The sequence below is a fragment of the Pelagibacterium xiamenense genome (genome assembly GCF_021166475.1).
Classification (GTDB): Bacteria; Pseudomonadota; Alphaproteobacteria; order Rhizobiales; family Devosiaceae; genus Pelagibacterium; species Pelagibacterium xiamenense.
In genome coordinates, this window is the sequence record NZ_JAJOYS010000002.1 from 452,498 (window position 1) to 505,909 (window position 53,412).

Here is a 53,412-nt window from a genome sequence, read left to right on the forward strand (position 1 = left end):
GCCTCCTGAGCCTCGTTGGCGCCTTCGCCATCGAAACGCCGACCATGGAGGCCCTCAGCCTTGGCTGGGTGGAAATCCTCTATGCCGGCGTCTTCTCGACCGCCATCGGCTTCACGCTCCAGGCCATCGGCCAGCAGCACGTCCCTCCGGCCAACGCCGCGATCATCCTCTCGGCCGAAAGCCTCTTTGCGGCCCTGGGCGGTGCCGTTGTCCTCGGCGAACGCCTCCTGCCGCTGGGCTATCTCGGCGCCGGCTGCATTTTCATGGCCATCGTTCTGGTGGAGGTCATCCCCACGTTGAGGAAAAGGCCCGCCGCGTCTATTCCGTGACCTTGGTGAGGTGGATTTTCTCGCAGAAGACAAAGAGCGCGCAGGCATTGAGCGCCATCTCGTCGGGATTGCGCATCGTCAGCGTGCCGTCGATGTTGAAGCCCTCGAGTGATACATTGCCCTTCCACTGATTGCCCGCGATCTGCCGCGCATCCGAGAAGATGTAGGTGTTGAGGTATTTGGTGTTCCGGGCGTCCTGAACGTCCTCGCGGATCCAGATCAGCTCGGCGCACAGCCGGTCGCCATTGTCACCGCAATAGGTGAATTCGTACCGCGATTCCTTGTTGTCCGGCTCCCAGATCCCCGTCGGATCGAGGGCCATCGCCGGCGCCATCGCGCCCAGCACAAGTCCCGCCGCCGCAACCATACGCATCAGCGTTCCGCCAAATCCAGAAATCATGGTGAAACTCCAAGTCAAGGGTAAGTGTCGGCGCCAGGATCGGAAACACCGCCTGAACGGACGATGAACTGGTTATGGCGAAAAAATGCGTCACATCAATGTCATCTGCCCCACCTAATGTCGCCCCCGCAGTCGGCCTACCCCGCCGCTGCCCCGCAAAACGGGCCACACCCGCACCGGCCCACGCCGACTCCCAATCGGCACCTCCATGCGGTCGCCACCCCCGGCGGCCGTTTTTTCTTGTTCAAAGAACCTGTGGACGCCCGGGAACCTGCCGCCCCATAGCGCGCGGACCGCGCTAAAACCGGAAAAAGCGAACACCGGACAAGGCGCGGGGCGTGGCCAAACTCTACTTTTCCTATGCCGCAATGAACGCAGGCAAATCCACCATCCTCCTGCAGGCATCGTACAATTACCGCGAACGTGGCATGGCCACGCTCTTGTTCACCGCCGCCCTCGACGACCGCGCCGGCACCGGCGTCATCGCCTCCCGGATCGGCCTGCACGACAACGCCCGCCTCTTTGACGCATCGCACGACCTCTTTGCCCAGATCGAGGCGGCCCACACAGCCGGCCCCTTGAGCTGCGTTTTCGTCGACGAAGCCCAGTTCCTGACCCCCGAACAGGTCTGGCAACTCGCCCGCGTCGCCGACCGGCTCGGCATCCCCGTCATGTGCTACGGGCTCAGGACCGACTTCCAGGGCAAGCTCTTCCCCGGCTCGGCCGAGCTCCTCGCCATCGCCGACACCTTGCGCGAAATCCGCACCATCTGCGAATGCGGCGCCAAGGCGACGATGGTCGTGCGTCTCAACGCCGACGGCACGCCGATCCTTGAGGGCGAACAAGTCGACATCGGCGGCAACGACAAATACATTTCACTGTGCCGCCGGCACTGGGAAGAAAGGGTCGGCCGCAATCCGGGATAGGAACATATGGCAGACCTCACGCAAATGACGACCATCGACACGCAGACCGAACCCAGGGGCGAACTGACTGTCCGCACCATGCCCATGCCCGCCGACACCAACCAGGCCGGCGACATCTTCGGTGGCTACGTCATGAGCCAGATGGACATCGCCGGTGCCATCTGCGCCATCGAGCGCGTCGGCGGCCGCGTGGCGACGGTCGCGGTCAAGGGCATGACCTTCATCGCCCCGGTCAAGGTCGGGGACGTGCTGTGCATCTATGCGTGGATCGAAAAAATCGGCACCACCTCGATCACCATCGGTCTCGAGGGCTGGACCAAGAACCGCGAAAACCCCACGCGCACCAAGGTCTCGGACGCCCATTTCATCTATGTGGCGCTCGACGACGACGGCAAGAAGCGCGTCATTACCTGATAGGCGGGTCTGCGGCGTCTCTAGGCATTGTCCAGATGCGCCGCACGCCATGCCAACGCAATATTCCGTGCACGCTCGGCGATCGGGAGGGCCAGAAGGCGCTCCACCACGTCGCGCCCTGGAAGTGTCTTCATGAAGACAAGCTCGAAATGGTCCTCGAGCGTAAGCCTGTCGCCGGCGAACGGCACGAGCCTGAGCGCCTGCCCCGCCTCGAGTTGTCCTTGTGCGATGACCCGCAGATAGGCCCCCGGCCGCGCCGCATCCCGGAACCGTTTGACGAACCCCGGGTCGCCCATCTTGGCCGCGAATTTCGCGCACGGAATGCGCGGCGCGGTCACCTCCATCTCCACCCCGCCCGCGATCAGCCGGTCGCCGATGCACAAGGTGGACGATTCGAGCCCCGATACAGTGAGATTTTCCCCGAACTGCCCCGGCTCCGTCGCGACACCCTGATCCGCCCACCAGCGGTAGTCGTCGCTCGAATAGAGATAAAGCGCCTGATCCGGTCCGCCGTGATTATGCGTATCGACGACAGCGTCCTTGGCGATCCCCAGCCGGGTCACCGCAACAGGCCCCTCGACCGGCCGTTTGTATATCCCCGTGCGAACCTCGGGGCGTCTCGGGTCGATCGGCTCCGGACGACCGATATTGATGCTGACGATCTTCATGGCTGCACGTCCCCGACTCGGTTCAACCTGTAACGCAGTGAATTTGTACCGCCCCTTTGCGGCAATCCCAAATCTCGGTCACAATGTTCATGTCCGGTTCAACTGCAATACGCTAAATGCAGTGCGAGTTGTTCGGAATAGCGCAGACCAGTGCGCGTTTCGGCAAGGAACCAAAAAGGCATTTGCGGCCTTTTCAAAATAAAGCCATTGCCTCTGAGGGAGAGCATTATGTCGTTCAGGAAATTCGCCGCCGCTGCGGCTCTTGCCATCGCCGGGCTGATCGCCAGCGCGTCCGCGGCGTTCGCCTATGAAGCCTACGCCACCACCGCGCTCAACGTCCGCTCGGGACCTGGCACGAATTACAACGTTGTGGGCTCGCTGCAGGCCAATCAGGTCGTCGAGGTCGTGGAGTGCAACACCTCTGGCAGCTGGTGCCGCATCCAGGCGCCGAACGTGCGCGGCTGGTCATCGGCCAACTACCTGCGCCCCATCTCCAATGGCACGCCCTCGCGCCCTTCTGAACCCGAAGTCGGCATTTCGGTGCAGACCCCCAATTTCAGCTTCTCGATCGGCTCGGGCCAGCGTCCCGGCGCAACGCCTCCGGCGAGCGGCCGTATCTGTTTCTTTGAGAACTACAACTATTCGGGCCGCCGCTTCTGTGTCGGCTACGGCGACAGCGACCGTTCGCTTGGCACCTTCTGGAACAACCGCATCCGCTCCGCCGAAGTGGAAGGCGATATCGCCGCCACGATCTGCACCGGCGACGACTTCCGCGGCCAGTGCGCGGTGATCGACCGCTCGGTGCGCTCGGTCGGCTTCCTTGCCGACGAAGTCTCGTCCTACTACGTAGACCGCCGCTAACGCAGCGAGGCTTGTCACCGGAACTGCGCCCGTCCCGATCCCCGGGGCGGGCGTTTTTCCGTCTCGGACCCACTCACAAATAAATAATTAAACATGATGTAATGTTGATTAAAAGCTGCTTAAAACGCTTGTTCGAACAAATGCATGATTTATAATCGGCTTGTGGGGACGATGCTGTAAAAGCGGAGGGGAAGACTGATGGATATTGCAGCAATTATAGCACAACTTATCGGCGGCGCCGCAGGCGGCGCTGCCACAGGCAAGGCTGTCAAACAGTCCGATCTTGGAAACGTCGGCAATCTTGTCGCCGGCGCCATAGGCGGACTGGGCGGCGGCTGGGTTTTCGGGTCCATGACCGGCATGGGTGGCGGCGAGATCGGCGCCATTGTCGGCCAGTTGATCAGCGGCGGCGTTGGCGGCGGCGTCCTGCAGCTCATCGTGGGCTTCATCAAGAACAAGATGATGGCCTAGACCTCCGGCCGGCCGGGGCCTTAAGACACCCGCGCAGCGCACGATGGTTTCATCGTGGTCAGCATACGGATGAAAATTGCGCCCTGCCACCACCGGCGGCAGGGCCTTTCTTTTGTCCGGCCCTTGACCTTCCCATCATGGGAAGCCTTATATCGGGGGCCGGATAAAGGATCGACACCATGACTGACCATAATTCCGCTCTCGTCCTGCCGGTCGAAGGCATGACCTGCGCCTCTTGCGTCCAACGCGTGGAAACCGCCGCCTCCGGCGTCGAAGGCGTCGCAAGCGCCACCGTCAACCTCGCCAGCGAGACCCTCACGATCACCACGACCCCGGGCTTTTCCACCGCAAGGCTCGCCGAGGCCGTTAAATCCGCCGGCTACGATGTCGAGACCCGCACGCTGGAAATCGGCGTCGAAGGCATGACCTGCGCCTCCTGCGTCCGCCGCGTCGAAACGGCGATCGCCGCCGTCCCCGGCGTCAGATCCGCCGCCGTCAATCTCGCCACCGAGCGCGCCACCCTTAAGGTCGCGGGCGACGACACCCTGCCCGCCATAGAGAGCGCCATCGAGAAGGCCGGCTATACCCCCCGCCGCCTGTCGGACGCACCGGCAGCAGAGTCCCGCGAGGAGAAAAAAGCGCGCGAAATCAAAACCCTGACCCGCGACGTCGCCATCGCCGCCACACTCACCCTGCCGCTTTTCATCGCCGAAATGGGCAGCCACCTCTTTCCGCCCTTCCACATGTGGCTCACGAGCCTCGTCCCGGCGCAGGTCCTCGGCATCGTCTATTTCGCCCTCGCCTCGGCAGTGCTCTTCGGCCCGGGCCGCCGCTTCCTAACCACCGGCTTCCCCACGCTTTTCCGCGGCGCGCCGGACATGAACGCCCTCGTCGCCCTGGGCACCAGCGCCGCCTACCTCTATTCGGTCGTCGTCACCTTCGCCCCGCAGGTCCTCCCCGCGTCGGCGCACAACCTCTACTACGAGGCCGCCGCCGTCATCGTGACCCTCATCCTCGTGGGCAGGCTGCTCGAGGCCCGCGCCAAGGGCGAAACCAGCGCCGCCATCAAGCGCCTCATCGGCCTGCAGGCCAAGTCCGCCCGCGTCCACCGCGACGGCGCGGATATCGATATACCGGTCTCCGAAGTCGTTTCCGGCGACATCGTCCTCATCCGCCCCGGCGAAAAAATCCCCGTCGACGGCACCGTCGCCGAGGGCTCCTCCTATGTCGACGAATCCATGATCTCCGGTGAACCCGTTCCCGTCGCCAAGGCCGAAGGCGATGCCGTGATCGGCGGCACCATCAACAAAACCGGCAGCTTCCGCTTCACCGCGACCAAGGTGGGCGCCGACACCATGCTCTCCCAGATCATCCGCCTCGTCGAACAGGCGCAGGGCTCCAAGCTCCCCATCCAGCGCCTTGTCGACCAGGTCACTGCCGTCTTCGTTCCCATCGTCATCGCCATCGCGGTCCTGACCTTCGGCATCTGGGTCATCTTCGGACCCGATCCGGCCCTGACCTTCGCCATGATCAACGCCGTTGCCGTGCTGATCATCGCCTGCCCGTGCGCGATGGGCCTCGCCACCCCCACTTCGATCATGGTCGGCACCGGCCGCGCCGCCGAGTTCGGCGTCCTCTTCCGCAAGGGCGAGGCGCTCCAGTCCCTGCGGGAAGTCGGCATCGTAGCGCTCGACAAGACCGGAACCCTCACGAAAGGCGCCCCCGAACTCACCGACCTCGTCACCGACGGGATCGATGATGATGACGCCCTCGCCTTCATCGCCGGCGCGGAGGCCAATTCCGAGCACCCCATCGCCGAAGCCTTGGTGAACGCCGCAAGGGCCAAAGGCCTGCACGTCGAGACCGCCAGGGACTTCGAAGCCCTCCCCGGCTACGGCGTTGCCGCCACGGTCTCGGGTCGAAAGGTCGAAGTCGGCGCCAACCGCTATATGCAAAAGCTCGGCTATGACACCGCCGCCTTCGCCCGAACCGCGACAACCCTCGCCCGCGGCGGCAAGACCCCGCTCTACGCCGCCATTGACGGCCGGCTCGCCGCGGCGATCGCCGTCGCCGATCCCGTCAAGCCCACCTCGAAGGCCGCCGTCGCCGCCCTCCACGACATGGGCCTCGAGGTCGCGATGATCACCGGCGACAATCAGGCTACGGCGGACGCCATTGCCCGCCAGCTCGGCATCGACAAGGTCGTCGCCGAGGTTCTGCCCGAAGGCAAGATCGAAGCCGTCGGGCGCTTGCGCGAGGGCGGCAGAAAGCTCGCCTTCGTGGGCGACGGCATCAACGACGCGCCCGCGCTCGCGCAAGCCGATGTCGGAATCGCCGTCGGCACGGGCACCGACGTCGCCATTGAAAGCGCCGGCGTCGTGCTCGTGGGCGGCGACGTCCGCGGCGCGGTCCAGGCCATCGCGATTTCCCGCGCAACGATGCGCAACATCAAAGAGAACCTCGCCTGGGCCTTCGGTTACAACGCGCTGCTGATCCCCGTCGCCGCCGGCGTTCTCTACCCGGCCTTCGGCATTCTTCTCTCGCCGGCCCTCGCTGCCGGCGCCATGGCCCTTTCGAGCGTCTGCGTCGTCTCGAACGCCCTGCGCCTCAAGGGCTTCACACCACCCTTCGCGGACGGAAACCGCACCGAAACCACATCGCTCAAGGAGGTCAGTGCATGAACATCGGCCAGGCCGCAAACGCCTCCGGCGTCTCCGCCAAGATGATCCGCTATTACGAATCGACCGGCCTCATCGCGCCCGCCGGCCGCACGCAGTCGAACTACCGCGTCTACGGCGCCGAAGACGTCCACACCCTGCGCTTCATCAAGCGCGCCCGCACGCTGGGCTTTTCCATGGACGAGACGGCGGCGCTCCTGGGCCTCTGGCAGGACAAGTCCCGCGCCAGCGCCGACGTCAAGCGCATTGCCGACGCCCATATTGCGGAACTCGAACAAAAGATCGCCGAGCTTCGGGCGATGACCGACACGTTGAAACACCTCGTCCACTGCTGCGCGGGCGATAACCGTCCCGACTGCCCGATCCTCGAAGATCTGGCGCAATCCGATGCCCCTGAAAGGATGAACGCATGACCGACCCCATAACCTTCACCGTCCCGGACATGACCTGCGGTCATTGCGAAGCGGCTATCCGCGGCGCGCTGGCGAAAGAACTGCCCGGCGCCGACATCGATATCGACCTTCAAAGCCACCGTGTCACGGTTGCTGGAGACCGATCCACTGCTGAAAAGGCCATCCGCGAGGCCGGGTATACTCCCGAGGCCGCCCAGCTCTGACCGGTGCGGGATAGCTCGATAATCGGGGCACGCACCGCGCCCCGATTGCCCGCCGCGCCGGTCACGCCGCCGTGGCATTGTCCTCGCGCATGAACATCGACCGGTGCGCCGCGGCCCCCGCCATCGTCCCGTCGCCCACCGCAAGCGCGATCGACCCCGCGGCCCGCGCCGCATCCCCGCAGGCGAAGACGCCGGCAACGCTCGTCTCCTTGGTCATGTCGGTCGTAACGATGTCGCCCATCGGCGTCTCCTCGAACGCACACCCGAGTTGCGCCGCCAATGGGCTGGCCATCTCGACCCGCGTTGCGGTCAGAAGCCCCTCCAGCGCGAAAACCCGCCCATCGGAGAGCACCACTTCCGCCTTCTCGCCCCGGATTTCCGCGACCGGCGTACGCTCAATCGCGACGCCCCGCCGCTCGAGCTGCGCAATCTGCTCGCTGTCGGGCGCGAACGCATCGTTGAGAAAGAACGTCGTCCGCCCCCAATCGGGCGCCATCAGCGCGTGGTGCATCGATAGCGCCGAAATCGCCAGGACGCCGATCTCCCCGCCCCCGAGCTCGTACCCGTGGCAATAGGGGCAATGAAAAACGCTTCTTCCCCACCGCTCGGCCAGTCCAGGCACCTCGGGCAGCCGATCCACGACCCCCGTCGCCAGCACCAGCCGCCGCGCGCGGTGCACCGTGCTGTCCGCCGTCGCGACCCCGAACCCGTCGCCGGCCCGCTCGGCGGACGCCGCCTGTCCATCGATCCAGGTGACGTTCGGATACGCCAGTAGCTGCGCCCGCCCGTCGCTGACAATCGCGCCGGGCGCCCGTCCGTCCTGCCCCAGGAACCCGTGCGATTCCGAGGCGAACCGGTTCCGCCTTTGGCCGCCATCGATAACCAGTACCTTGCGCCGGGCGCGCGCGAGCTGCAGCGCGGCGGCGAGCCCTGAATAGCTGCCGCCCACGACGATACAATCGAATGCCATTGTGACTACCTCTTGTGGTCCGCATAATGGGCGTCGAGCCGCCCGTGAAAATCTTGCGAAAGCGCCGCGAGCGTCACCGCGCCGAACCGCGACACCAGCCGCGCCTCCGCCTCCGCGAACGCGTCGGCCAGCGCATCGTTGACCGCCACCTCCACGAGGCAGTCGGGATTGTCCGCCCCGAGCCCCAGCGCTAGCAGCCTCGGCGACCCGAGCGCCTCGTAGACATCCATGAGCGTGACCTTGGCAAGGTCCCGCGCCATCTCCCAGCCGCCCCCCGCGCCCTTCGTCGACCGCACGATCCCCGCCTCGCGCAACCCCGCCATCGTGCGCCGCACGACGACCGGATTGGTGCTCATGCACAGGGCAAGTTCGGCCGAGGTCATCGGCTCGTCCTGCTCGACCATATGAAGCAGCGCATGCAGCGCCGCCGACAGTTTCGTATCACGTCTCATGTAACTTTATATGTTACATTTAAAGGCCAGCGTCAAGAACGGCGATCTTGAACTGCGCGCCCACCTGCGTAAATTGGTTCGCTCCGCCCGCAACGAGCCGCCCGATGCCCGCCCCCCATAGTGACGCCGCCGCCAACTGGGCGTTGACGAGACTCGCGCTCATCGCCGAAACGCCCTCCAGCCATGTCTACCGCGCCCACCGCGACGAAACCCCGGTCGTCCTCAAGATCCTTAAGCCCTATGGCATGAACGAGCTGACCGGCATCGCATTCCTCGAATGGCTCGGCGGCGACGGCGCCGTTCGCATCCTCGACCGCGAGGACAACGCGATCCTTATGGAATGGCTCGATGGCCCGGAGCTGAGCGCCACCGTTCATGCCGGCGACGACGCAGCGGCGACCCGCTTCCTCGGCGGCGTCGCAAAGCGCCTGCACACGCCGCGACCGAACCCGCCTGCCGGTCTGGCGTCCCTCGCAGACTGGTGCGCCCCGCTAAGCGACACCCCGCTCACCCGCTGGCCCAAGCCGCATCGCCCCGATATCGAAAAGGCCAAGGCACTCGGCGCCTCTCTTCTCGCCACGTCGCCAACACCGGTCCCGCTCCACGGCGACCTTCACCACGACAACATCCTCAGGGGACCGCGCGGCTGGTGCGTCATCGATGCCAAGGGCATCCTTGGCGACCCCGCCTACGACCTCGCCAACGCCTTCCAGAACCCCATAGGTGCGCTCGATACGGCCAGGGCCCCGGCCACAATCGAAAGGCGTGCCCGCACCTTCGCCGAAATCCTCGGCTACGATCGGCAACGCCTCCTCGATTGGGCCGCGGCCCACTGCGCGCTTTCGATGGCCTGGAACCTCGCGACGGCGCGGCCCATTGACGCGAACCTCGCCATCCTGCCCAACCTCCTCGCCGCGGCAGGGCGAACCTAAACCGCTTGGGGCACCGCAGCCTCCTTGGCGTGCATCGGTTCGAACGTAACCACTACGGTTCCGCGGCTGTGCCGGCTTTCGGCCTGCCGGTGCGCATCGGCGATGTCGGCGAACCGGTACCGGTGCCCCACGGGCGAACGCAACGCCCCCTGCTCTGCGAGGTTTGCCAGCGTTTCGGTATCGGCCTTGCTGTCCCCGGAAACCCCGATCGCGATCCGCTTGCCCCCGGCGATCTTGCGCCAGAGCGCATGCAGGGCTGTCTGCAGGCCGAATTCCAGGGGCACGTACACGCCATCGGGTTTGAGCACCCGCTTGGCCTGCGAGAACCGCGACACGCCAGCCGTATCGAGCACGACGTCGTACTGCACGCCCCCGCGCGTGAAATCGTCTTGGGTATAATCGACCACCCGGGCGGCCCCGAGGGATCGCACGAACTCGACATTCCGCGTGCTCGCAACCCCGGTGACCTCGGCGCCAAAATGCTTGGCGATCTGCACCGCAAACACGCCGACCGCGCCGGACGCCCCGGTCACCAGCACCTTCTGCCCGACCGTGATCTTCCCGAAATCCCGCAAGAATACCAGCGCGCTCAGCCCGCCGAACGGAATGGCCGCCGCCTCGTCATAGCCAAGGCCCTCGGGCATCCTGGCGACCGGCCCATCGGCATCCACCGCCACATATTCCGCATGCGCGCCGCTGCCCGAAAACCCGAAGACCGGATCGCCCAGCCTGAACCCGCGCACCGCCGCACCCACCGAAACCACCCGCCCGGCGAACGCAACGCCGAGGATCTTGTGCCTGGGCTTGATCAGCCCGGTCATCAGCCGGCCCATCAGCCAGAGCCCGCCGGGAAACGCAGAGGCACGCATGCGCCAGTCCGCGCTCGTCACCGCGCTGGCATAAACCTGCACCAGAACGCCGTTCTCGCCCGCCTCCGGTCGCGGCACATCCTTGATCTTAAGCACATCCGCCGGCCCGTATGTCTCATAAACAGCAGCTTTCATCTTTCGTCTCCATTGATCTGCGAACATGTGATGGCGCAGTTCTATGCCCGCCCGGACCTCAACAGAATTGACGAAATTCCTACTTCTGTTATGCAATCACGCATGGATTGGCGCGCAATAAAGTTCGACTGGAACCGCGCGCGGGCGTTCCTCGTCACCGCCGAGGAAGGGTCGCTCTCCGCGGCCGCACGCGCGCTCGGCATGGCCCAGCCGACCCTCGGCCGCCAGGTCGATGCCCTCGAGGACGAACTGGGCGTCGTCCTTTTCGAGCGCGCCGGCCGCGGCCTGATCCTCACCCCAGCCGGTCTCGGCCTGCTCGACCACGTCCGCGCCATGGGTGACGCCGCCAACCGTGTCTCGCTCGCCGCCTCGGGCAATGCCCAGTCCATCGAAGGCACGATCTGCATCACCGCAAGCGAGATCTATTCGGCCTATCTCCTCCCCCCGATCGTCGAGCGCCTGCGCCGCGAAGCGCCAGGCATCGCCATCGAGATCGTTGCCACCAACGCGGCCATCGACCTCAGGCGCCGCGAGGCCGATATCGCCGTGCGCAGCTTCCGCCCCACCCAGCCCGACCTCATCGCCAAAATGATCGGCGACGATTTCGGCCGCCTCTACGCAACGCCGGCCTATCTCGAGCGCATCGGAAATCCCCGGACGGTCGATGATCTCAGCCGCGCCGACTTCATCTCCTTCGACATCGGCGACACCATGATCGAGGCCCTCAATCGTCTGGGCCTGAAGCTCACAAAGGACAATTTCCCCCTCGTGACCGGCAGCCACTATGTCCATTGGGAACTCGTCAAACAGGGGGTCGCCATCGGCGTCATGCCCGACTGGATCGCCGACCCCGAGCCCTCCGTCAGGCAGGTCCTGCCCGACTTCGATCCCATACCCATTCCCGTCTGGCTCACCGCCCACCGCGAGCTCAATACCTCCCGCCGCGTCCGCCTCGTCTTCGACATCATGGCCGAAGAGCTGGGCAAGAGGTTCTAGCGAGTATACGGCCCCCGCACGGACCGCTCCGCCTAAACAAACAATTTACCTTCAAATTTAGTTTTCTGCACAACGCTCCGTTAAGCGCGCATACTGGAATTCCGGCGGCTTCCAGTAAGGGGAAACGCCGGTGATTGGGGGCAATTGCGTAACGTTGTAAGGGCCGGGAACCCCGGCTTGGGTGCCGCCATGTCTGACAAACTTTCAACGCAGAAAGCCGTCTCGATGACCGTCGCCGCGCTCGCGGGCGCCGCAATGTGTGGGCTGTTCGCCGCCGTCCTGATGGTCACCGGAGCGTTCGCCGCGGTCTGAACCGCGGACGTTTTGCTCGGCTGCCGTCCGGCGCGCCCCTATCCGCGCGCCGCTACGCCGCCTTCCATTTGATCGAGCATCCCATCGAAGGCACCTGCTCGCCGGGCGCCTCCCCCGTCGCCGCGATCATCCGCATCGCCTCCACGAGTTCAGCCTTCGCGCCCGGTGACGGCGCGTCCTTGCGCCCCTCGTCGAGCCGCCCGCGATACTTGATCGTCCCGGCCCCGTCGAGCCCGTAGAAATCCGGCGTACACACCGCCTCATAGGCCCGCGCGACCGCTTGGCTCTCGTCGTGCAGATAGGGAAACGTAAGCCCGTGCTCGCGCGCGAACCGCCCCATGTTCTCGAACGAATCCTCCGGGTGCGACGCCGCATCGTTCGAGCAGATCGCGGCAAAGCCGATCCCCTCTGCCCGCAGCGTATCCGCCGCCGCCACCAGCCGCCCGACAACCGCTTTGACGTACGGGCAGTGGTTGCAGATGAAAACGATCACCGCCCCGTTCTCGCCCATCACGTCGGCAAGCGCGAATTCGGGCGCCGCAATATCGAGCTTGGGCTGTTCGGGCATCACCGCCATGACCGTTCTCCTTGCGTATGTGCGTTTCGCCCCAGCATGCACAGCCAATCGCCCCGATCAAGCCGGGCCGCCGCAAGGTTGCCTTAACCATCGATCGAGATATGCCGCCCCCTTAATGCTTGGGAAACGGAGCGCGCCGATAGATGAACGGTGAAACGGGGAGGAACCTTCGGCTAGGCGAGCGATGGTCCACGCAGCAGGCAAGGCGTTGAAATCCAATACCGCCCGGCGCGTTCTCGCCGGTCTGGCGATCCTGTGCGCCGCGGCCCTCGCCACGTTCTGGAATCCCATCGACCGCCCGCTGATGGATGCCCGCTTTGCGCTGCGCGATCAGCCAGCCTCCGGCGAGATCGTCTTCGTCGCGCTCGACGCGGCCAGCCTCGAAGCGGTCGGCGTCTGGCCCTGGCCGCGCGATCTTTATGCCGACCTGATCGACGCGACCCTCGACGCGGGCGCAACGGACGTATTTGTCGACATCGACTTCAGCGCCCGCAGCACCGAAGCCGCGGACGCTCGTCTCGAAGAAGCGCTCGAAGCCTCGGGCGGTTACGCCTATCTCGCTGCCTTCGGACAACAGTCCCGCGACGGCCAGATCCACAACGCGCGGCCCCTGGAGCGCTTTCTCCGCCACGTCGACCCGTTCTCGGTGAACGTCATCGTCGATGACGCCGGCCAGGCCCGGCAACTTCCCAGCGCGATGGCCATCGGCGGCACCCTCGTCCGCTCTCTTCCGATGTGGCTCCATCCCGGCGAGGCCCTTCCGCCGGCCATCGGCATCGATTTCGGCATTTCCGCCGCCAGCATCCCCACAATATCCGCCGCCTCTGTTCTCGACGGCACCGTGTCCCCCGGCGCCTTCATGGGCAAATCGGTCATCATCGGCGCCAGCGCCGTCGAGCTTCAGGATTTCTTCTTCACCCCCGGACAGGGTGCAATCCCCGGCGCGCTGATCCAGGTCCTCGCCGCCGAAAGCGTCGCGCAGGACCGCGCGCTGGCATCCACCGGTCCGGCCCCGGCCCTGGCGCTGCTCGGCGTCTTTCTCGCGCTGATGCTCGCGGCGCACCGCCGCGTGGGCCTCTGGAACGCGCTGGCCGCGACGGTTGGCCTCGCCCTTGGCGCCGAAGCCGCCGCCCACGGCGCCTACCAGTTTGAAGCGACGATGATACCGACAGGCCCTCTGCTCGTCGGCCTCGCCCTCTACGGTATCTGGCGCATCCTGTCGGAGACCCGGATCCGCCAGTTCATCATCGAAAGGGTGACCGGCGAGCGCAATCAGATGCAGGACGTCCTGCGGCGGGTGGTCGACGACAATTTCGACGGCGTCATCGTCGTCGACGAGAACCGGCGCATCCTCGCAGCGAGCGGTCTTGCCAAATCCTGGCTCGGCGACGACCTCGTGGGCGCGCCGGTGGCCGACGTCATGCCCGGCCCGTTCCTGGACGACCTGCACAAGATCTTCGAGGAAACGTCCCCCGCCCTGGGCAATGCCAGCATTGCCCGCGAACGCGACATCCGGATGCCCAACGGCACGTTCACCATCGAGTACGTCATCACCGAATCCCGCGTCGCGACCGGCACCAGCGGCCGGGCCTTTGCCACCCTCACCTTCCGCGACGTGACCGCGCGCCGCAAGCACGAGGCCGAACTGCGCTACCTCGCCGAGCACGACGCCTTGACGGGCGCGCTGGTCCACACGAGTTTCGTGGCACTCCTCGAGCAGAAAATCCATACGCTCGGGCCCGCCTCCGAGATCGGCGTGCTCGTCATCGACCTGCGCCGGTTCAAGTCGGTCAACGCCACACTCGGCCATCAGCTTGGCGACGAGATGTTGCGCCAAGTCGTGAGCCGCTTGACTGCCGCCGGACACAAGACGGTCGCCCGGCTCGGCGGCGACCGGTTCGCCATCGAAATTTCGGGTCCCGAGGCCAGCGCGGACGCTCCCGCGGTCTTTGCGGAAATCGTCGGCCTGCTCGCCATCCCCTTCAATCTCTCGGGCCACCACGCGGTCATCGGCGTCAGTGGCGGCTGGGCCTTCGCCGCCGGCGCCCGGGAAGGCGGCGAGGCCCTGCTGCGCCATGCCGATATGGCTCTTGCGATTGCGGCCACGCGCCCGGGCGACCAGATGGCGATGTTCGAGCCGAGCATGGACGACAATGTCGCCGTTCGGCGCGGCATCGAGGAGGAGCTGCGCGCCGCGCTGCGGCAGAACCAGCTCAGCCTGCACTATCAGCCTCAGTATGCGCTCGCCGGCGGGTCACCTGTCGGCGCGGAAGCACTGATCAGGTGGGAGCATCCCCGGCACGGACGGATGCGTCCCGATCGCTTTATCCCCGTCGCCGAGGAAACCGGCCTCATTGCCGAAATCGGCCGGTTCGCGCTCGAACAGGCGTGCCGCCAGGCCATGAGCTGGCCCGAATGCCTTTCGGTTGCCGTCAACGTCTCCCCTGTCCAGTTCGAATTGTCCGACGTCGTGGCGGACGTTCGCGCCGCCCTGCGCATAAGCGGCCTGGCGCCCGAACGGCTGGAAATCGAAGTCACCGAGAGCATCCTGCTTTCTCACAAGGACTCGGCCATCGCGACGCTTCAGGCCATTTCGGCCCTGGGCGTCAAAATCGCCATCGACGATTTCGGCACGGGCTTTTCCTCCCTCGCCTATCTGGCCAGCCTGCCCTTCGACCTCCTCAAGATCGACAAGAGCTTCGTCGATTCCATGCACGAAAGCCCCTCCGCCCGCGCTGTCATCGAATCCATCGTCGCGCTGGGCAAAAAGCTCGGCAAGACCGTCCTCGCCGAAGGCATCGAGACCGCCGATCAGGCCGCCGGTCTCACGGCCTTGGGCTGCGATCTCGGGCAGGGCTACCTCTATAGCCGCCCCGTCCCCGCAGCCGAGATCAACGATCTCGTCGCGCACCTCGCAGACAGGGACACCCCCGCGCCAAGACCCCAGGCCCTCAGCTCGACCGCGCAATAACACGCCGCTCTCGATGGATTGCGATCCGGCTATCCGTCCACAGACGCCGCGCCCTGTGCGCCGGCCCGCACTGCGCTTGGCGGCACCCCGACGACCCGCTTGAACGCCCGGCTGAACGCAGCCTGCGAGTTGTACCCCAGCCGCTGCGCGGCAGTATCGATCGGCACCCCGTCGCGCGCGATCCATTGCGTCGCCAGTTGCATCCGCAATTGGGTGAGGTACCGCACCGGCGTCGTACCGGTCACCGCCATGAACCGTTCGGCAAAGACCGAGCGCGAACTGCCCATCTCCGCCGCCAGTTCAGCCAGCGTCCAGTCACGCCCCGGATCGCGATGCAGCGCCACGATCACGCGCCCCAGCCGCGGGTCCCGCAGCGCCTCCACCCAGCCCTTGGCGTCCCCGCATCCGCATTCGACCCAGCCGCGCACGATAAACGCCGAAACGACATCCGCCAGCCGCGCCAGAATACCGGCATAGCCGGCCCGCGCCTCTTTCGCCTCGCGCGCCATCGCCTCGAGCATGGGCAGGATTTCCGGATACCGGTCGAGCAGCGTATTCACGAACATCGCTTCGGGCATCAGCGAAACGAGCGGATGCATGCCGCCCAGATCGAATTCCATGCACCCGCTGAACAGCAGCGCGCCGGAAGCGGCGTCTTCGGCCGCCCCGCACGTATTGATCCCGCTGATATTGGCGCAAAGCGGATCGGCCTTGTAGAGCGCCATGTCTTCGTCCGGCGCGTCGGGGTCCGAGACGAGCGCGTGCACGCCCCCGCGCGGCAACAGAACCGCGTCCCCGGAGTTCATCACCCGGACGTCCCCCGCGGTATTGCGCAGATAGACCGGCCCCCGCGCCACGAAATGAAACTGGGCGCGCCCGCTGACCGTGGTGAACCGCAGCCCGAACGGCCGCGCCGCGAGCACCCGCCGGTAGTCGACCCCGAACAGCCGCATCCCTAGGAGCAGTTCGCTCACGACATCGGTGGATACGCGCGGTGGCAGATTGGGCTTATGCATCAGTTCGGACTTTCGATCATGCATTTCGGAATTAGTGTCATGGAACGTCCGACCTGTCCAGCCTAACTGTAGCGCTCGACCTCCTCTTAACGAAAGGACGCAAGCGATGAACGAGTCACAAACCGGCGCCGCCGCCAGCCAGCCCCCCGCATGGGGCGCCGTCGTCTCCATGGGGCTGGGTATTTTCGGCCTCGTGACGGCGGAATTCCTTCCTGCCAGCCTGCTCACGCCCATGGCCGGCGATCTGGCCGTCACCGAAGGCATGGCCGGCCAGGCCGTCACCGCCACCGCCGTAGTGGCATTCTTCACAAGCCTGCTGCTCGCATCGGTGATCCGCAACATCGACCGGCGGCACGTTTTGTTGACCCTGTCGGCGCTGCTCGTGGCGTCGAACCTGCTCGCCGCCTTTGCGCCGAACCTGACGATCCTCCTGATTGCCCGCGTATTTCTGGGTGTCGCGCTCGGCGGGTTCTGGACCATGTCCACCGCCATTGCCATGCGTCTCGTCCCGGAAAAAAGCGTGCCGCGCGCGCTGTCGATCATCGTTGCGGGTGTGTCCGGCGCGACGATTTTCGCGGCGCCCGTCGGCAGCTTTCTCGGCGCGGTCATCGGCTGGCGCAACGTGTTCATCCTCGCCGCGGGGCTCGGCCTGCTGGCGTTTGTTGTCCAATTCGCCACCCTGCCCAAAATGCCCCCGCGCGGACGGGCCAGCATCAAAACCATCGGCGTACTCCTCGCGCGTCCGAGCGTTTCGTTCGGCCTTTTGGCGGCGACGCTGGTCTTTGGCGGGCACTTCGCCTTGTTCACCTATCTGCGACCCTTCCTCGAGACGGTCACCCTTGTCGATATCAATACGATTTCGGCTATCCTTCTCGGTTTCGGGATCGCCAACATCGCCGGAACCTTTCTGGGCGGCTTCCTTGTCGAGCGCAGCCTGCGCCTCACGCTGATCGCGGCGCCGCTCACGATGACCGTGCTCGGCGCGGGCCTGCTGCTTTCGGGCACCATGGCTTTCCCCACCGCCATTCTCGCCGCGGCCTGGGGCCTCGCCTTCGGCACGGTGCCGGTCGCCTGGTCGAGCTGGCTCGCCCGCACGACCCCCGACGAGGCCGAGACCGCCGGCGGGCTGCTCGTCGCAAGCATCAATTTCGCAATCGCCTCGGGTGCCGCGGCGGGCGGCGCCATCTACGATACCAGCGGCGCGCCCAACGTTCTGGCGAGCGCAACGGCCATACTCCTGCTCGCCGCCCTCTTCATCACCCTAAGCATCCGCCCCCGCCCCGCCATGGCAGCGGCCTGACCGGATTATAACAGCCGCCGCGCCAAACGCCCGGCGCGGCGGCCTCTGCCTACTATTCCCTCAGCCGCGCTGCCAGAGTCTCGGCAAGCGCCCGCACCCGCCGGGGCACGAAGCGGCGCGACGGATAGACGATGTGGATGGGCAGGCTGAGCAAATCCCAGTCCGTCAGGACCGGCACCAGCCTGCCGGACGCAAGATCGTCCGCAACCAGATCGCGCGGCGCGTAGATGATCCCTCCGCCGGCCAGCGCGGCAGCGCGCTGCGCTTCGCCGTTATCGATCTCGACCCCGCCTCCCACTTCCACTGAAAACGGCGTCCCGTCGGCTCCAATGAAGAGCCAGCGATTGCGCGGCACGATGTTGAGATTCAGTATGCACCGCGACGCGACGAGGGCATCGGGCGTTTCGGGCGCGCCATGGCGCTCAATGTACTCCGGCGCCGCGCAGCAGACGAACCGGTACGTGCCGACCCGGCGCGCAACCAGGGATGCCGATTTGAGTTCTCCCACCCGTACGGCAAAATCGAACCCTTCTCGCACAAGATCGACATGGCGATCGCTCAGGCTCAACTCAACCGAGACGCCCGGCTGTTCCTCCGAGAAGGACACAACCAGCCCGCTTAGCCGCTTGATCCCGAGCGTCGTCGGACCACTCACCCGCACCCTGCCGGATAGCACGGTGCCTTCGGATCGTGAGAGGTCGTCCAGTTCGTCGGCGGCTTCAACAACGATGATCGCCTTTTCGAGAAACGCCTGCCCCATCTCGGTCAGCCTGTGCGACCGGGTCGTGCGCTCGATCAGCTTGGTGGCATGGAGCGCTTCGAGCGCGCTGATCCGCCGCCCCACGGTCGCCGGAGACACCGCGAGCCGTTTGGCGACTGCGGTAAAGCTCCCCGACGTGGCCACCGCGACAAAAGTCCGCAAATCGGTCAAATCGGTCATTTAAACGCTTCACGCAATTATATTGTACGCATAAGAGCAATTATCGCACGAATAGAAAAGCTCTATTTTGGTGTCATCGCAATCGCACACCAAGGAGCATGACTATGACCACCGCAATTATCGGACTGGGCAATATGGGCAAAGGCCTGGCACGGCGCCTCGCCGGCACAACGGACCTCGTGGTCGCAGCCCGCAGCATTGAAACCGCCGCCGCCCTCGCACGCGAACTGCCCGGCGTCACGGCGGCATCCGTCGAAGACGCCATCGCACGGGCAGACATAATCGTCCTCGCCATGCATTATGGCGACGCCCGCGATCTTGCCTCCACCGAGGCGCTCGACGGCAAGATTGTAGTAGACATCACCAATCCGATCACGCCGGACTTTTCCGGCCTGCTCTTTGGCTATTCTACGTCCGCCAGTGAGGAAATTCAGGCGGCTGCGTCGGGCGCTCGCGTCGTAAAAGCGTTCAACACGATCTTCGCTCAGCTCTTCGCCGCGCCGGCGGAGGCCACCGCCGGTGTGCCCGTCTATCTCGCCGGGGATGACGAAAGCGCCGTCGAAGCCGTAGCAGACCTTGTCAGCAAAGCGGGCTTTGCCCCCGAAAACAGCGGAAAACTCGACACCGCGCGCCTCCTCGAGCCGCTCGGTATGCTCAACATCCGTTTCGCCTTCACGGGCCGCGGCACGGCCATCGCGCCGGGCTGGCTGAATATCGCAGCATGACGTTAGCGGCGCGGGCGGCTTTCCGCCTGCGCCTACCGTCCGTCCGAAAACTCCACCAGATCCCAGTAATTCCCGTAAAGGTCCTCGAACACCGCGACGGTCCCGTATGGCGCCGCCTTGGGCTCCCGCACGAAACTTATGCCCTTCGCCACCATCGCGTTGTAATCGCGCCAGAAATCGTCCGTCTGCAAGAACAGGAACACCCGCCCCCCGGCCTGATTGCCGATAAACGCCTCCTGTTCGGGCTTGGATGCCCGCGCCAGCAGCACGGATGCGCCCGCGCTGCCCCTGGGCCGCACCACCACCCACCGCTTGTCCTGCTCGGGCTGGTACGTGTCCTCGACGAGATCGAACCGAAGCGTCCCGACGAAAAAGTCCAGCGCCTCGTCGTAGTCCCGCACCACCAGCGCGACATGCGCGATGCTCTGTTTCACCATGAAGACCCCATTCAGCCCGCGTTCAGCCGTCACCGCACATGATGAAAACAGAACACGAAATTGTCACCGGGCGAAACCTTTTCGGCACGTGTCCCGTTGATCAGTGCGAACGACAATAACAGCAGGAGGCGATAATGGCCCGTACCTTGATCCAGATGAGCATTGCCGGTGCGACCGGCGCGGTCATGCTTTCGATGATCACCATCGTCATGGCGTTTACCGGCGCATTCGCCTGATACGTTTACCCTTCCTCCTCCCTGGAACGGCGCGCCTCTCCTCCGGCGCGCCGTTTTTGCGTTCCTAAAGCGTGATCTCCCCGTCCTCGATCGCCACGAATTTCCGCGTCACCTCCCCGATCGACCCGATCAGCATGCACAGCGATCCGATGACGAACAGCCACACCGCAAGCGTGTAGAATGCGTCGAACACCTTGAAAAACAGGATCGAGCCGACAAAGAACAGCAAATTCCCCACAAGCCCGATGACGGAATGGATAACGGGAAAATCCTTGGTGATCCGGACGAGCATGCCGCCTCTCCTTCAATGCCTTGATGAACACGTCCAAAAGCCCGCGCCCGCGCGCGCGTGTCAACCCGCGCCACTGCTGACACGATCTGTCAGCAGCCCCCGTTCCCTTTCCGTTCCCGAGATGCTACCTATATATCTCGACTCCAGACGACAGCGACGGTGTTCCCCATGAGTGCGGACGATAACAAGCGCCCGGCCGGCCGCCCCGGTAAGGCCGACTTCTCCATCGACGATTTCATCAAGGAGATCGAGAAGGCCGAGGACGCACAGATCGCCAGGCCGCTGCCGCAGGAACGCCTGCGCAACAAGCGCCGCCTCGACCGCGAAGCCGCCAAGGAAGCGGAAAAGGCCGAGAAGAAAGCGTCGAAGGGCAAGCGCTCCGAAGCCACCGGCCAGCCCGCCCGGCGCGAGGGTAAAAAAAGTGCCCGGAGCGAAGCGACGGGCATGAGCCTCAAGGCTCCCAAGTCCAAGGCCAACTCCGTCGAGCGCCCCACCAACCTCGACGGCTTCGCCGAAGCCCCGCAGGCGGGCTTCCACACCCCCGCGACCGTCTCCTCGACCGCGCAGGGCGTCACCGCGACCGTCCAGGCGCTCGAAAAGATCATCTCCGAGGGCCGCAAGGAGGTCGAGGGCGCCGAACCGTGGAAGCCCCACCGCCCGGCCCGTCCGCCCAAGGACCAGGGCGGCATCCCCTTCACGCTCAAGACCGAATACCAGCCCGCCGGCGACCAGCCCACCGCCATCGCCGAGCTCGTCGAGGGCGCCAACAATGGCGAGACCGACCAGGTCCTTCTCGGCGTCACCGGCTCGGGCAAGACCTACACCATGGCGCAGGTGATCGCGAAGACCGGCCGCCCGGCCTTGATCCTCGCCCACAACAAGACCCTCGCCGCCCAGCTCTACGGCGAATTCAAGAACTTCTTCCCCGACAACGCGGTGGAATACTTCGTCTCCTACTACGACTACTACCAGCCCGAGGCCTACGTCCCGCGCACCGACACCTATATCGAGAAGGAATCCACCATCAACGAGCAGATCGACCGGATGCGCCACTCGGCCACCCGCGCGATCCTCGAGCGCGACGACGTCATCATCATCGCCTCGGTCTCCTGCATTTACGGCATCGGCTCGGTCGAGGACTACACCACGATGACCATTGCCCTCCAGAAGGGCCAGAAGATCGACCAGCGCGCGCTGCTGAACGAACTCGTCGCCCTGCAGTATAAGCGCGGCGACCTCGGCTTCGTGCGCGGCACCTTCCGCGTGCGCGGCGACACCATCGAGATCTTCCCCGCCCACTATGAGGACGCCGCCTGGCGCATCTCGCTCTTTGGCGACGAGATCGAATCCATCGCCGAATTCGATCCCCTGACCGGCAGGAAAGCCGCCGAGCTCACGCATATCCGCGTCTTCGCCAACTCCCACCACGTCACCACGCGCACAACGCTCAACGCGGCCATCAAGGAGATCAAGAAGGAGCTCGCCGCGCGCCTGCAGGAACTCAACGGCATGGGCCGCTACCTCGAGGCCCAGCGCCTCGAACAGCGCACCCGCTTCGACCTCGAGATGATGGAAGCCACCGGCTCGTGCGCCGGCATCGAGAACTATTCGCGCTACTTCTCCGGCCGCAAGCCCGGCGAGCCGCCCCCCACGCTCTTTGAATACCTGCCCGACGACGCGCTCGTCTTCGTCGACGAGAGCCACGTCACCATCGGGCAGCTGGGCGCCATGTACCGCGGCGACCTCCGCCGCAAGGCCACCCTCGCCGAATACGGCTTCCGCCTCCCCAGCTGCATGGACAACCGCCCCCTGCGCTTTGAGGAATGGAACGCCATGCGCCCGCAGACGGTCTACGTCTCGGCCACCCCCGGCCAGTGGGAGCTCGAGCAGACCGGCGGCGTCTTCGCCGAACAGGTCATCCGCCCCACCGGGCTGATCGACCCCGTCGTCGAAATCCGCCCCGCCAAGACCCAGGTCGACGACGTCACCGACGAAATCCGCAAGACCGCCGAGGCCGGCTACCGCACGCTTCTGACCGTCCTCACCAAGAAGATGGCCGAGGATTTGACCGAATACCTCCACGAGCAGGGCCTGCGCGTGCGCTACATGCACTCGGACATCGACACCATCGAGCGCATCGAGATCATCCGCGACCTGCGCCTGGGCGCCTTCGACGTCCTCGTCGGCATCAACCTGCTGCGCGAAGGCCTCGACATCCCCGAGTGCGGCCTCGTCGCCATCCTCGACGCCGACAAGGAAGGCTTCCTCCGCTCGGAAACCTCACTCATCCAGACCATCGGCCGCGCCGCGAGAAACGTCGACGGCCGCGTCATCCTCTACGCGGATAATATCACCGGCTCCATGGACCGCGCCCTCGCGGAAACCAACCGCCGCCGCGAAAAACAGCTCGCCTACAACGCGGAGCACGGCATCACGCCGCAGAGTGTGAAGGCCCGCATCAACGATATCGTGGACTCGGTCTACGAACGCGACCACGTCTCGGTGAAGATCAGACCGGGCAAGGACGGGAAGGACACGATCCCGGTGGGTGCAAATCTGGCGGCGACGATCAAGGATATGGAAGCGCGTATGAGGGAAGCCGCGACGAACCTCGAGTTCGAGGAAGCGGCAAGGTTGAGGGATGAGATCAAGAAGTTGCGGGAGATGGAGATGGAGGTTTTGGAGGGGCCTGGGGGGTAGGTGCGCATTGTCCCAGACCTTGTGACAGCCAGTCGCCTTATTCCCGAGGATCACGGATAGGTTTACAATTATCCTCGCGGTAAGCTTTGATTCGGCCTTGTTAAGGATCGCGACCGATGGCTTTCAAATGACGCAATTCGACCCATCAGGCAATGACCTCCCAAACTGATAACACCAGAAAAACTATCTCTGACCTTCGTGCACCAGCCGTTATTGCATGCTTGTTCGCCGGCCTAATGCTAGGTTTCCTAGCCTCCACTATATTCCTGTCACGTTTCGTGGACATCTCGTCCGGAGGAAAATCACACGCAATGAGCTATGCCGATTTCGCGGCTATACTGCTTACATCTGTATCAATAATGGTAACAGTATTGGGGGTTATTATCGCTTTATTGGCCTTCTGGGGCTTCAATAATATGGTTAAGCAGGCCAGAATCGTATCTAGAAGCACAGCCACCGACGAGGTTCGCCGCTCACTTCAGGTTGGCGGTGAACTTCATGGTGTAGCCACCAAAACAGTGATGGAAATCACTTACCGCCATATTGGGATTTCCGAGTCTGCCGGATGGGAAGATCCACTGGAGCAGGTGGAGGAGGACGAGGAGGAATGAGCGCGCTCAGATCAGCTTCATCGTCGGATAGAGAAATCGTACTTCGCCATGCAGCTTTGCAACCGGTTCGATTGGGAGCGCTTGCGGAGGAACTCGGCCTCGAAGTAAGACTTGCAACCCTCAAGCCCGGAATATCCGGTGAAATCAAGAAATCCGAGACTGCGCCATCGGGATATCTTATTCGTATAAACAGGCACGAGAAGAGAGAACGTCAACGTTTTACCCTCGCGCATGAGATTACTCACTATCTTCTCCACCGAGAGAAGATAGGAAATGGTCTCTCTGATGACATCCTCTACCGTTCGCGCTTGAGTGACACCTTGGAGGCAGAAGCTAATCGCGGCGCCGCAGAGATACTTATGCCAAGAGGAAAATTGCTGGAACGATGGCAGGAATTCGGCAATGCTCGCGACGAGGAAACTATTGCCGCACTCGCCGCCGAGTTTCAGGTATCGAAACAAGCCTTATCTATAAGACTGGGAATTAAGTAGTGCTTCGGAGCATAAGAGAGGCCAGCTACTGCCCTACACTCGCACTAAGACCGGGTGAAATGCGCGGACTTGAAGAACTGGCAGAAGGGGACAAGTCGCGGATTTTGCCAGTGGTATTGTTCGCGCCTTGGGTTGGCTCTCATAGCTTAGAAAGGTCGGTCGAGCGGATCGAACAAGCGTATGGAAACCGCCCGTTCTTTCTCGATCTAGATCGGTATTACGTTGGCCAGAACTCTAGCAACGGGGCGCAGCGCGAATTTCGCGCTTTGATCCAAGGGGACAACCGGATTGATGATTGGAAATCCCTAATAGAGACTATAGAGACGGCGATGCCGATCTTACGGCACGATGTGTCTGAACGTGATCTGCTAGAACAGATCGACTGGGCTGAGCATTTAGGCCGGGGATATGCGTTTCGCTTCGATGACCCAACGCTAGGGCTTAATGGCAACGTGCTAAATGCCCTCGAGGACATAGAACACTCCGAATTGGCTGTATTTATCGATGCCGGCTGGGCAAATGATCCACTGGCCCATGAATTTTGGCTTCGCTCTGCGGTTGAGCAGGTGCTACAGCGCAATCCAAATGTCCCCCTTTCGACTAGCACCTCTAATTTTCCCAGTTCATTCGCCAATATCGAGGGACTCGGTACCTGTACTATTGGAGCACGCGAGGTTTTCAATCGGGTCCGCGCCGCGAATAACGAAGCCAATCTGACGTATGGCGATTGGGCTAGCACTAAGCCAAGATCTTATGATCGAGGTGGACATCCGCTACCGCGTATCGATTATGCAACCCGCAGCCAGTGGGTGATGGCTCGGAGCAAGAAGGAAGAATGGGATTTTGTGGATGCAGCCAACGCGATAGTGGACAGCGACCATTGGAATGACGCTATCGAGACCTGGGGGAGCTACATGATCGAATCTACAGCGGAGGAGGAACCGTACTCCATCGACACATCTCCGAAGGCTGTTGCTGCGCGAATCAATATCCACCTACACGTGCAAGCCAACTTTGACCTTCCTGAGAATGCGATAAGCTACGACGATCCATGGATCGACTAGTTGAATCGAGAAGCGGCCCAACTTATCCCCGCCCCTCCAACCTCCCGTATCCTCTCCTGTCGTCCGTAACCGGCGCAAACTGCGCCCCATCGACAGGAGGGCATCATGCCCGGCAGAACCGATCCCCGGATCGCCTACCAGAACCTCATCGCGCGCTACACCGCGCTCCACGCCGATCTCACCGCGCAGGCCAAGGTCCGCAACGCGGGCGAGGCGTCGGCTCAAGCCGTAAGGCTCGTCCGCACGCTTCTGGCCGACACGCGACGGCACCTCGACTCAGCCGTCGAGGCCGACGCGCTCCCCTTCCTGCCCAAAGGCCGCCCCGTCACCGCCTCGGAGATCGCGCTGACCCTCAGCGAGGCCCGCGCCGTCCTTGAGGCGCACGCGGCAACGCACGGCCACGACAAGCCGCCGGCGCACGAAGAGATCACGCGCGAACAGCAGCAAAGCGTGCTCTACCGTTTTGCGCAATTGACCATGATGGGCATCGAAGAGGGCGTTGAGGCCCGCATGGCGGCCATCGCCAAGGGCGAAGACCCCGAAGAGGCCTACTCCATCTTCCATACGCAGTTCTACAAGATCATCCTTGCAAGCAATCCCGAGCTCGCCGAAGGCATGCGTGAGGAAGCTCCGCGCCTCGCGAAAGACCAAGAATCGCAGTCCTGATCGATGACTGGCGAAAAACTTATCCCCGTCCCACCGGGCCCGGTTATCCTGTGCGCACGGTTCCGCTGAGATGGACGCAAGCGCTACGTACGCTTGGCGGGAGACCGGCGGGGCGGCTCTGCCGCGTTGCCGGTCTCGTGACCGATCCGGGTCCGACGGGGGGCGCCCCAGCGGAGGCCCAAACGTCACCGTGGCCAGCCACAGCGATCCTGTGGTAACCGCCGAAAGGCGGCAGGGATTGGCCCTAGCCCGAGCGGACGCCAAGCCAAAAACCCCGGATGCATGCGGCGAGGCGAGCCTCGCTTATATCTACAAACGGAATGAGGCCCGTCTCGCCGCATGCCGTCCACACCCCAAAGCCCGAGGCCCATGGCCGTCGGAGGTTTCCGCATGCCCGCCAATCCTCCCCGGTGCCCAATTGCAAAGGCGGCAGTACGCGCGGACGAGCGAAGCGAGGACCTCGGCGCACGTTTGCGCCGCGCCGTCGCAGGCGCAGCAATGGTCATAGCGACCAGCGTCATGACCATTGCGGTGCGCGCCGTGAGACAGAACAAACCGTTCAGCAACGGTTCAGCCACGATCCGCTTTATTACCGCATAAGGACGGCACGAAACCGCCGCCCGCAACACATCAGGGAGAAGCGAGATGGCTTTTCGCAAGACTGCATTAAGGAGCGGGCTGGCCGCCGTCATGGTGATGGTGATGACCGCAGGTGCGTTCGCCTGGCAGGCGAGCGCGGTGACGTCGCTCAACGTCCGCGCGGGACCCGGCACCAATTATCGCGTGCTCGACGCCCTCTACGCGGGGGAACGCGTTGACGTCGAATATTGCCGCAGCGGCTGGTGCTTCATCCACCAATACGACCGCGACCCCTCCGGTTGGGTCTCGGCCAACTATCTGCGCGAAGCCGGGTACTACCGGCCCAACCCGCCCATCGTCATCCGCCCGCCGGTCGTCGTGCGGCCCCCGGTCGTCGTGCGTCCGCCGCACTGGAACCCGCGCCCGCCCCATTGGGGCAATCGCCCGCCGCACTGGCGCTGGAATGACGACGCCGACGTCTCGGGCAATGTCTGCTTCAACGGCCCCAACGGCCACTTCTGCATCGGCGGCTCCAGCCGCTGATCGCCGCCTCACTGACCTCCACCCCACGCTCCGGCGTGGGGTTTTTTCGTGCTCTGGGTGAAAGAGGCGATTGATTTATCCCCGCCCCGCACCGACATGCTAATGTCTTCGCGTCGCATTAAAGGGAACGCAGCCCATGAAGTCCTATGTCAAACTCGCATCCGGATTGATGGTCGCCGGCGCCGGCCTCGCCGCTTTGGAGCGCATGACCGCCGCGGGCTTCTCCCAGGCGCACCTCCACCTGCCGGCCGGCTCGGGTGTCCTCGTTTCCGCCATGATCGTCGTCCCCCTGCTGCTCATCGGCGCCGGGGTTCTGGTCTACCTCGGAGGCGCGATCCTCGGGCTGAAATAGCCGGAGCGTTTCCAGGAGACCCGGAGCGATTCAGCAATGCGGGGAAAAGCCAAAAAGGCTCTATTCGATCTTCAGGCGCTCGATATCGATCCCCTGCGCCGCCATCCTGGCCCGGAAGGTCCGGTAGAGAAACGCATGCACCCCGTAGAGCGCCACCGCCGCGATCGCCAGCGTGATGACGAAATCCCGCGTTCCCGCACCCTCGATAGCGAACCCGAGCGCCACGAAGAACCCCAGGATGGCCCCGATCGTCACCACGTAGAACCGCTTGTCGCTTTCAACGCGCACCCGGTGCCCCGCGCTGATCAGCGTGTCGCGCCGCTCTTGAGCGCTCATCGGCTCGAGCGGTTCGGGCACGCCCTCGCGCTCGAGGCTCGTAAGATACGCGTCCACACGCTCCCCGATCCGCTTTTCCCGCCGCTCGGCGTTCCATCTGGCAAGCATCAGATTGCCGATCACGGTCACCGCCACCAGCGCCAGTGCCGCATAAAGCATGAAGATCACGCCGTTCTCCCGCACGAATTGCTCAGTGCGTTCAACATGCGCATGGCGCCGCGGCGGCGCAAGACCCGGCGGACTTATCTCCGCCCCGGTGGCGTGTGGTATGTTCAGCCTGTGGTCATATTCGGTACGATAACCTGATCCGGTCCGTTCCGAATAAAGGGAAAACACCATGACCCTGGGCCGCTGGGCCATAGCCTTCCTCCAGCTTGGCCTGCTGTTACTGGCGGTCGGCGCCCTTCCTGCCGTCGCCATGGGCATATTCGCCCCGAGCGCCGACGCGCTCGTGCCGGCGCTCCTGAGCCTCACCGTCGCCCCCCTGGGCGTCGCGGCCTTGGCTGCGGGCGCAATCATGTGGATCGTGGCGGCCTTGCGCCGCTAACCGCAGTTGCGCCGAGGCCCCAATCTGCCTATCTCTCAAGGAGATATTCTAGGCAGAAAGAGGCGACTCATGCAGGGCACGGCATTGATCACCGGCGCGGCCGACCGCATCGGCGCCGCCATCGCCGCGCGCCTCGCCGCCGAGGGCCACCCGGTCGTCATCCACTACCGCTCATCGGGTGAAAAGGCCGATCAGCTCGCCGACGCCATCCGCGCCGACGGCGGCCGGGCCGAAACCGTCCACGCCGACCTCGCCAAACGCGAGGACCGCATGGGCCTGATCGCCGCCGCCGCCGAACCCTTCGGCCCGCTCACCGTCCTCGTCAACAACGCCAGCGTCTTCGAACCCGACAGCGTGGATACCCTCCACGAGGATCTCTGGGACCTCCACATGGCCGTCCACGCCGAAGCCCCGCTCTTTCTGGCAAGAGACTTCGCCGCCCAGCTCCCCGGCGATATAACGGGGAACATCGTCAACATAATCGACGAGCGCGTCCTCCACCCGACGCCCGACTTCTTTTCCTACACGCTCTCCAAAAGCGTCCTCTCCACCGCCACCCGCACTTTGGCCCAGTCCCTGGCCCCCAAGATCCGCGTCAACGCCATAGGCCCCGGCCCGACGTTAAAGAGCGTCCACCAGTCCGAGGACGATTTCAAAGCCCTCACCGCCAGCCTCCCGCTGGAAGCCGGCCCCACCCCCGAAGAGATCGCCGAAGGTGTCATCTCCCTCCTGGCGCTCCCCTCGCTGACGGGCCAGATGCTCGCCCTCGACGGCGGCGAACACCTCGCCTGGGCGCCAAAGAACGCCCCCACGCCGCGCAAGCAATGACCGAAGACTTCTCCACCACCGGCATTGATACCATCAAGCGTTTCGTCAAGACGCTCCCCACCGGCCCCGGCGTCTACCGCATGCTCGACGAGGCCGGCACGGTGATCTACGTCGGCAAGGCGAGAAACCTCAAGGCTCGCGTCACCAACTACACGCGCTATGAGGGCAATTCGGTCCGCATCGGCCGCATGATCTCGGCCACCCGCTCGATGGAGTTCGTGCGCACCGAAACCGAAAGCGCCGCGCTCCTGCTCGAAGCCAACCTCATCAAGCGCCTCCGCCCGCGCTTCAACGTCCTGCTGCGCGACGACAAGACCTTTCCATACATCGTCATCGCCACCGAGCACGAGGCCCCCGAACTCGCCAAGCACCGTGGCACCCGCCGCAAGAAGGGCCATTATTTCGGCCCCTTCGCCTCCGCCGTCGCCGTCAACCGCACGGTTACGGCACTGCAGAAGGCATTCCTCCTGCGCAACTGTTCCGACAGCTTCTACGCCGGCCGCACCCGCCCGTGCCTGCAATTCCAGATCAAACGCTGCGCTGCCCCGTGTACTGGCGAGATCTCGATCCTCGAATACCAGAAGCTCGCCAACGAAGCCCGCGACTTCCTCTCGGGCAAATCCAAGGCTGTGCAGGACCAACTCCAGCGCGAAATGAACGACGCCGCCGAAGCGCTCGACTTCGAAACCGCTGCGCGCCTGCGCGACCGTCTCTCCGCGCTCGCGCTCATCCAGGGCGGCGGCGGTATGAATGCGAAATCGGTCGCCGAGGCCGACGTCTTCGCCATCCACCACGAAGCGGGCAATTTCTGCGTCCAGGTCTTCTTCTACCGGGCACACCAGAACTGGGGCAACTACGCCTTCTATCCCCGCGCCGACGAGAACATGACCGACACCGAAGTGCTTGAAGCCTTCATGGCGCAATTCTACGAAAACCGCACCCCGCCAAAGCTCGTCCTGCTCTCCACCGATCTCACCGAGGCCGAAATCCTCAAAGAAGCGCTCTCGACCCGCGCCGGGCACACCGTCAGGATCGAGACGCCCAAGCGCGGCGAAAAGCGCGCGCTCGTAGAACACGCGCTCTCGAACGCCAAAGAAGCGCTCGGCCGTCACCTCTCGGATTCCGCCAGCCAGCGCAAGCTCCTCGAGTCCATGGCCGACACCTTCGGCCTCGAAGAGCCTCCCCGCCGCATCGAGGTCTACGACAACTCCCACATCCAGGGCACGAACGCCGTCGGCGGCATGATCGTCGCGGGCACCGAAGGCCTTTCGAAAAAGCACTACCGCACCTTCAACATCAAATCCAAAGACCTCACCCCCGGCGACGATTTCGGCATGATGCGCGAAGTCCTCACCCGGCGCTTCACCCGCCTCGCGAGCGAAAGCGAGGTGGACGCGGAGGACGAGGCCACCGGCATGCCCGACTGGCCCGACGTGCTCTTGATCGACGGCGGCGCGGGCCAGACAAACGCGGTCAAGGCCGTGCTTGCGGAAATGAACCTTCCCCGCGACGTCACCGTCATCGGCATCGCCAAGGGCGAGGAGCGCAATGCCGGGCGCGAAACCTTCTTTATGGAAGGCCGCGAGCCCTTTATGCTGCCCGCGCGCGATCCGGTGCTCTACTACGTCCAGCGCTTGCGCGACGAGGCCCACCGCTTCGCCATCGGCACCCACCGCGCGCGGCGCAAGAAGGAGATGGTCAAGAACCCGCTCGATGAGATCGAAGGCATCGGCCCGACCCGCAAGCGCGCGCTTCTGCAGCATTTCGGCTCGGCCAAGGCCGTATCGCGTGCCGCTCTGTCGGACCTCGCCGCCATCCCCGGCATCTCGACGGCAATGGCCCAACAGATATACGATCATTTCAACCGCTAGGAAGCGTGTCCGTAAAAAGTGGGAGCCACTTTTTCAGTCCGGACGCGCGAGAAACGAAATGTTTACGAAGGACAGGCTTTGACCGAAACCCGCTTCGACATGGCGAAATTGCCCAACTGGCTGACCTATGGCCGCATCGGGGCCATTCCGGTCATCATGCTGCTGATCCTCGCCGGCCACCCCGCCCTGCGCTGGCTCGCGCTCATCCTCTATGTCGCCGCCGCGATTACCGATTTCCTCGACGGCTATCTCGCCCGCAAATACGGCTCGGTCTCGCCCATCGGCCGCATGCTCGATCCCATCGCCGACAAGCTCCTCGTGGGGGCGCTCCTGCTCGTTTTCTGCTTCGATGGCACCTTCGGCGTCTGGGATCTCATCCCCGCAACGATCATCCTCCTGCGCGAAATCTTCGTCTCCGGCCTGCGTGAATTCATGGGCACCGAGAAGATCGTTGTCCCCGTCTCGATGCTCGCCAAATACAAGACCACGGTCCAGCTGATCGCTATCGGCATGCTGATCGCCGAACCGCTGATCTTCGGCACGCGCGAGGTATCCGACATCCTCCTCTGGCTCGCAGCCGTTCTCACCGCCATCACTGGCTGGCAATACTGGCAAGGCGTGTCCAGCAACCTTGCCGCCCGCGAAAGCGATACCGAATGAAGGTCCTCTACTTTGCCTGGCTGCGCGAACGGCTCAACCGCGACAGCGAAACAGTTGATCCGCCGGCGTCGGTCGAAACGATCTCCGACCTCATGACATGGCTTGCCGACCGCGACGAAGCGTTCGCGCTCGCCATCGAAAACCGCCAGCTCATCCGCGCCGCCATCGATGACGAACTGGTCGATCATTCCGCCCAGATCGCCAACGCCCGCACCATCGCGCTCTTCCCGCCCATGACGGGAGGCTGACCCGATGTCGGTGCGGCTGCAAAACCAAGCCTTCGACCCCGGCGCCGAGACCAACGCGTTCCTCGACCGCACCGGGGGCGGTGGGGCCGCCGTGACCTTCACCGGCCTCGTCCGCTCGACGCCCGACCATCCGGTCACCGCGATGACGCTTGAGCACTACCCAGCCCTCGCCCAGCGCCAATTGGAGGATCTGCACGAGCAGGCCATCAAGCGCTTTGACCTCATCGACGCAGAGATTATTCACCGCTACGGCACGCTTCACCCGGGCGACCCCATCGTCCAGGTCATGACCCTCTCAAAGCACCGTCACGCCGCATTCGAGGCCGCCAATTTCCTTATGGACACGCTCAAGACCAACGCGCCGTTCTGGAAGAAGGAAGAGGGGCCATCGGGAACCAAATGGGTCGATGCGCGCGAGAGCGACGACGACGCCGCTGCCCGCTGGCAATAAAAAAGCCGGGGATATATCCCCGGCTCTTCACTCTGTGCTGTAGAATACCGCCTTATTCTGCGGCCGCCTTACTGGGCTGCACCTCTGCCATATACGCTTCGACCAGCGTCCGGCACGCTTCGCCCGGTGTAAACTTATACTCCGAAACCTCCGCGACGGGGGTAACTTCCGCCGCCGTGCCCGTCAAAAAGCACTCGTCGAATTCGGCGAGTTCTTCGGGCTTGATGTGCCGCTCGGTCACCGTATAGCCCGCCGCCTTGGCAAGCGCGATCACCGTGCGCCGCGTGATACCGTCGAGGAAGCAGTCCGGCGTCGGCGTCGTGATCTCCTTGCCTTTGACGAAAAAGACGTTGGCGCCCGTCGCCTCGGCCACATAGCCGCGATAATCGAGCATCAGCGCATCCGCATAGCCCGCATCCATCGCGGCATGCTTGGACAGCGTGCAGATCATATAGAGCCCCGCCGCCTTGGCCTTGCACGGAATTGTTTCGGGCGAGGGCCGCTTCCACTGCGCCCAGGTGAGCCTGATGCCCTTGAGGCGCTCTTCGGTCGAGAAATAGCTCGGCCACACCCACGCCGCGATGGCCAGGTGCACCTTGTTGTCGCGCGCCGGCACCGAGATCGTCTCCGATCCGCGCCACGCCACAGGCCGCATATAGGCATCGACCAACTCGTTCTTGGCAAGCACCTGACGGCAGGCTTCATCGATCTGGTCTGCGGAATACGGGATTTCGAAATCCAGAATCCGGCCCGACGCGATCAGCCGCTCGGTATGCTCGCGCAGCTTGAAGACTTCCCCGCCATAGGCGCGCTGTCCTTCAAAAACGCTGCTGGCATAATGCAGGCCGTGCGTCAGTACGTGCACCTTGGCATCGCGCCAGGGAACCATCTCCCCATTATACCAGATCCATCCATCTCGCTGATCCATCGGCGCGGCGGCCATTCCTGTCTCCCGGGTATTCAACTGTGAAAACGTGCATATCCTTCATGCACTTTGCCCCATAATGCAGCATCCATAGACCACTTGGCAAACCAAAGTGGGTCTGTGATAAGTCATTAAACGGCAAAGAGTACGGAAGGACATATGCCAGCTTCCAAGATAAATGTCAACAAGGCTGACATAAATTCCGCCATCCACGATTTCCCCGAAATGCCGATCGACATTATGGGGCTGTTCTTTTTCGCGTATCGCGACTTCGTCCGCGATGCCGATGCGCTTTTGGAAACCAAGGGTTTCGGACGGGCCCACCACCGGGTCATCTATTTCGTGAACCTGCGGCCGGGAATGACCGTCGCCGAGCTGCTCGACATCCTACGCATCACCAAGCAATCGCTCGCGCGTGTGCTGCGGCAACTGATCGACAGTGGCTACATCATCCAGCGGCACGGTGATACCGACCGTCGCCAGCGGCTGCTTTTCCCCACCGACCAGGGCCGGGAATTCTTCGAAACGCTGAGCGCCACCCAGGCCCGCCGCATCGACGGCGCCCTCGCCGCCCTGCCTCCCAGCGCCCGCGAGTGCGTCGCACGCTTTTTTGTCGAAATGACAGAAAAGGGTGATAAGGACATGCTGACCACGCTTCGGCTCACCGAACAGATTCCTTAAGGGCAGCCCCCGCCTTGGACGCGATCAACACTGTATTTCTGGCTCTCGTGCAGGGCATTACCGAGTTTCTGCCCATCAGTTCCTCGGCGCACCTCATCCTGGGCCACGCGATCCTTTCGGCGCTGGGTGTCGAAGCGATAACCGCCGCCGAAGAGCTCGCCATCGACATCGCCCTGCATGTGGGCTCACTCGGCGCCGTCATCGTCTATTTCCGGCGCGACATCTGGCTGCTCCTGCAGGGGCTTTTCGACGGGCTTACGGGCAAGGGCGGCAGGCGGTTCCGCCTGCTTCTGGTCGTCATCGCGGCCTCGATCCCCATCGTCGTCATCGGCTTCGCCGCCAAGGATCTCGTAACCGAATTCGCACGCTCGATCACGATCATTGCCTGGACGACCATCCTCTTCGGCATTGCGCTGTGGTTCTCCGACCGTGCGCGCGAAGCCAAAAGCGACATCGAAAGCCTCTCCTGGCGCGACGCCATGGTCGTCGGCTTTGCCCAGTGCATCGCGATCATTCCCGGCGTCTCGCGTTCGGGCATCTGCATGACCGCCGGCCGCGCCGTGGGGCTCGACCGCCCGCTTTCCGCGCGCCTCGCCATGCTGCTCTCGATCCCGACTATCCTCGGCGCGGGCGTTCTCGCCGGCTACGACCTCTATAAGGCCGGCAACGCAGAAGTGACCGGAAACGCCATATTCGGCGGCATCCTCGCCTTTTTTGCCGCCCTCGCGGCCATAGCGCTGCTCATGCGCTGGCTCAAGAGCCAGAACTACACACCCTTCGTCATCTACCGGCTGGTTCTCGGCGTGGTGCTGCTGGCGTTGGTTTATGGCGGGCTCGCCTAGAAGCCCGCTTACATCAGCCGGGCACCGTTCGGAACGGGCTTGTCCACCTTCGCCAGAACGATTGCCCCGTCCGCGTCCTCATAACCCAGTGTCAGCACTTCGGACCGCAACGGCCCGATCTGGCGCGGCGGGAAATTGACCACCGCCATCACCTGCCGGCCCGGAAGATCCTCGGGCGTGTAGTGCACCGTAATCTGAGCGGACGATTTCTTGATCCCTAGCTCCGGCCCGAAATCGATGAGGAGGATGATCGCCGGCTTACGGGCCTCGGGAAAAGGCCGCGCTTCGACAATCGTGCCCACGCGGATATCGACCTTCAGGAAGTCGTCAAAACTGATCTGGCTCATTGTCCCAGTTCTTCACTGCGCGCCCGCGCTGCCGCCACGGTTCTGGCGATGAGCGGCGCAAGACCATCGTCGGCCATAAGGACTTTAAGGGCGGCCTCGGTCGTCCCGGCCGGCGAAGTGACATTCTTGCGCAGCTGTGCCGCCTCACTCGGATCCGCTTCAAGCAGGGCCGCGGCCCCGACCACCATCTGGCGCGCCAGCGTCATCGCCTGCTCGGCCGAAAGCCCCTGCGCCTCGCCCGCCTCGGCCAGCACCTCAACGAGATAGAACACATAGGCGGGTCCCGAGCCCGATACCGCCGTCACCGCGTCGATGAGGCGCTCGTCCTCGACCCAGACCGTACCGCCAGCCGCCGCGAGCATGGCATCGGTGATCTCGCGATCCTTGCCGGTCACCGCGGGCGCGGCCACCGCGCCGGTGATGCCCTTGCCCAGCTGTGCGGGCGTATTGGGCATCGTCCGCACGACGCGCTCTGTACCCAGCTCTTCGACGATCTTTGCCACGGATATCCCCGCAGCGATGGAAATCACCAGCGTCTCAGCGCCGATGATCGGCTTGAGCTCAGCGAAAACCGACGCCATCATCTGCGGCTTGACCGCGAGCACGACGACGCGCGGCGTCCCCGCGGGCAGATCGGTGCGCACCGCCGCGCCGGCATTGGCTGCGAAGGCCCTGACGCTTTCATGCGGCTGCGGGTCGACAAGCGTCAGGGCCGCCCCGGGCAGCCCCGCCTTGACCCAACCCTGGGCCATCGCCAGTCCCATTTTTCCCGCCCCCACAAGGAGGACCGGCCCGGCATCGGCTAAACTCATGCTTCCCCTACCGTTTCGAACATCACTTCGGCGAGCGCCTCCTGCGCCGACTTGCCGGCCCAGACGACGAACTGGAACGCCTGATAGTAAAGGTCGCAGCTTTCGGTCGCGGAACGCAACAGCGCTTCGCATTGCTGCGGCGATACATCTGCGCCACCCGAGAGAAGGTGCGAATTGCGGAACAGTACGACGCCTTCTTTGCTCCAGATGTCGAAGTGTCCAATCCAGAGCTGCTCGTTGATCATCGTGATGAGCTGCTTGATTTCCCCGCGCCGCGCATCGGGAACCTTGAGATCGAACGCGCACGCCAAATGCAGCGACTCCATCTCTTCCATCCAGTTGAACGAAACGTGGTAGTCGCTCCAGCCGCCTTTGACCGAAATCGCGATCTCGTCTGCATCCTGCCGTTCGAACGACCAATCGTTGATCGCGGCAATGTGCTCGATGATGTCCACCGGGTGGATGGTCCTGTCGAGTTCCAATTCGAGGAGAGACATGGCTGGCTCCGCACGCTTGAGCATGGATGAGGATGAACCGGCGACCGGATGTCGCTAGTCCTACGCGGCACAACCGAACTGGCCTTGGCGGGGTTGGGTGTACGAATCGTCCTTTGATTGCAATCTACACCGGCCCTGGCCGCCGGACCCAGAAACGCGGGCCCAGTTGTCCAATTCTCTTGTGGATGATCCGCGCGCCATGGTTAACGGGGTCTTAACAAAGCCCTGCAAACCAAGGGCTTTTCCCCAGCCGCGGAGGAACGGTTTTCTACCGCTTGCGCCCGTGTGCAAGATCGCGCGCCCAGCCTTTGAAACCGCGCTTGCGCGCCAGGTCCGCGGCGGCCTTGTGGTCGTAGGAAACCTGCCGAAGATCGATCCCCCACCCTGTCCCGTTTCGGGTCACAAGCGCATATCCCGCAGCGGGAGAAACCCGCGCGGCGGAGACCGGATCGGACATCGTATAGGCGGGCCGTCCAACGCTTCCGGGATTGAAAACGATCCGTCCGTCGGGCAGCTCGACCTGTCGCGCCACATGGGAATGCCCGCAACAGATAAGCGGGAAGTCGATCCCCTGCGCGTCCGCCGCGACGACATCGGCCGGCGTTGCGACGAATGTCTTGTCCTCGTCCTTGGTATCGAGCCAATGGATATCGTCCGAAGACGGTGTCCCATGGCAGAGATACAGCGCATCCTCGAATGCCGCCGTCCCTGGCTGCCCCCGGATCCAGTCCAGATCGCGCGCCCGCAACTCGCTCATGGCATGCTTGTCGACCGCATCCATCTCCTCGACCGGTTCCTCGAGCAGATACCGGTCGTGATTTCCCGCGATCGTCAGCGCATCGATCTCTTCGAGCATTTTCGCCGTCTTGAGCGGCTCGAGCGGCCCGGAAAAATGATCCCCCAGATTGCAGATCGCATCCGCCTTCTGCGCCGCGATATCCGCAAGCACCGCCTCAAGCGCGAGGGCATTGCCGTGAATATCGGCAATCACGGCAATCCGCATGGCTCAGACCTAGCTCGTCTTCTTGCGTCGCTTGAACGCGTCGAGTTCCTTGCGCAGCGCTTCAATTTCCTCGCCTTGGATCGTCACGAGTTCGCGCAGCGCATCGTAGTCCTCGCGCTTGACCAGGTCGAGATCGTTGACGACCCGCTCCATCTGACCCCTGACGGCCGTTTCCACCTCGCGGCGCACGCCATCGGCAGCCGAGGCGGCGTCGTTCATCAGCCGACCCAGGTCGTCGAAAATCTTGCTCGATTGCGACATAGTACCAAATCCTTTTACTGGTCCGCTCTTCGCTTGCCGAATATGTAGGTAATCCAAGCCATCTTGACCAGTCTCAAAGGGAGCGGCATGGTCCGCCCGCCTCGCATAAATCAAGAGAACCCGCCTTGCCCTTTCCGCAGATCGATCCCGTCGCCTTTGCTATCGGCCCCCTCGTGATCCGCTGGTATGCGCTGGCCTATCTCGCCGGCATTTTCCTCGGCGTCGGGTATGGCATGCTCATCCTCAGGCGCAAATCGCTCTGGGTCAACAACAACCCGCCCATGACGCCCGACGAGCTGTTCGATTTCGCCTTCTGGATCGTCATCGGCATCGTCGCCGGCGGCAGGCTGGGCTATGTGCTCTTCTATAACCCGGTCTATTTCGCCCAGTACCCGCTCGAAGCCTTCGCAGTCTGGGACGGCGGCATGAGTTTTCACGGCGGGCTCCTGGGGCTTGTCATCGCCATGTCGGTCTACCTGGGTATCAAGAAGGCCAACATCCTCTCCGGGCTCGATCTCCTCGCCTGCTGCGCGACCATCGGCCTTTTCCTTGGGCGCGTTGCCAACTTCATCAATGCCGAGCTCTACGGCTCGGTCACGACCATGCCCTGGGGTGTCGTCTTCCCCGGTGGCGGCGATCTTCCGCGCCACCCCAGCCAGCTCTACGAAGGCCTCCTCGAAGGTGTCGTCCTCTTCCTTGTCATCCGTTATTTCACCCACGTGAAGCTGGTCCTCAGGCGCCCCGGCACCGCCGCGGGAATTTTCGGCATCGGCTATGCCCTCTCGCGTATCTTCGTCGAATTCTTCCGCCTGCCCGACGCCCATATCGGCTACCTCGCCTTCGGCTGGCTCACCATGGGCATGGTGCTCACCCTGCCCGTGCTTTTCGCCGGTATCGCGCTTATCGCCTGGGCCCAGACCCGCCGCCATGCCTGAGAACACCTTTAGCCTCGGCGATCTGATCGACATGCAGATCCGCCAGAACGGCCCCATGTCGCTCGCCACCTATATGGGCCTCTGCCTCACCCACCCGAACCGTGGCTATTACCGCAAGGCCGACCCGCTGGGCACAGGCGGCGATTTCATCACCGCGCCGGAGATCAGCCAGACCTTCGGCGAAATGATCGGCGCATGGATCGCGGCTATGTACCAGCAGATGGGCGCGCCCGCCCGCTTCACCCTGCTCGAACTCGGCCCCGGCCGCGGCACCCTGGCCGCCGACGCACTGCGCGTCGCGACCCGCGTCCCCGGTCTGCGCGATGCCCTCAACCTCGTCCTCTATGAGACCAACCCAGCCCTTATCGCCCTCCAGCGCGAGACGCTCGCCCCATTCGATCCGGCATGGATCGAAACCCTCGACGGCCTCCCTGACGCCCCGCTCATCGTCATCGCCAACGAATTCTTCGACGCCCTGCCCGTCCGCCAGTTCGTCCTGCGCAACGGCAAATGGTACGAACGCGTCGTCGGACTTATCGAAGGCAAGCGGGCGTTCGGCCTCTCCCCCACCCCCTACGACGGCTCCCTGCTCGGCGAAGCGTTTGCCGACGCCCGGGAAGGCGAAGTCGCCGAAATCGGCCTCGCCGCCCGCCAGGCGATGGAACAGACGGCACGCCTCGTGGCTCCCCGCGGTGGGGCCATCCTCGCCATCGACTACGGCTACGAAGCGACCCAGCCCGGCGAGACGTTGCAGGCCGTCAGCCGCCACGCCTACGCCGACCCCCTCGCCGGCCCCGGCGATGCCGACCTCACCACCCATGTGGATTTCGAGGCTCTGGGTCACGCTGCGCGCATAGCTGGGTTGACGACGCACCCCCTTGTGACGCAAGGCCGTTTCCTTACATCCTTGGGGCTGGTTGAGCGGCACAAGGCCCTGGCCGCTGCGAACCCGCAAAGAGCCGCCGAACTCCAGACGGCTCTCGACCGCCTCACGAACCCTGCGCAGATGGGGGATATATTCAAAGCCTTCTGTGCAGCAAGTCCGGGCCTGCGTCCGCCCGGCTTTCCCATCCGGTAAGACCTCGCTCAATGCATCCACCCGTCGAAAAAAGCCCCGCCTTCACCGCTATCTCCGGCATCCGGCATGGCTTTTTCGGGAGGCGCGGCGGCGTGTCGGAGGGTGAATTCGAATCGCTGAACGTCTCGCGCAGCGTCGGCGACGACCTCGCCAATGTCACAGAGAACGTCCATCGCGCCGTGATGGGCCTCAAGGCCGGCCCTCTGCCGATTGCGCTGGTCAAGCAGGTGCATGGCGCGGATGTCCTGACGGTCACCGCTGAGATGGACCTCACGCAGCGCCCTGAGGCCGACGCCATGGTGACCAGCGCACCCGGCATCGCGCTCGGCATCCTCACCGCCGATTGTGCCCCTGTTCTCCTGGCCGACGAAACCGCCGGCGTCATCGGTGCCGCCCATGCCGGCTGGCGCAGCGCGGTCAACGGTATCCTCGCCAACACCGTCGAGGCCATGACCGCGTTGGGCGCCGCCCCCGAGCGCATCGAAGTGGCCATCGGCCCGACAATTTCAGCCGACAACTACGAAGTCGGCGACGATTTCGCCGCCATGATCCGCGACCAGTTCCCCAACGCCGCCGATCATCTGGTCACCAACGGCAAGGCTAGGCCACATTTCGACGTCGCCGGTTTCCTCGTCGCCCAGACACAGTCTCTGGGCCTCAAATCCGTCTCGACGGTCGGCTCCTGCACCTACGCCAACCCGGACCTCTACTTCTCGCACCGCTACGCCACCCACAACGATGCACGCGCCGGCCGCCAGATCGCGCTTGTCGCCCGCGGGTAACGCCGTCCCGAAGGATAAATCGGCAACAGGCCAACATTCCATTCATCCTTCATGCAAAAGTCATATTGCAGTCCGCGAACACTGAGTCTAAACGTGCCCGCAAAAGACTAGCCCTGACTGCGATAAGAACACCGGCGGACGCCGGGACGTCGTATCGCTTCTGGTTTCGGGGACAAAACGGGGCAGGCCCGCGCATTGGCGGCACGGGCGTCCAGGCACGAGATTAGGGGCTGACCATGAAGCTGGTGACGGGCAACTCAAACCTCACCGTGGCCAATGCCGTTTCCGAATATCTTGAAATCCCCCTTACCGATTGCTCGGTCAAGCGTTTCGCGGACAAGGAAATCTTCGTCGAGATCCACGAAAACGTCCGCGGCGAGGACGTCTTCGTACTCCAGTCGACCTCCTACCCCGCCAACGACCACCTGATGGAGCTTCTGATCCTGATCGACGCCCTGCGCCGCTCCTCGGCCCGCCGCGTGACCGCCGTACTGCCCTACTACGGTTATGCGCGCCAGGATCGCAAGTCCGCGCCGCGAACCCCGATTTCGGCCAAACTCGTGGCCAATCTCATTACCCAAGCCGGCGCCAACCGCATTCTGACCCTGGATCTGCACGCACCGCAAATCCAGGGTTTTTTCGATATTCCGACCGATAACCTCTATGCCGCACCGGTGCTGACCCGCGACATCCGCAAGAACTACGACACCTCCAAGGTGATGATCGTCTCCCCCGACGTCGGCGGCGTCCTGCGCGCCCGCAACGTCGCCAACCGCATCGGCGCCCAGCTCGCAATCGTCGACAAGCGCCGCCCCCGCGCCGGCGTCGCGGAAGTGATGAACATCATCGGCGAGGTCGAAGGCCAGTCCTGTATCCTGATCGACGACATCATCGATTCCGGCGGCACGCTGATCAACGCGGCCGAGGCCCTGATGAATGCGGGCGCCAAGGAAGTCTCCGCCTACATCACCCACGGCGTCCTTTCAGGCGACGCCCCTGAGCGCATCGCCAAGTCGCGCCTCAAGGAAGTCGTCACCACCGACTCCATCGAAAAGACCGAGGCGGTTAAAAAGTGCGCCAAGATCCGGCACATCAGTATCGCCGACCTCCTGGGCGAAGCCATCGCCCGCACCGCGTCCGAGCAGTCCGTTTCGAGCCTTTTCGACTGACCGAAACCGCCTGCGACGCTTTTGGCCTTTGACCGGCACCGGCGACTCTGAAATCACGGTGCCCGGACCTCATAGGTTCGGCCTTCTCAGGCGCGCCTCTATTGGCGCATCCCTCCCCACGAGCGGAACCTCACCCCGGCCCGTCCGTTGACAGCGAGTCACGAGGCGGCCGGACATACGCCGCGCCCCGTGGCGTCACAAGAATAACGTAACGCGCAGCAATGGCATCGGACAGACCCCTTATACCCCCGCGCAACGGCGCCGAGAGCGAAATGGCATCCCTGTTGGCGGAAATCCCGACCTGGGACGACCACCTGCTCACGCACATGTACAAGCGCTTCGCCACCAGCCGGTTGTTCCGTATCCATCACGAGGCCGACGGCGAACTGACCGACCGCGCCCAGACGCTCCTTGCGCGCGCGGGCGCCGAACTCGCCGAACGCGGCCTGCCGATCCCCGACCTCACCTCCGACGGCGAGGAGTCATAACCCTTGCCCTTCATAGGGCCTTACAGTATAGAACGCCGCCATGAAGCGCTCGTCACCCCTGGAGGACGGGCGCGCGTTTCTTTTTGCAAAGAAACGCACCCAACCAATGGATGATTTCCATGAGCGTCGAGCTTAAGGCTTCGGTGCGGGATCGGGTGGGCAAGGGGGCCGCTCGTGAACTGCGCCGTAATGGTCTGGTTCCTGCCGTTATTTACGGCGACAAGAAACCCCCTCTGTCCATCGCCGTGTCCTACAAGGACACCTTCCGCAAGATTCACGACGGCGGCTTCCTTTCGCACGTCATCGAGATCGACGTGGACGGCGAAAAGCACCGCGTGATCCCGAAGGATTACCAGCTTGAACCCGTGCGCGACTTCCTCGTGCATGTGGATTTCCTGCGCGTGGGCAAGAACTCGACCCTCACGGTCGACGTCCCGGTCCACTTCGAGAACGAAGAGAAGTCCCCGGGTCTCAAGAAGGGCGGCGTTCTCAATGTCGTGCGCCACACGGTCGAACTCTCCTGCCCGGCGGACTCGATCCCCGAGGCGCTGACGATCGACCTCACCGGCTTTGAAGTCGGCGACTCGATCCACATCTCGGCCGTGAAGTTGCCCGCCAACGTCACCCCGACGATCACCGACCGCGACTTCACCATCGCCACCATCGCCGCGCCGTCGGCCCTGCGTTCTGAAGGGAGCGCAGAGGAAGAGGCAGGCGAGGAAGCTGAAGAAGCCGAAAACGGCGGCGAGGAGTAATCCTCTTTTCCGGACCGGCGGCACCGCTGCCGGTCCTGTCCTTCTGTCTACCGGAGAAAAGCGATGCACCTCATCGTAGGGCTCGGCAATCCCGGTGCCGAATACGCCGGACACCGGCACAATATCGGTTTCATGGCGGTCGACGAGATTGCCCGCCAGCACAATTTCCCGCCCTTCCGGCAGAAATTCTCCGCCCTCGTGAGCGAAGCCGTGATCGACGGCGAAAAGGTCATGCTCTTAAAGCCGCAGACCTACATGAACCTCTCGGGCGACTCTGTCGGTCAGGCGGCGAAATTCTTCAAACTCACCCCCGCCGACATCTCCGTCATCTATGACGAACTCGACCTCGCCCCGGGCAAGGTGCGGATCAAGGCCGGCGGCGGCAATGGCGGGCACAACGGCGTCCGCTCCATCGACGCGCATATCGGCAACCCCTTCGTCCGCGTCCGCCTCGGCATCGGGCACCCCGGCCACAAGGACCGCGTCCAGGCCCACGTGCTCTCGAACTTCCACAAGGTCGATGCCGAATGGCTCGAACCGCTGCTCGATACGCTCGCCAAAAACGCCGGGATGCTCGCCAAAGGTGACGCTTCCGGCTTGATGAACAAGCTTGCCATTGCGCTCAACGGTTCGAACGGACCCGGGCCCGACAAAGCCGAAAAACCCAAGGCGCGGAGCCACATCCGCCAGGCGCGCCCCAAGCCCGCCGCCAAGGCGCCCGAGACCGGCCCTATGGCCGGAATGCTCAAGAAGCTCTTCGGCGACAAGAGCTGAGACGTACGCCATATTGACAACCGCCCGCGTCTCACCGACTTAGAGCGTGTCCAGAAAAAGTGGTTACCGCTTTTTCGGTTCGGACACGCGACGACCAACCAAAGGCCTGGAGCCCGATTTTGTTTCCAACAGAATCGGAGAAGCTCCATAGCAGCAGAATCAAGTTCCGAAGGTTTTTCCCGATGGGTTTCAAATGCGGCATCGTCGGTCTGCCCAATGTGGGCAAGTCGACGCTCTTCAACGCACTGACGCAGACCGCCGCCGCGCAGGCGGCGAATTTCCCGTTCTGCACCATCGAGCCCAATGTCGGTGAAGTTTCGGTGCCCGACGAACGGCTCGACAAGCTCGCCGAGATCGGCAAGTCCAGGGAAGTGATCCCCGCCCGGCTCTCCTTCGTCGATATCGCCGGTCTCGTCAAAGGCGCGTCCAAGGGTGAGGGCCTCGGCAACCAGTTCCTCGCCAACATTCGCGAATGCGACGCCATCGCCTACGTTCTGCGCTGCTTCGAGAACGACGACATCGTCCACGTCGCCGGCAAGGTCGATCCTCTCACTGACGCCGAAGTCGTCGAAACCGAGCTGATGCTCGCCGACCTCGAAAGCCTCGAAAAGCGCATCCCCGCGCTTGAAAAGAAGATCAAGAGCCAGGACAAGGAAGCCAAGGTTACCCTCGACCTCGTCGGCCGAGCCAAAGCCGTGCTCGAAGGCGGCAAACCCGCACGCCTCACCGAGCGCTCGGCAGACGAGGAGAAGGCGTTCAAGGAGCTTCAGCTTCTCACCGCCAAGCCGGTCCTCTACGTCTGCAACGTCGACGAAAGCGCCGCCGCCGATGGCAACGAACTGACCGCGAAGGTCGCCGAATACGCCAGGGCCCAGGACGCCCGCATGGTCATCATTTCGGCCGAAATCGAAGCCGAGCTCGCCGGCCTCGACCCCGCCGACCGCGCCGACTACCTCGCCTCTCTCGGCCTTGCGGAACCGGGCCTCAACCGCCTGATCCGCGAAGGCTACAAGCTTCTGCACCTGCAGACCTACTTTACCGTCGGCCCCAAGGAAGCCCGCGCCTGGACCATCCCCGTCGGCACCAAGGCCCCTCAGGCCGCAGGCGTCATCCACACTGATTTCGAACGCGGCTTCATCCGCGCCCAGACCATCGCCTACGACGATTTCATCGCCCTTGGCGGGGAAGTCGCCGCCAAGGAAGCGGGCAAGGCGCGCGACGAAGGCAAGGAATACGTCGTCAAGGACGGCGACGTGATGCTCTTCAAGTTCAACACCTGACGGCCCCCGCCCGGCGGCCTTGCACGGGCATGAGAATCGCTTAACGTGCCGCTCGCGCCATAAAAGGAGGCGACGGTGAATTTCGATCTCGCGCTGATTTTGCCGCCGCTGCGCACGATCACGCGCGAATATCTCCGCTCGGCACGCCTCGTCCTGGCGCTTGTGGGCCTGATGACGGTGCTCGGCGCGCTGACGAGCATTGCGGCCCCCTACCTCTTTTCCCGCCTCATCGACAGGCTCGACCCCACCAATATCGGGACCGGCCTCGTCTGGGCCTTCATGGGTTATGCGGTCCTGATGGGTGCCGGCTTTGCGATCCAGCGCATGTCGAGCTTTCTGACCTTCATGACCTCGGAAAGCCTCGATTTCGTCTCCTCGACCTCGTTTTTCGAGAAGCTGACCACCAAGGCCTCCGCCTTCTTTCTCGACCATAACCCCGCAGAAATCCAGAGCGCCCAGCACAAGGGCACCGAGGCGCTCAACATTGTCGTCCAGTTCGGCCTCGCCGCCTTGCTGCCGGGCGGCACCCAGGTCGTGCTTAGCCTCGTGATGCTCGGCACTGTGCTCAGTCCCGACATCGCGCTCATCGTGGTCGTCTATGGCGTCGCCTACGTGGCCCTCGTCGCCCGCGCCACCAGCCGCACCCGCGCCCATCTCGACGAGGCGATCGAACACTCCCAGACCAGCTCGCGCTTCGTCGGTAACGCCATCGCCAGCATGGACACGCTCCGCCAGTTCGGCTCGGACCGCTGGATGATCGGCCAGTTCACCAGCCGGCAGCAGTCCGCGCTCGCTGCCTGGCAGCGCTACGCGCTGAGCCATGTGCGCTATGCCGCCCTTTTCGGCTCGGCGCTCGCGCTCCAGTTCGCCGTGACCCTGTGGCTGCTCGTACCGCGCGTTGCCGAAGGCAGCCTGAGCGTCGGCGACCTCGTTCTCTTCAACACCCTGCTTTTGCAGCTCAATCTTCCGTTCCAGATGATGGGCCAGGCCATCCAGCAGATCGCGCAATCCTATTCGCGCTTCCTGCCCTTTGCCCGCATGTGGCAGGCAGAATCCCACGAAGACGTTCAGGCCACGGGCACCTTCCGCCTCGAAGACGGAACGGTCGCCTTCGAGAATGTCGCCTACACCTACCCCAATGGCCGCGGCGTCCAGCCGGTCACCTTCACCGCCCGCCGCGGCACGATCACCTATGTCACCGGCGACACGGGCGCTGGGAAATCTACGCTCTTCAAGCTTCTGCTCAAATCCATGATCCCGTCCACGGGCCGCATCCTTATCGACGGCACCGATCTCTCCACCGTCTCGCGCGCCGACTGGTTCGCCCGTGTCGCCGCCGTGCCCCAGGACGTCGTCCTGCTCAACGACACGCTCGCCACCAACATCGTGCTGGGCCGTCCCTACGACGAAGCCCGGCTCCGCCGTGCCGCCGACCGCGCCGCGATCCTCGCGTTCATCGACGGCCTCGAGGAAGGGTTCGAAACCGTTGTCGGCGAGCGCGGCCTCAAACTCTCGGGGGGCGAGCGCCAGCGCATTGCTATCGCTCGCGCCCTTTACGCCGACCCAGCGATCCTGCTTCTCGACGAGGCGAGTTCGGCCCTGGATGCCGAAACCGAAAAAGACATCATGGACGGTCTCCGCCGGATCGCCGGTCAGGTGACGATCGTCGCCATCACCCACCGGCTCTCCGTCATCGCCCCGGATGACGTCACGGTCCACATCGCCCCGGTTGCCCCATAGGGGGGCGGACCGGCAAGATGGGACTGTCGACGGCGTAACCGGACGGTGATATTATTTCGGCGTTCACTGAAATGCGGCGAGCCTTCGGCTGCCGGCGGATGTCTTCCAAAAGCGCCGATCCTGTCCGCGCCCAAACATGGGAGGCGTCGATGCGTGCCTATAATTGTGTGCGTTTCCGGGTCAAACCCGGAATGGAAGACGAATTTATCGAAAATCAGAAAGCCGACCTGCCGGACTTCGCTGGCTTTCGGGGCGGCGCACTGATCAAGACCGGTGACCGCACCTATTGCTTCATTGGCGAGTGGGACGATTTCGACAAGATCGTCAACGCCCGTCCCGGCATGATCGGTATGCTCGACAAGGTTCGCCATACGCTCGAGGACCTCGGCGACGGCCTCGGCGTATCCGACCCGGTCTCCGGTGAGGCGGTTATCGAATTTCCGGGCACCAAGCAGGCGCACGGCCACGCCGCCTGAGACTGCAATACCCGAGAACGCACGCCGGCGTTCCGCTCCCGGAGGCGCGGGACGTTTCGGACACGGACAACCGTGCCGACGCTGTCAGCTATATTCCGACACATCCCGGATTCGGCGCACCTCGACCGCACCCCAGGTTGCGCCAGGACATCGCGCTGCCCATTGCCGGGTCGCATCCTCGTCGGCGACGTCGATGATGAAATAACCCCGAACTGCTCGCGCGCTTCAGCGTAGGGCCCACCTTTGACCGTCATCTCGCCATCGCGCATTCGGACAGTGAACGCCGTAGAGGTGAGGTCGAGGGCTTCGTAGCTGTGCACGACAATGTCGCGCGAGCATGTCCCGACGTCGTGCTGCGCCATGTCACGCGGGAACGACTTCGTCCACCGCCCGTTGCCCGACGAAATCAACCGACAATGAGTGCGAGACCATGCCCAACGCAAGCCAGTCCGAGATCGTCAAGGCCTTGCTCGAAACCCACGGCCGGACCTATTGCGACGAACTCGGCATCGACATCGAAGATAATACACCCTCCCCCCTCTTCCGCTGGCTGTGCGCGGCGATCCTCTTCAGTGCCCGCATCGGCGCGGAACAAGCGGTCAAGGCAGCAAGGGCCCTTGCCGATGATGGCCTCACCACACCCGAAAAGATGGCCGCCGCATCCTGGGAGCATCGCGTCCGCATCCTCAACGAACACGGCTACGCCCGCTACGACGAAAGCACGTCCCGTATGCTGGGCGAGACTTCGGACATGCTGGTCGAGAGCTATGGCGGCGATCTGCGCAAACTGCGCGAAGAGGCCGGCCACGACCATGCCGCCATGCGCAAGGCGCTCAAGCGCTTCAAGGGACTGGGCGACGTCGGCGTAGATATCCTTTTCCGCGAAATCCAGACGGCTTGGCCCGAACTCTACCCCTTCGCCGACCGGAAAAGTCTCAGTACCGCGGACAAGCTGGGACTTGGCGACACGGCCGAAGCGCTGGCCAAACACGTTGCAAAGGCCGATTTCCCCAGACTATTGACCGCACTTGTGCGCACGAGCCTGAAGGGTGACCTTGAGGCACTTCGGAGCCGCGCGTCCTGACACCGGGCTGTTGAATAGAACGAGCACGCCGAAAGGCGCGCGCGGACCTTGCCTCCAAACGTCACATGGTGCATCGTGCCATTGACGTATAGGATAACAAAATGCCCAATCCGATAACCGCAGGCCGGCGTCACTACGAGGACCTCTCCAACGGCGAACGCATCGCCCTTGGCCCGCGCAAGGTCACAAAGCGCGATATCGTCGCCTTCGCCACCGAATTCGATCCCTTCCCGTTCCATCTCGACGAGAAAGCGGCAAGGCAGAGCCTCCTGGGCGGGCTCGCCGCCAGCGGCTGGCAGACCGGGGCTCTCTCGCTGCGCATGCTGGTCGATGAATTCCTTTCGAAGGTCGCCTCCATGGGCGGCCTCGGCTTCACCGATCTCAAATGGAAAAAGCCGGTCATGAAGAACGACACGATTTCGGGCACGGCAACGATCACCGCCCTGCGCCGCTCGCAAACCCATCCCGAAATGGGCATCCTCACGCTGGCCCTCGACATGCGCAACCAGAAGGGCCAGCAGGTGATGACGCTCAATCTCGCCAACCTCGTCGAGGTCCGCGACCCCACCGCGCCAATCCTTGAGGATGCGCACGAGGAACCCGCCCAATGACCCGCTGGTTCGAGGAGGTAGCGCTCGACACGCCGTTCGATCTGGGTGCCCACACCTTCACGGCCGAGGAAATCGTCCGCTTCGGCAAACTCTATGACCCGCAATATTTCCACACCGATCCCGAAGCCGCCAAGCATTCCCATTTCGGCGGCCTCGTTGCCTCGGGCTGGCACACGGTCAGCGTCGGCCACCGCAAGATGGTCGACCGCCTCTTCGCCGAGGAGGATGTCGTGCGCGCCGAAGGCGGCGAACCCGGCGTCTCCGGCCCCTCCCCCGGCGTCAACCGCATGGACTTTCACGCCCCCGTGCGCCCGGGCGATACGGTGCGCTTTACCCTGACCGTCACCAGCAAGAGGCCGTCCAATTCCATCCCCGGCTGGGGCCTGCTCTTCAATCTTCTGGAAGGCCACAACCAGGCCAGTCAGCTCGTCTATAGCGCGGACATCGTCGGCTTCTCCAAGCTGCGCGACTACAAGATGCCGATCCGCTTGAAAGCGCTGGCCGCGCTCAGCCAGCTGCCCGGCATCGGCAGGCTGATCCGCCGATGACCGCGGCGCGCCTCCTCGCCGCGCTCGCCGGTCTGCTGGGCGCCGCCGGTGTTGCGGCTGCCGCCGGATCGAGCCACGCCGGCGGCGCCCTTCTCGGCCCGCTCGCGCTCATCGCCCTGACCCACGCCCCCGCGCTCCTTGCGCTCGCGCTCTACCGCCCCGCTCACCGTGACATGCTGACCGCAGCGCTTGTCCTCGCCCTGGGGGCGCTGACGTTCTGCAGCGACCTTGCAGCCCGGCATTTCCTCGGCGCGCCCCTCTTCAGCTTCGCTGCCCCGCTCGGCGGCATGCTCATGATCGCCGGCTGGCTCGCCATCGGCCTTTTCGGCGTCCTTCGCACCCACCCTTGACAGGACAATTATCCTCATGTTGAATGAGCGCGTTCAATCGAACCATGAGGTCCCGACTCCAATGATCTGATATTGCAACGCGTGTACGAAGGCAGTATCGCAGCGCCCCCACGGGCGAAGATGCGATATGGCCGGATGGGTGCGCGTTCGGGTATCGGGCAGGAGAGCGGGATTTTTTTATGGCCTTGGCGGCCATGCAAAGCCGGACGACGATATAGGGGATATTCTTCCTCGCACGTCCCGGCTGTCCCATCACTCTCAGATCTCTGATTTTGCGTGATTAATTTCACGCATCCCAGATCTGCCAGTCCTCCAGAACCCGCACCTTTAACGCCAGCCCCGCGCATGGTTTGCCCTGCTCGAGGCTCCGGCACGCCTTCGTGCGCCGCGCTTTGTTTCACCCCATCATTGATCCGCACGCTTCGAAACGCCGCCCACCAGGCGGCACGATGGAGGGTGTGTTTCGACCGCATTTCCCCCGCCGGGCCCACCGCTCGCGCGGAACGTGATCGGCTGCGCGCAAAAAGATTATTTTCCTATCTCTCGGCCGCGGCCAATCGGGAACAGCCGAAGGAGGCCGCCCGCGAAAGGCGCGATGTTCAAACGTCCCAACCCCCGCACCCACGGCAACGCCCCCAAGGGCCGTTTCAAGCCGGGCAAGGAACCCATCCCCGTCACCAAACGCGACAGGATCAGCGTTCCACTTGCCAAAAAACGGCCGACAGCAAGGTCGTGCTGCCCGACAAGTTCAAGGGAAAATAGCAGCAAAGGCTGGCGCGCTGCGCGCGTCAGTCCGCCATCTCCTTGGCCGTGCCGATGCGGTACATGTTGACTTCGATCCAGTCCGCAAGTCCGCGCACCTTTTCGGCCACCTCCTCGCCCATCGGCGTCAGGCTGTATTCCACATGCGGCGGCACGACGGGATAGGAAACCCGGTTCACGAACCCGTCCTCCTCCAGCCATTGCAGCGTCTGCGCGAGCATCCGCTCGGAGACGCCTCCGATCTTGCGCCGCAATTCGCTGAACCGGTGCGTACCCGACTGAAGCGCCACCAGCACCAGAACGCCCCAGCGGCTCGTCACGTGTTTGAGCACCTCGCGCGATGGGCATGCCTCGGCAAAAAGATGGCCCCGTGCCATGGCCTCCGAAAGCGGAACGGGACGGTCCTGGGTGTTCTCGGACATTTCTCCAAACTTACCTTTATGTACGTACTTACGAAAAGTAATTGTGCCATTTATATGGGAACTCCTCGAACCCAACAAGGAGTTTCCAACCATGCTTGCTGTCACCGGCGCCACCGGCCAACTCGGCCGCCTCGTCATTCAGTCGCTCAAGGATAAAGGCGTAGCCGATCAGGTCGTCGCCCTCGTCCGCAATACCGCCAAGGCTGCCGATCTCGGCGTTTCCGTTCGCGAGGCCAACTACGATAAGCCCGCAACCCTTGCCCCCGCGCTCGAGGGCGTCGAAAAGCTCCTGCTGATCTCCTCGAGCGAGGTCGGCAAGCGCGTATCGCAGCATGAAGCCGTCATCGCCGCGGCCAAGGCGGCAGGCGTCAGGCAGATCATCTACACCAGCATCCTGCGCGCCGACACGACTGAAATCCCGCTCGCCGACGAGCACCGCCCCACCGAAGCCGCGATCAAGGCGTCCGGCATCCCCTATGTATTCCTGCGCAACGGCTGGTACACCGAGAACTACACCGGTGCCTTGGGAGGCGCCATTGCCAGCGGCGCGCTGATCGGCTCATCGGCCGACGGCAAGCTCAGCCTCGCCACCCGCGCCGATTACGCCGAAGCCGCCGCCGCGGTTCTCGCGAGCGACGGTCATGAAGGCAAAATCTACGAACTGGCCGGCAACGAACCTGTAACGGCCGCGGATCTTGCGTCCGAAGTCTCCCGTCAGACCGGCAAGACGCTGCCCTACACCTATCTCCCCCCCGCCGACTACGCCGCTGTCCTCACCCAGGTCGGCCTGCCCGAAGGCTACGCAAAGATGATCGCCGCCTCCGACGATGCGGCCTCGCGCGGGGCGCTCCACGATGAAAGCGGAACCCTGGGCAAACTCATCGGGCGCCCGACAACACCGCTCTCCAAGGCCGTCGAGGACGCGCTCGCGGCATAAGAACGGCCCGCAAAGCGCCGCGGAGGGCGTCTCGGCGCCCTCCGTCGGTTATCGAACCGCGTCCGGCCTAATGTCCCTCGAACGACACCAGCGCCTCGACGTCGACGCCGAGCGCACGCACCTTGTCCGCGCCGCCGATCTCGGGCAGATCGATCACGAACCCGGCATTCCCGACGGTCGCTCCCGTACGGCGCAGAAGTGAAACGGCCGCAACCGCCGTACCGCCGGTCGCAATAAGATCGTCGACAAGCAGCACATTGTCGTCGCTCCCCACCGCGTCAGCGTGGATTTCGATTGTGTCGACACCGTATTCGAGCGCGTAGTTCTGCCCGATCGTCTCCCCGGGCAGCTTGCCCGCCTTGCGCACCGGCACGAACCCGGCCTTGAGCGCAATGGCGACGCCGGCACCGAAAATGAAACCGCGCGCCTCGATCCCCGCAACCTTGGTAATACCCTTTTCGCGAAAGATCGCGGCGAGCTGCTCGACGCTTTCGCGGAACCCTTCGGAATCCTCGATGAGCGACGTGATATCGCGGAAGATGATCCCTTTTTGCGGATAATCGGGAATGGAGCGGATGAGAGACTTGATATCGGTGGGCATGAGCGCTTCCGCCTGATTGTCGGTGATCGGCGTGCGCGATCCAACCATGATTCAACCCAAGGGGAAAGGCCCTTCAAGGACTTAGGCGAGAACCCGGCCGGCCACCGCGTCGAGCCTGGCCACAAGCGCAGGATCGCGCTTGCCCGGCGCAGTCATGATCGCGCCCTCGAGCGCCACCCGGGCCGCATCCGGCACGATACCGCGTGGAAAGCTGCGCGCGATTTCCGCGATGAGCGCGTGGGCATTGGCGGTATTGGCCTTGAGCGTCGCGATAACGGTGGCAACGTCGACATGGTCGTGGTCCGGGTGCCAGCAATCGTAGTCGGTGACCATCGCGATCGTCGCATAAGGCAGTTCCGCCTCACGCGCCAGCTTGGCCTCGGGCAGCGCCGTCATGCCGATCAGATGCGCCCCCATCGCCCGATACCCCTCGCTTTCCGCGCGGGTGGAGAATTGCGGCCCCTCCATGGTCACCAGCGTGCCGCCCATGTGGTGGGGAATGCCGCAGCGTTCCGCGGCCCTTTGGGCGACCGTCGCCAGATGCGGCGACACCGGATGCCCGAACCCCACATGCGCGACGCATCCATTGCCGAAAAAGCTCGTCTCCCGGGCAAATGTCCGGTCGAGATACTGGTCGACGAAAACGAAATCCCCCGGCGCCATATCCTCGCGCAACGACCCCACCGCCGAAACGCTGTAGAGATCGGTCACGCCCGCCCGCTTGAGCGCATCGATATTGGCGCGGTAGTTGATCCCCGAGGGCGACAGCCGGTGTCCGCGCC

Annotated in this window: 64 protein-coding genes and 1 pseudogene (2 of these 65 only partly in view); 44 read left to right on the forward strand and 21 right to left on the reverse strand. The window is 63.8% G+C overall.

Annotated features, from left to right (window positions below; translation table 11 throughout):
* Positions 1-329, forward strand: the 3' portion of a protein-coding gene (locus tag LSG43_RS10120; protein ID WP_231803706.1) for a DMT family transporter. Its footprint begins 592 nt before the window's first position; 329 of the gene's 921 nt are visible here — the last part of the coding sequence; the start codon falls outside the window, past its left edge; the stop codon is at positions 327-329.
* Here the strand turns inward: LSG43_RS10120 and LSG43_RS10125 are convergent.
* Complete coding sequence (locus LSG43_RS10125) at positions 319-729, reverse strand: DUF2147 domain-containing protein (protein ID WP_231803708.1); 411 nt, start codon at positions 727-729, stop codon at positions 319-321. The two genes, LSG43_RS10120 and LSG43_RS10125, sit on opposite strands and share 11 nt — an antisense overlap.
* A 338-nt stretch (positions 730-1,067) precedes the next feature.
* On the opposite strand from LSG43_RS10125, the gene LSG43_RS10130 reads away from it, so the two are divergent.
* Together LSG43_RS10130 and LSG43_RS10135 are read left to right on the forward strand one after the other, a co-directional pair.
* Complete coding sequence (locus tag LSG43_RS10130; protein ID WP_231803710.1) at positions 1,068-1,655, forward strand: thymidine kinase; 588 nt, start codon at positions 1,068-1,070, stop codon at positions 1,653-1,655.
* 6 nt (positions 1,656-1,661) lie between these two features.
* Entirely contained in the window at positions 1,662-2,069 is a 408-nt protein-coding gene (locus LSG43_RS10135; protein WP_231803712.1) for an acyl-CoA thioesterase, read from the forward strand.
* 20 nt (positions 2,070-2,089) lie between these two features.
* Here the strand turns inward: LSG43_RS10135 and LSG43_RS10140 are convergent, their stop codons facing one another.
* Entirely contained in the window at positions 2,090-2,737 is a 648-nt protein-coding gene (locus tag LSG43_RS10140) for an MOSC domain-containing protein (RefSeq protein WP_231803714.1), read from the reverse strand.
* 228 nt (positions 2,738-2,965) lie between these two features.
* Here LSG43_RS10140 and LSG43_RS10145 point away from each other — a divergent pair, with 228 nt between their 5' ends.
* The 5 genes from LSG43_RS10145 (at position 2,966) to LSG43_RS10165 (ending at position 7,363) form a co-directional block, all read left to right on the forward strand.
* A complete protein-coding gene (locus LSG43_RS10145) occupies positions 2,966-3,598 on the forward strand; it encodes an SH3 domain-containing protein (RefSeq protein WP_231803716.1) in 633 nt (210 codons plus the stop codon).
* 198 nt (positions 3,599-3,796) lie between these two features.
* Positions 3,797-4,069, forward strand: coding sequence for a hypothetical protein (locus LSG43_RS10150; protein WP_231803719.1), 273 nt, complete (start codon positions 3,797-3,799; stop codon positions 4,067-4,069).
* Between the two features lie 179 nt (positions 4,070-4,248).
* Positions 4,249-6,750 carry a heavy metal translocating P-type ATPase gene (locus LSG43_RS10155; protein ID WP_231803721.1) on the forward strand — a complete coding sequence of 834 codons (2,502 nt, stop codon included), beginning with the start codon at positions 4,249-4,251 and terminating at the stop codon, positions 6,748-6,750.
* Positions 6,747-7,160: a Cu(I)-responsive transcriptional regulator gene (cueR, locus tag LSG43_RS10160; protein ID WP_231803723.1), complete on the forward strand. Its 414-nt coding sequence runs from the start codon at positions 6,747-6,749 to the stop codon at positions 7,158-7,160. The genes LSG43_RS10155 and cueR overlap by 4 nt, the downstream gene beginning before the upstream one ends.
* Positions 7,157-7,363, forward strand: coding sequence for a heavy-metal-associated domain-containing protein (locus LSG43_RS10165; protein WP_231803725.1), 207 nt, complete (start codon positions 7,157-7,159; stop codon positions 7,361-7,363). The genes cueR and LSG43_RS10165 overlap by 4 nt, the downstream gene beginning before the upstream one ends.
* Positions 7,364-7,424: 61 nt before the next feature.
* On the opposite strand, the gene LSG43_RS10170 is transcribed toward LSG43_RS10165, so the two are convergent.
* Both LSG43_RS10170 and LSG43_RS10175 read right to left on the reverse strand, forming a co-directional pair.
* Positions 7,425-8,333, reverse strand: coding sequence for an NAD(P)/FAD-dependent oxidoreductase (locus tag LSG43_RS10170; protein WP_231803727.1), 909 nt, complete (start codon positions 8,331-8,333; stop codon positions 7,425-7,427).
* Between the two features lie 5 nt (positions 8,334-8,338).
* Entirely contained in the window at positions 8,339-8,785 is a 447-nt protein-coding gene (locus LSG43_RS10175) for an RrF2 family transcriptional regulator (RefSeq protein ID WP_231803729.1), read from the reverse strand.
* Between the two features lie 104 nt (positions 8,786-8,889).
* On the opposite strand from LSG43_RS10175, the gene LSG43_RS10180 reads away from it, so the two are divergent.
* Positions 8,890-9,717: an aminoglycoside phosphotransferase family protein gene (locus LSG43_RS10180; RefSeq protein ID WP_231803731.1), complete on the forward strand. Its 828-nt coding sequence runs from the start codon at positions 8,890-8,892 to the stop codon at positions 9,715-9,717.
* Here LSG43_RS10180 and LSG43_RS10185 read toward each other — a convergent pair.
* A complete protein-coding gene (locus tag LSG43_RS10185) occupies positions 9,714-10,721 on the reverse strand; it encodes an NAD(P)-dependent alcohol dehydrogenase (RefSeq protein WP_231803733.1) in 1,008 nt (335 codons plus the stop codon). The two genes, LSG43_RS10180 and LSG43_RS10185, sit on opposite strands and share 4 nt — an antisense overlap.
* Before the next feature lie 102 nt (positions 10,722-10,823).
* Between LSG43_RS10185 and LSG43_RS10190 the strand changes: the two genes are divergently transcribed.
* Positions 10,824-11,717: a LysR family transcriptional regulator gene (locus LSG43_RS10190; RefSeq protein WP_231803735.1), complete on the forward strand. Its 894-nt coding sequence runs from the start codon at positions 10,824-10,826 to the stop codon at positions 11,715-11,717.
* Positions 11,718-11,906: 189 nt separating this feature from the next.
* Positions 11,907-12,029 (forward strand): hypothetical protein, encoded by a 123-nt coding sequence (locus LSG43_RS16490; protein WP_255714143.1) that lies wholly within the window; start codon positions 11,907-11,909, stop codon positions 12,027-12,029.
* Positions 12,030-12,081: 52 nt separating this feature from the next.
* Here the strand turns inward: LSG43_RS16490 and LSG43_RS10195 are convergent, their stop codons facing one another.
* Positions 12,082-12,606: a thioredoxin family protein gene (locus LSG43_RS10195; RefSeq protein WP_231803737.1), complete on the reverse strand. Its 525-nt coding sequence runs from the start codon at positions 12,604-12,606 to the stop codon at positions 12,082-12,084.
* Positions 12,607-12,790: 184 nt separating this feature from the next.
* Here LSG43_RS10195 and LSG43_RS10200 point away from each other — a divergent pair, with 184 nt between their 5' ends.
* Positions 12,791-15,577 carry an EAL domain-containing protein gene (locus LSG43_RS10200; protein WP_231803739.1) on the forward strand — a complete coding sequence of 929 codons (2,787 nt, stop codon included), beginning with the start codon at positions 12,791-12,793 and terminating at the stop codon, positions 15,575-15,577.
* Positions 15,578-15,606: 29 nt separating this feature from the next.
* Here LSG43_RS10200 and LSG43_RS10205 read toward each other — a convergent pair whose 3' ends face one another.
* The gene (locus tag LSG43_RS10205; protein WP_231803741.1) at positions 15,607-16,617 is read right to left on the reverse strand and encodes an AraC family transcriptional regulator; all 1,011 of its coding nucleotides are present in this window, start codon (positions 16,615-16,617) and stop codon (positions 15,607-15,609) included.
* Positions 16,618-16,699: 82 nt separating this feature from the next.
* Here LSG43_RS10205 and LSG43_RS10210 point away from each other — a divergent pair, with 82 nt between their 5' ends.
* Positions 16,700-17,893, forward strand: coding sequence for an MFS transporter (locus LSG43_RS10210; protein WP_231803743.1), 1,194 nt, complete (start codon positions 16,700-16,702; stop codon positions 17,891-17,893).
* Positions 17,894-17,945: 52 nt separating this feature from the next.
* Here LSG43_RS10210 and LSG43_RS10215 read toward each other — a convergent pair whose 3' ends face one another.
* Positions 17,946-18,833, reverse strand: coding sequence for a LysR family transcriptional regulator (locus tag LSG43_RS10215; RefSeq protein ID WP_231803745.1), 888 nt, complete (start codon positions 18,831-18,833; stop codon positions 17,946-17,948).
* A gap of 80 nt (positions 18,834-18,913) precedes the next feature.
* On the opposite strand from LSG43_RS10215, the pseudogene LSG43_RS10220 reads away from it, so the two are divergent.
* A pseudogene (locus LSG43_RS10220) lies at positions 18,914-19,558 on the forward strand (NADPH-dependent F420 reductase); the annotation flags it as partial.
* A gap of 32 nt (positions 19,559-19,590) precedes the next feature.
* Here the strand turns inward: LSG43_RS10220 and LSG43_RS10225 are convergent.
* A complete protein-coding gene (locus LSG43_RS10225) occupies positions 19,591-19,992 on the reverse strand; it encodes a VOC family protein (protein ID WP_231804658.1) in 402 nt (133 codons plus the stop codon).
* A 303-nt stretch (positions 19,993-20,295) separates the two neighbouring features.
* Complete coding sequence (locus tag LSG43_RS10230) at positions 20,296-20,523, reverse strand: YrhK family protein (protein WP_231803749.1); 228 nt, start codon at positions 20,521-20,523, stop codon at positions 20,296-20,298.
* A gap of 168 nt (positions 20,524-20,691) precedes the next feature.
* On the opposite strand from LSG43_RS10230, the gene uvrB reads away from it, so the two are divergent.
* The 7 genes from uvrB (at position 20,692) to LSG43_RS10265 (ending at position 27,529) form a co-directional block, all read left to right on the forward strand.
* Positions 20,692-23,223, forward strand: a complete 2,532-nt coding sequence (uvrB, locus tag LSG43_RS10235; RefSeq protein WP_231803751.1) for an excinuclease ABC subunit UvrB — start codon at positions 20,692-20,694, stop codon at positions 23,221-23,223.
* A 311-nt stretch (positions 23,224-23,534) separates the two neighbouring features.
* Entirely contained in the window at positions 23,535-23,834 is a 300-nt protein-coding gene (locus LSG43_RS10240; RefSeq protein ID WP_231803753.1) for a hypothetical protein, read from the forward strand.
* A complete protein-coding gene (locus LSG43_RS10245) occupies positions 23,831-24,325 on the forward strand; it encodes an ImmA/IrrE family metallo-endopeptidase (RefSeq protein WP_231803755.1) in 495 nt (164 codons plus the stop codon). The genes LSG43_RS10240 and LSG43_RS10245 overlap by 4 nt, the downstream gene beginning before the upstream one ends.
* Positions 24,325-25,389, forward strand: coding sequence for a beta family protein (locus tag LSG43_RS10250; RefSeq protein ID WP_369412475.1), 1,065 nt, complete (start codon positions 24,325-24,327; stop codon positions 25,387-25,389). The genes LSG43_RS10245 and LSG43_RS10250 overlap by 1 nt, the downstream gene beginning before the upstream one ends.
* 105 nt (positions 25,390-25,494) lie before the next feature.
* The gene (locus tag LSG43_RS10255; RefSeq protein WP_231803759.1) at positions 25,495-26,055 is read left to right on the forward strand and encodes a hypothetical protein; all 561 of its coding nucleotides are present in this window, start codon (positions 25,495-25,497) and stop codon (positions 26,053-26,055) included.
* Between the two features lie 645 nt (positions 26,056-26,700).
* Positions 26,701-27,177 (forward strand): SH3 domain-containing protein, encoded by a 477-nt coding sequence (locus LSG43_RS10260; RefSeq protein ID WP_231803761.1) that lies wholly within the window; start codon positions 26,701-26,703, stop codon positions 27,175-27,177.
* 136 nt (positions 27,178-27,313) lie between these two features.
* Positions 27,314-27,529, forward strand: a complete 216-nt coding sequence (locus tag LSG43_RS10265) for a hypothetical protein (protein ID WP_231803763.1) — start codon at positions 27,314-27,316, stop codon at positions 27,527-27,529.
* A 60-nt stretch (positions 27,530-27,589) separates the two neighbouring features.
* Here LSG43_RS10265 and LSG43_RS10270 read toward each other — a convergent pair whose 3' ends face one another.
* Positions 27,590-28,033, reverse strand: a complete 444-nt coding sequence (locus LSG43_RS10270; RefSeq protein ID WP_231803765.1) for a hypothetical protein — start codon at positions 28,031-28,033, stop codon at positions 27,590-27,592.
* 169 nt (positions 28,034-28,202) lie between these two features.
* Here LSG43_RS10270 and LSG43_RS10275 point away from each other — a divergent pair, with 169 nt between their 5' ends.
* The 6 genes from LSG43_RS10275 (at position 28,203) to LSG43_RS10300 (ending at position 32,470) form a co-directional block, all read left to right on the forward strand.
* Complete coding sequence (locus LSG43_RS10275) at positions 28,203-28,412, forward strand: hypothetical protein (protein WP_231803767.1); 210 nt, start codon at positions 28,203-28,205, stop codon at positions 28,410-28,412.
* Positions 28,413-28,481: 69 nt separating this feature from the next.
* Positions 28,482-29,240 carry an SDR family oxidoreductase gene (locus LSG43_RS10280; RefSeq protein WP_231803769.1) on the forward strand — a complete coding sequence of 253 codons (759 nt, stop codon included), beginning with the start codon at positions 28,482-28,484 and terminating at the stop codon, positions 29,238-29,240.
* A complete protein-coding gene (uvrC, locus tag LSG43_RS10285) occupies positions 29,237-31,111 on the forward strand; it encodes an excinuclease ABC subunit UvrC (RefSeq protein ID WP_231803771.1) in 1,875 nt (624 codons plus the stop codon). The genes LSG43_RS10280 and uvrC overlap by 4 nt, the downstream gene beginning before the upstream one ends.
* A 78-nt stretch (positions 31,112-31,189) precedes the next feature.
* Entirely contained in the window at positions 31,190-31,771 is a 582-nt protein-coding gene (gene pgsA, locus LSG43_RS10290; protein WP_231803773.1) for a CDP-diacylglycerol--glycerol-3-phosphate 3-phosphatidyltransferase, read from the forward strand.
* The gene (moaD, locus tag LSG43_RS10295) at positions 31,768-32,019 is read left to right on the forward strand and encodes a molybdopterin converting factor subunit 1 (protein ID WP_231803775.1); all 252 of its coding nucleotides are present in this window, start codon (positions 31,768-31,770) and stop codon (positions 32,017-32,019) included. The genes pgsA and moaD overlap by 4 nt, the downstream gene beginning before the upstream one ends.
* A gap of 4 nt (positions 32,020-32,023) precedes the next feature.
* Positions 32,024-32,470: a molybdenum cofactor biosynthesis protein MoaE gene (locus LSG43_RS10300; RefSeq protein WP_231803777.1), complete on the forward strand. Its 447-nt coding sequence runs from the start codon at positions 32,024-32,026 to the stop codon at positions 32,468-32,470.
* A gap of 52 nt (positions 32,471-32,522) precedes the next feature.
* Here LSG43_RS10300 and LSG43_RS10305 read toward each other — a convergent pair whose 3' ends face one another.
* Complete coding sequence (locus tag LSG43_RS10305) at positions 32,523-33,413, reverse strand: branched-chain amino acid aminotransferase (protein WP_231803779.1); 891 nt, start codon at positions 33,411-33,413, stop codon at positions 32,523-32,525.
* Between the two features lie 141 nt (positions 33,414-33,554).
* Here LSG43_RS10305 and LSG43_RS10310 point away from each other — a divergent pair, with 141 nt between their 5' ends.
* Entirely contained in the window at positions 33,555-34,076 is a 522-nt protein-coding gene (locus LSG43_RS10310; RefSeq protein ID WP_231803781.1) for a MarR family winged helix-turn-helix transcriptional regulator, read from the forward strand.
* A gap of 14 nt (positions 34,077-34,090) precedes the next feature.
* Complete coding sequence (locus tag LSG43_RS10315) at positions 34,091-34,918, forward strand: undecaprenyl-diphosphate phosphatase (protein ID WP_231803783.1); 828 nt, start codon at positions 34,091-34,093, stop codon at positions 34,916-34,918.
* 8 nt (positions 34,919-34,926) lie between these two features.
* On the opposite strand, the gene LSG43_RS10320 is transcribed toward LSG43_RS10315, so the two are convergent.
* From LSG43_RS10320 to LSG43_RS10340, 5 genes are all read right to left on the reverse strand, one after another.
* A complete protein-coding gene (locus LSG43_RS10320; RefSeq protein WP_231803785.1) occupies positions 34,927-35,265 on the reverse strand; it encodes a tRNA-binding protein in 339 nt (112 codons plus the stop codon).
* On the reverse strand, positions 35,262-36,077 hold the full coding sequence (gene proC / locus LSG43_RS10325; protein WP_231803787.1) for a pyrroline-5-carboxylate reductase: 816 nt from the start codon (positions 36,075-36,077) through the stop codon (positions 35,262-35,264). The genes LSG43_RS10320 and proC overlap by 4 nt, the downstream gene beginning before the upstream one ends.
* Complete coding sequence (locus tag LSG43_RS10330; protein ID WP_231803789.1) at positions 36,074-36,574, reverse strand: type III secretion system chaperone family protein; 501 nt, start codon at positions 36,572-36,574, stop codon at positions 36,074-36,076. Before LSG43_RS10330 ends, proC begins: the two co-directional genes overlap by 4 nt.
* Positions 36,575-36,842: 268 nt before the next feature.
* Entirely contained in the window at positions 36,843-37,577 is a 735-nt protein-coding gene (locus LSG43_RS10335; protein WP_231803791.1) for a metallophosphoesterase family protein, read from the reverse strand.
* Between the two features lie 9 nt (positions 37,578-37,586).
* The gene (locus LSG43_RS10340) at positions 37,587-37,838 is read right to left on the reverse strand and encodes an accessory factor UbiK family protein (protein ID WP_231803793.1); all 252 of its coding nucleotides are present in this window, start codon (positions 37,836-37,838) and stop codon (positions 37,587-37,589) included.
* 125 nt (positions 37,839-37,963) lie between these two features.
* On the opposite strand from LSG43_RS10340, the gene lgt reads away from it, so the two are divergent.
* From lgt to LSG43_RS10390, 10 genes are all read left to right on the forward strand, one after another.
* Positions 37,964-38,773, forward strand: coding sequence for a prolipoprotein diacylglyceryl transferase (gene lgt / locus LSG43_RS10345; protein ID WP_231803795.1), 810 nt, complete (start codon positions 37,964-37,966; stop codon positions 38,771-38,773).
* A complete protein-coding gene (locus LSG43_RS10350; RefSeq protein ID WP_231803797.1) occupies positions 38,766-39,851 on the forward strand; it encodes a class I SAM-dependent methyltransferase in 1,086 nt (361 codons plus the stop codon). The genes lgt and LSG43_RS10350 overlap by 8 nt, the downstream gene beginning before the upstream one ends.
* A gap of 11 nt (positions 39,852-39,862) precedes the next feature.
* Entirely contained in the window at positions 39,863-40,633 is a 771-nt protein-coding gene (pgeF, locus tag LSG43_RS10355; protein WP_231803799.1) for a peptidoglycan editing factor PgeF, read from the forward strand.
* Between the two features lie 236 nt (positions 40,634-40,869).
* The gene (locus LSG43_RS10360) at positions 40,870-41,802 is read left to right on the forward strand and encodes a ribose-phosphate pyrophosphokinase (protein ID WP_231803801.1); all 933 of its coding nucleotides are present in this window, start codon (positions 40,870-40,872) and stop codon (positions 41,800-41,802) included.
* A 272-nt stretch (positions 41,803-42,074) separates the two neighbouring features.
* Positions 42,075-42,290, forward strand: coding sequence for a hypothetical protein (locus LSG43_RS10365; RefSeq protein ID WP_231803803.1), 216 nt, complete (start codon positions 42,075-42,077; stop codon positions 42,288-42,290).
* A 119-nt stretch (positions 42,291-42,409) separates the two neighbouring features.
* The gene (locus LSG43_RS10370) at positions 42,410-43,045 is read left to right on the forward strand and encodes a 50S ribosomal protein L25/general stress protein Ctc (RefSeq protein WP_439652023.1); all 636 of its coding nucleotides are present in this window, start codon (positions 42,410-42,412) and stop codon (positions 43,043-43,045) included.
* Positions 43,046-43,108: 63 nt separating this feature from the next.
* Entirely contained in the window at positions 43,109-43,819 is a 711-nt protein-coding gene (pth, locus tag LSG43_RS10375; RefSeq protein ID WP_231803805.1) for an aminoacyl-tRNA hydrolase, read from the forward strand.
* Between the two features lie 182 nt (positions 43,820-44,001).
* A complete protein-coding gene (ychF, locus tag LSG43_RS10380) occupies positions 44,002-45,099 on the forward strand; it encodes a redox-regulated ATPase YchF (RefSeq protein ID WP_231803808.1) in 1,098 nt (365 codons plus the stop codon).
* 75 nt (positions 45,100-45,174) lie between these two features.
* Positions 45,175-46,839, forward strand: coding sequence for an ABC transporter ATP-binding protein (locus LSG43_RS10385; RefSeq protein WP_231803810.1), 1,665 nt, complete (start codon positions 45,175-45,177; stop codon positions 46,837-46,839).
* Positions 46,840-46,988: 149 nt separating this feature from the next.
* Complete coding sequence (locus LSG43_RS10390) at positions 46,989-47,315, forward strand: DUF718 domain-containing protein (RefSeq protein WP_231803812.1); 327 nt, start codon at positions 46,989-46,991, stop codon at positions 47,313-47,315.
* A gap of 84 nt (positions 47,316-47,399) precedes the next feature.
* Here LSG43_RS10390 and LSG43_RS16630 read toward each other — a convergent pair whose 3' ends face one another.
* Complete coding sequence (locus tag LSG43_RS16630; RefSeq protein ID WP_369412484.1) at positions 47,400-47,513, reverse strand: YciI family protein; 114 nt, start codon at positions 47,511-47,513, stop codon at positions 47,400-47,402.
* Between the two features lie 232 nt (positions 47,514-47,745).
* Between LSG43_RS16630 and LSG43_RS10395 the strand changes: the two genes are divergently transcribed.
* The 4 genes from LSG43_RS10395 (at position 47,746) to LSG43_RS10410 (ending at position 49,908) form a co-directional block, all read left to right on the forward strand.
* A complete protein-coding gene (locus LSG43_RS10395) occupies positions 47,746-48,399 on the forward strand; it encodes a hypothetical protein (protein WP_231803814.1) in 654 nt (217 codons plus the stop codon).
* A gap of 101 nt (positions 48,400-48,500) precedes the next feature.
* Positions 48,501-49,010, forward strand: a complete 510-nt coding sequence (locus tag LSG43_RS10400) for a MaoC family dehydratase (protein ID WP_231803816.1) — start codon at positions 48,501-48,503, stop codon at positions 49,008-49,010.
* Complete coding sequence (locus LSG43_RS10405) at positions 49,007-49,558, forward strand: MaoC/PaaZ C-terminal domain-containing protein (protein WP_231803818.1); 552 nt, start codon at positions 49,007-49,009, stop codon at positions 49,556-49,558. The genes LSG43_RS10400 and LSG43_RS10405 overlap by 4 nt, the downstream gene beginning before the upstream one ends.
* Entirely contained in the window at positions 49,555-49,908 is a 354-nt protein-coding gene (locus tag LSG43_RS10410; protein WP_231803820.1) for a DUF423 domain-containing protein, read from the forward strand. The genes LSG43_RS10405 and LSG43_RS10410 overlap by 4 nt, the downstream gene beginning before the upstream one ends.
* 788 nt (positions 49,909-50,696) lie before the next feature.
* On the opposite strand, the gene LSG43_RS10415 is transcribed toward LSG43_RS10410, so the two are convergent.
* On the reverse strand, positions 50,697-51,092 hold the full coding sequence (locus tag LSG43_RS10415) for a winged helix-turn-helix transcriptional regulator (protein ID WP_255714145.1): 396 nt from the start codon (positions 51,090-51,092) through the stop codon (positions 50,697-50,699).
* A 91-nt stretch (positions 51,093-51,183) separates the two neighbouring features.
* Between LSG43_RS10415 and LSG43_RS10420 the strand changes: the two genes are divergently transcribed.
* Positions 51,184-52,029, forward strand: coding sequence for an SDR family oxidoreductase (locus tag LSG43_RS10420; RefSeq protein ID WP_231803822.1), 846 nt, complete (start codon positions 51,184-51,186; stop codon positions 52,027-52,029).
* Between the two features lie 67 nt (positions 52,030-52,096).
* Here LSG43_RS10420 and LSG43_RS10425 read toward each other — a convergent pair whose 3' ends face one another.
* A complete protein-coding gene (locus tag LSG43_RS10425) occupies positions 52,097-52,678 on the reverse strand; it encodes an adenine phosphoribosyltransferase (protein WP_439652024.1) in 582 nt (193 codons plus the stop codon).
* 33 nt (positions 52,679-52,711) lie between these two features.
* On the reverse strand, positions 52,712-53,412 hold the 3' portion of the coding sequence (locus LSG43_RS10430) for an S-methyl-5'-thioadenosine phosphorylase (protein WP_231803824.1). 166 nt of this gene lie beyond the right edge of the window; 701 of the gene's 867 nt are visible here — the last part of the coding sequence; the start codon falls outside the window, past its right edge — the gene reads right to left on this strand; the stop codon is at positions 52,712-52,714.

Excerpts from the sequence above, each read along its gene's own strand:
- LSG43_RS10165 (WP_231803725.1), top strand. The coding sequence starts at position 7,157 with ATGACCGACCCCATAACCTTCACCGTCCCGGACATGACCTGCGGTCAT.
- LSG43_RS10350 (WP_231803797.1), top strand. The coding sequence starts at position 38,766 with ATGCCTGAGAACACCTTTAGCCTCGGCGATCTGATCGACATGCAGATC.
- LSG43_RS10265 (WP_231803763.1), top strand. The coding sequence starts at position 27,314 with ATGAAGTCCTATGTCAAACTCGCATCCGGATTGATGGTCGCCGGCGCC.
- uvrC (WP_231803771.1), top strand. The coding sequence starts at position 29,237 with ATGACCGAAGACTTCTCCACCACCGGCATTGATACCATCAAGCGTTTC.
- LSG43_RS10365 (WP_231803803.1), top strand. The coding sequence starts at position 42,075 with ATGGCATCCCTGTTGGCGGAAATCCCGACCTGGGACGACCACCTGCTC.
- LSG43_RS10340 (WP_231803793.1), bottom strand. The coding sequence starts at position 37,838 with ATGTCGCAATCGAGCAAGATTTTCGACGACCTGGGTCGGCTGATGAAC.
- LSG43_RS10415 (WP_255714145.1), bottom strand. The coding sequence starts at position 51,092 with ATGTCCGAGAACACCCAGGACCGTCCCGTTCCGCTTTCGGAGGCCATG.
- LSG43_RS10305 (WP_231803779.1), bottom strand. The coding sequence starts at position 33,413 with ATGGCCGCCGCGCCGATGGATCAGCGAGATGGATGGATCTGGTATAAT.
- ychF (WP_231803808.1), top strand. The coding sequence starts at position 44,002 with ATGGGTTTCAAATGCGGCATCGTCGGTCTGCCCAATGTGGGCAAGTCG.
- pth (WP_231803805.1), top strand. The coding sequence starts at position 43,109 with ATGCACCTCATCGTAGGGCTCGGCAATCCCGGTGCCGAATACGCCGGA.
- LSG43_RS10300 (WP_231803777.1), top strand. The coding sequence starts at position 32,024 with ATGTCGGTGCGGCTGCAAAACCAAGCCTTCGACCCCGGCGCCGAGACC.
- LSG43_RS10330 (WP_231803789.1), bottom strand. The coding sequence starts at position 36,574 with ATGTCTCTCCTCGAATTGGAACTCGACAGGACCATCCACCCGGTGGAC.
- LSG43_RS10150 (WP_231803719.1), top strand. The coding sequence starts at position 3,797 with ATGGATATTGCAGCAATTATAGCACAACTTATCGGCGGCGCCGCAGGC.
- moaD (WP_231803775.1), top strand. The coding sequence starts at position 31,768 with ATGAAGGTCCTCTACTTTGCCTGGCTGCGCGAACGGCTCAACCGCGAC.
- cueR (WP_231803723.1), top strand. The coding sequence starts at position 6,747 with ATGAACATCGGCCAGGCCGCAAACGCCTCCGGCGTCTCCGCCAAGATG.
- LSG43_RS10410 (WP_231803820.1), top strand. The coding sequence starts at position 49,555 with ATGACCGCGGCGCGCCTCCTCGCCGCGCTCGCCGGTCTGCTGGGCGCC.
- LSG43_RS10200 (WP_231803739.1), top strand. The coding sequence starts at position 12,791 with ATGGTCCACGCAGCAGGCAAGGCGTTGAAATCCAATACCGCCCGGCGC.
- LSG43_RS10320 (WP_231803785.1), bottom strand. The coding sequence starts at position 35,265 with ATGAGCCAGATCAGTTTTGACGACTTCCTGAAGGTCGATATCCGCGTG.
- LSG43_RS10245 (WP_231803755.1), top strand. The coding sequence starts at position 23,831 with ATGAGCGCGCTCAGATCAGCTTCATCGTCGGATAGAGAAATCGTACTT.
- LSG43_RS10420 (WP_231803822.1), top strand. The coding sequence starts at position 51,184 with ATGCTTGCTGTCACCGGCGCCACCGGCCAACTCGGCCGCCTCGTCATT.
- LSG43_RS10135 (WP_231803712.1), top strand. The coding sequence starts at position 1,662 with ATGGCAGACCTCACGCAAATGACGACCATCGACACGCAGACCGAACCC.
- LSG43_RS10185 (WP_231803733.1), bottom strand. The coding sequence starts at position 10,721 with ATGAAAGCTGCTGTTTATGAGACATACGGGCCGGCGGATGTGCTTAAG.
- LSG43_RS10370 (WP_439652023.1), top strand. The coding sequence starts at position 42,410 with ATGAGCGTCGAGCTTAAGGCTTCGGTGCGGGATCGGGTGGGCAAGGGG.
- LSG43_RS10205 (WP_231803741.1), bottom strand. The coding sequence starts at position 16,617 with ATGCATGATCGAAAGTCCGAACTGATGCATAAGCCCAATCTGCCACCG.
- LSG43_RS10155 (WP_231803721.1), top strand. The coding sequence starts at position 4,249 with ATGACTGACCATAATTCCGCTCTCGTCCTGCCGGTCGAAGGCATGACC.
- LSG43_RS10275 (WP_231803767.1), top strand. The coding sequence starts at position 28,203 with ATGACCCTGGGCCGCTGGGCCATAGCCTTCCTCCAGCTTGGCCTGCTG.
- LSG43_RS10255 (WP_231803759.1), top strand. The coding sequence starts at position 25,495 with ATGCCCGGCAGAACCGATCCCCGGATCGCCTACCAGAACCTCATCGCG.
- uvrB (WP_231803751.1), top strand. The coding sequence starts at position 20,692 with ATGAGTGCGGACGATAACAAGCGCCCGGCCGGCCGCCCCGGTAAGGCC.
- LSG43_RS10395 (WP_231803814.1), top strand. The coding sequence starts at position 47,746 with ATGCCCAACGCAAGCCAGTCCGAGATCGTCAAGGCCTTGCTCGAAACC.
- pgeF (WP_231803799.1), top strand. The coding sequence starts at position 39,863 with ATGCATCCACCCGTCGAAAAAAGCCCCGCCTTCACCGCTATCTCCGGC.
- LSG43_RS10195 (WP_231803737.1), bottom strand. The coding sequence starts at position 12,606 with ATGGCGGTGATGCCCGAACAGCCCAAGCTCGATATTGCGGCGCCCGAA.
- LSG43_RS10140 (WP_231803714.1), bottom strand. The coding sequence starts at position 2,737 with ATGAAGATCGTCAGCATCAATATCGGTCGTCCGGAGCCGATCGACCCG.
- LSG43_RS10125 (WP_231803708.1), bottom strand. The coding sequence starts at position 729 with ATGATTTCTGGATTTGGCGGAACGCTGATGCGTATGGTTGCGGCGGCG.
- LSG43_RS10405 (WP_231803818.1), top strand. The coding sequence starts at position 49,007 with ATGACCCGCTGGTTCGAGGAGGTAGCGCTCGACACGCCGTTCGATCTG.
- LSG43_RS10190 (WP_231803735.1), top strand. The coding sequence starts at position 10,824 with ATGGATTGGCGCGCAATAAAGTTCGACTGGAACCGCGCGCGGGCGTTC.
- LSG43_RS10260 (WP_231803761.1), top strand. The coding sequence starts at position 26,701 with ATGGCTTTTCGCAAGACTGCATTAAGGAGCGGGCTGGCCGCCGTCATG.
- LSG43_RS10310 (WP_231803781.1), top strand. The coding sequence starts at position 33,555 with ATGCCAGCTTCCAAGATAAATGTCAACAAGGCTGACATAAATTCCGCC.
- LSG43_RS16490 (WP_255714143.1), top strand. The coding sequence starts at position 11,907 with ATGTCTGACAAACTTTCAACGCAGAAAGCCGTCTCGATGACCGTCGCC.
- LSG43_RS10180 (WP_231803731.1), top strand. The coding sequence starts at position 8,890 with ATGCCCGCCCCCCATAGTGACGCCGCCGCCAACTGGGCGTTGACGAGA.
- proC (WP_231803787.1), bottom strand. The coding sequence starts at position 36,077 with ATGAGTTTAGCCGATGCCGGGCCGGTCCTCCTTGTGGGGGCGGGAAAA.
- LSG43_RS10240 (WP_231803753.1), top strand. The coding sequence starts at position 23,535 with ATGAGCTATGCCGATTTCGCGGCTATACTGCTTACATCTGTATCAATA.
- LSG43_RS10425 (WP_439652024.1), bottom strand. The coding sequence starts at position 52,678 with ATGGTTGGATCGCGCACGCCGATCACCGACAATCAGGCGGAAGCGCTC.
- LSG43_RS10400 (WP_231803816.1), top strand. The coding sequence starts at position 48,501 with ATGCCCAATCCGATAACCGCAGGCCGGCGTCACTACGAGGACCTCTCC.
- LSG43_RS10390 (WP_231803812.1), top strand. The coding sequence starts at position 46,989 with ATGCGTGCCTATAATTGTGTGCGTTTCCGGGTCAAACCCGGAATGGAA.
- LSG43_RS10215 (WP_231803745.1), bottom strand. The coding sequence starts at position 18,833 with ATGACCGATTTGACCGATTTGCGGACTTTTGTCGCGGTGGCCACGTCG.
- LSG43_RS10230 (WP_231803749.1), bottom strand. The coding sequence starts at position 20,523 with ATGCTCGTCCGGATCACCAAGGATTTTCCCGTTATCCATTCCGTCATC.
- LSG43_RS10280 (WP_231803769.1), top strand. The coding sequence starts at position 28,482 with ATGCAGGGCACGGCATTGATCACCGGCGCGGCCGACCGCATCGGCGCC.
- LSG43_RS10360 (WP_231803801.1), top strand. The coding sequence starts at position 40,870 with ATGAAGCTGGTGACGGGCAACTCAAACCTCACCGTGGCCAATGCCGTT.
- LSG43_RS10145 (WP_231803716.1), top strand. The coding sequence starts at position 2,966 with ATGTCGTTCAGGAAATTCGCCGCCGCTGCGGCTCTTGCCATCGCCGGG.
- LSG43_RS10175 (WP_231803729.1), bottom strand. The coding sequence starts at position 8,785 with ATGAGACGTGATACGAAACTGTCGGCGGCGCTGCATGCGCTGCTTCAT.
- LSG43_RS10170 (WP_231803727.1), bottom strand. The coding sequence starts at position 8,333 with ATGGCATTCGATTGTATCGTCGTGGGCGGCAGCTATTCAGGGCTCGCC.
- LSG43_RS10210 (WP_231803743.1), top strand. The coding sequence starts at position 16,700 with ATGAACGAGTCACAAACCGGCGCCGCCGCCAGCCAGCCCCCCGCATGG.
- LSG43_RS10335 (WP_231803791.1), bottom strand. The coding sequence starts at position 37,577 with ATGCGGATTGCCGTGATTGCCGATATTCACGGCAATGCCCTCGCGCTT.